Annotated in this window: 49 protein-coding genes and 2 pseudogenes (1 of these 51 cut by a window edge); 34 read left to right on the top strand and 17 right to left on the bottom strand. The window is 60.2% G+C overall.

What is annotated here, in order from left to right; translation table 11 throughout:
- Together HMPREF1261_RS01435 and HMPREF1261_RS01430 are read left to right on the top strand one after the other, a co-directional pair.
- Positions 1-220, top strand: partial view of a sensor histidine kinase gene (locus HMPREF1261_RS01435; RefSeq protein WP_005279677.1) — the final stretch only. The gene continues 944 nt to the left of window position 1, outside the view; the window shows 220 of its 1,164 coding nt (coding positions 945-1,164); its start codon lies beyond the left edge, outside the window; the stop codon is at positions 218-220.
- 37 nt (positions 221-257) lie between these two features.
- A complete protein-coding gene (locus HMPREF1261_RS01430; protein WP_023029700.1) occupies positions 258-896 on the top strand; it encodes a response regulator transcription factor in 639 nt (212 codons plus the stop codon).
- Between the two features lies 1 nt (position 897).
- Here the strand turns inward: HMPREF1261_RS01430 and HMPREF1261_RS01425 are convergent, their stop codons facing one another.
- Together HMPREF1261_RS01425 and HMPREF1261_RS01420 are read right to left on the bottom strand one after the other, a co-directional pair.
- A complete protein-coding gene (locus tag HMPREF1261_RS01425; protein WP_005279679.1) occupies positions 898-1,209 on the bottom strand; it encodes an Lsr2 family protein in 312 nt (103 codons plus the stop codon).
- A 185-nt stretch (positions 1,210-1,394) separates the two neighbouring features.
- Positions 1,395-2,027 carry a DUF6474 family protein gene (locus tag HMPREF1261_RS01420; RefSeq protein WP_005279680.1) on the bottom strand — a complete coding sequence of 211 codons (633 nt, stop codon included), beginning with the start codon at positions 2,025-2,027 and terminating at the stop codon, positions 1,395-1,397.
- A gap of 68 nt (positions 2,028-2,095) precedes the next feature.
- Here HMPREF1261_RS01420 and HMPREF1261_RS01415 point away from each other — a divergent pair, with 68 nt between their 5' ends.
- A complete protein-coding gene (locus HMPREF1261_RS01415) occupies positions 2,096-3,529 on the top strand; it encodes a TM0106 family RecB-like putative nuclease (RefSeq protein WP_005279681.1) in 1,434 nt (477 codons plus the stop codon).
- Here the strand turns inward: HMPREF1261_RS01415 and HMPREF1261_RS01410 are convergent.
- The 3 genes and pseudogenes from HMPREF1261_RS01410 to HMPREF1261_RS01400 form a co-directional block, all read right to left on the bottom strand.
- Entirely contained in the window at positions 3,526-4,824 is a 1,299-nt protein-coding gene (locus HMPREF1261_RS01410) for a hypothetical protein (protein ID WP_023029699.1), read from the bottom strand. The two genes, HMPREF1261_RS01415 and HMPREF1261_RS01410, sit on opposite strands and share 4 nt — an antisense overlap.
- A gap of 10 nt (positions 4,825-4,834) precedes the next feature.
- A pseudogene (locus tag HMPREF1261_RS01405) lies at positions 4,835-5,985 on the bottom strand (MFS transporter).
- A 125-nt stretch (positions 5,986-6,110) separates the two neighbouring features.
- Positions 6,111-6,713 (bottom strand): superoxide dismutase, encoded by a 603-nt coding sequence (locus tag HMPREF1261_RS01400; RefSeq protein WP_023029697.1) that lies wholly within the window; start codon positions 6,711-6,713, stop codon positions 6,111-6,113.
- A 164-nt stretch (positions 6,714-6,877) separates the two neighbouring features.
- On the opposite strand from HMPREF1261_RS01400, the gene msrA reads away from it, so the two are divergent.
- A complete protein-coding gene (msrA, locus tag HMPREF1261_RS01395; RefSeq protein ID WP_005279686.1) occupies positions 6,878-7,525 on the top strand; it encodes a peptide-methionine (S)-S-oxide reductase MsrA in 648 nt (215 codons plus the stop codon).
- Here msrA and HMPREF1261_RS01390 read toward each other — a convergent pair.
- The gene (locus HMPREF1261_RS01390; RefSeq protein ID WP_005279689.1) at positions 7,522-9,264 is read right to left on the bottom strand and encodes an alpha/beta-hydrolase family protein; all 1,743 of its coding nucleotides are present in this window, start codon (positions 9,262-9,264) and stop codon (positions 7,522-7,524) included. The genes msrA and HMPREF1261_RS01390 overlap by 4 nt on opposite strands.
- Positions 9,265-9,351: 87 nt before the next feature.
- Between HMPREF1261_RS01390 and HMPREF1261_RS01385 the strand changes: the two genes are divergently transcribed.
- The 3 genes from HMPREF1261_RS01385 to HMPREF1261_RS01375 are packed head-to-tail and all read left to right on the top strand — an operon-like array spanning position 9,352 to position 11,944.
- Positions 9,352-10,299 carry an L-lactate dehydrogenase gene (locus HMPREF1261_RS01385; protein ID WP_005279691.1) on the top strand — a complete coding sequence of 316 codons (948 nt, stop codon included), beginning with the start codon at positions 9,352-9,354 and terminating at the stop codon, positions 10,297-10,299.
- Positions 10,299-11,003, top strand: a complete 705-nt coding sequence (locus tag HMPREF1261_RS01380; RefSeq protein WP_005279693.1) for a glycerophosphodiester phosphodiesterase family protein — start codon at positions 10,299-10,301, stop codon at positions 11,001-11,003. The genes HMPREF1261_RS01385 and HMPREF1261_RS01380 overlap by 1 nt, the downstream gene beginning before the upstream one ends.
- A 20-nt stretch (positions 11,004-11,023) precedes the next feature.
- Entirely contained in the window at positions 11,024-11,944 is a 921-nt protein-coding gene (locus HMPREF1261_RS01375) for a DUF5926 family protein (RefSeq protein ID WP_023029696.1), read from the top strand.
- Positions 11,945-12,229: 285 nt separating this feature from the next.
- On the opposite strand, the gene HMPREF1261_RS01370 is transcribed toward HMPREF1261_RS01375, so the two are convergent.
- From HMPREF1261_RS01370 to HMPREF1261_RS01360, 3 genes are read right to left on the bottom strand one after another with little or no spacing between them, the layout of a single operon-like run.
- Positions 12,230-13,510, bottom strand: coding sequence for an LCP family protein (locus tag HMPREF1261_RS01370; protein ID WP_023029695.1), 1,281 nt, complete (start codon positions 13,508-13,510; stop codon positions 12,230-12,232).
- A gap of 59 nt (positions 13,511-13,569) precedes the next feature.
- Positions 13,570-14,280, bottom strand: a complete 711-nt coding sequence (locus HMPREF1261_RS01365) for a CPBP family intramembrane glutamic endopeptidase (RefSeq protein ID WP_023029694.1) — start codon at positions 14,278-14,280, stop codon at positions 13,570-13,572.
- A complete protein-coding gene (locus tag HMPREF1261_RS01360; protein ID WP_023029693.1) occupies positions 14,277-15,413 on the bottom strand; it encodes an amidase in 1,137 nt (378 codons plus the stop codon). The genes HMPREF1261_RS01365 and HMPREF1261_RS01360 overlap by 4 nt, the downstream gene beginning before the upstream one ends.
- 33 nt (positions 15,414-15,446) lie before the next feature.
- Between HMPREF1261_RS01360 and pheA the strand changes: the two genes are divergently transcribed.
- Together pheA and HMPREF1261_RS01350 are read left to right on the top strand one after the other, a co-directional pair.
- Positions 15,447-16,355, top strand: a complete 909-nt coding sequence (gene pheA, locus HMPREF1261_RS01355; protein ID WP_023029692.1) for a prephenate dehydratase — start codon at positions 15,447-15,449, stop codon at positions 16,353-16,355.
- Positions 16,356-16,364: 9 nt separating this feature from the next.
- Complete coding sequence (locus HMPREF1261_RS01350; RefSeq protein WP_023018151.1) at positions 16,365-17,018, top strand: histidine phosphatase family protein; 654 nt, start codon at positions 16,365-16,367, stop codon at positions 17,016-17,018.
- On the opposite strand, the gene HMPREF1261_RS01345 is transcribed toward HMPREF1261_RS01350, so the two are convergent.
- Genes HMPREF1261_RS01345 through HMPREF1261_RS01335 form a run of 3 tightly spaced genes read right to left on the bottom strand, consistent with a single transcriptional unit; the run spans position 17,015 to position 19,189 of the window.
- Positions 17,015-17,362: a metallopeptidase family protein gene (locus HMPREF1261_RS01345; RefSeq protein ID WP_005279702.1), complete on the bottom strand. Its 348-nt coding sequence runs from the start codon at positions 17,360-17,362 to the stop codon at positions 17,015-17,017. The two genes, HMPREF1261_RS01350 and HMPREF1261_RS01345, sit on opposite strands and share 4 nt — an antisense overlap.
- Positions 17,363-18,412, bottom strand: coding sequence for a septum formation family protein (locus HMPREF1261_RS01340; protein ID WP_005285303.1), 1,050 nt, complete (start codon positions 18,410-18,412; stop codon positions 17,363-17,365).
- 27 nt (positions 18,413-18,439) lie between these two features.
- Entirely contained in the window at positions 18,440-19,189 is a 750-nt protein-coding gene (locus HMPREF1261_RS01335) for a GntR family transcriptional regulator (RefSeq protein ID WP_023029691.1), read from the bottom strand.
- 65 nt (positions 19,190-19,254) lie between these two features.
- Between HMPREF1261_RS01335 and serS the strand changes: the two genes are divergently transcribed.
- The 6 genes from serS (at position 19,255) to HMPREF1261_RS01305 (ending at position 27,376) form a co-directional block, all read left to right on the top strand.
- The gene (gene serS / locus HMPREF1261_RS01330) at positions 19,255-20,511 is read left to right on the top strand and encodes a serine--tRNA ligase (RefSeq protein WP_005285300.1); all 1,257 of its coding nucleotides are present in this window, start codon (positions 19,255-19,257) and stop codon (positions 20,509-20,511) included.
- 27 nt (positions 20,512-20,538) lie between these two features.
- Positions 20,539-22,170 carry a 1-acyl-sn-glycerol-3-phosphate acyltransferase gene (locus tag HMPREF1261_RS01325; RefSeq protein WP_023029690.1) on the top strand — a complete coding sequence of 544 codons (1,632 nt, stop codon included), beginning with the start codon at positions 20,539-20,541 and terminating at the stop codon, positions 22,168-22,170.
- A 300-nt stretch (positions 22,171-22,470) separates the two neighbouring features.
- Complete coding sequence (locus HMPREF1261_RS01320) at positions 22,471-24,195, top strand: glycerol-3-phosphate dehydrogenase/oxidase (protein WP_005279711.1); 1,725 nt, start codon at positions 22,471-22,473, stop codon at positions 24,193-24,195.
- Positions 24,196-24,207: 12 nt separating this feature from the next.
- A complete protein-coding gene (locus HMPREF1261_RS01315; protein ID WP_005285290.1) occupies positions 24,208-24,945 on the top strand; it encodes an MIP/aquaporin family protein in 738 nt (245 codons plus the stop codon).
- Between the two features lie 30 nt (positions 24,946-24,975).
- Positions 24,976-26,523, top strand: coding sequence for a glycerol kinase GlpK (gene glpK, locus HMPREF1261_RS01310; protein WP_005279713.1), 1,548 nt, complete (start codon positions 24,976-24,978; stop codon positions 26,521-26,523).
- Positions 26,524-26,545: 22 nt separating this feature from the next.
- A complete protein-coding gene (locus HMPREF1261_RS01305) occupies positions 26,546-27,376 on the top strand; it encodes a Cof-type HAD-IIB family hydrolase (RefSeq protein ID WP_023029688.1) in 831 nt (276 codons plus the stop codon).
- A gap of 22 nt (positions 27,377-27,398) precedes the next feature.
- Here HMPREF1261_RS01305 and HMPREF1261_RS01300 read toward each other — a convergent pair whose 3' ends face one another.
- Positions 27,399-29,297, bottom strand: coding sequence for an N-acetylmuramoyl-L-alanine amidase (locus tag HMPREF1261_RS01300; protein WP_023029687.1), 1,899 nt, complete (start codon positions 29,295-29,297; stop codon positions 27,399-27,401).
- Positions 29,298-29,455: 158 nt separating this feature from the next.
- Here HMPREF1261_RS01300 and glf point away from each other — a divergent pair, with 158 nt between their 5' ends.
- The 3 genes from glf to HMPREF1261_RS01285 all read left to right on the top strand — a co-directional run bounded on the left by glf (position 29,456) and on the right by HMPREF1261_RS01285 (position 31,883).
- Positions 29,456-30,652, top strand: coding sequence for a UDP-galactopyranose mutase (gene glf / locus HMPREF1261_RS01295; protein WP_023029686.1), 1,197 nt, complete (start codon positions 29,456-29,458; stop codon positions 30,650-30,652).
- Between the two features lie 62 nt (positions 30,653-30,714).
- Positions 30,715-30,930, top strand: coding sequence for a hypothetical protein (locus HMPREF1261_RS01290; protein WP_023029685.1), 216 nt, complete (start codon positions 30,715-30,717; stop codon positions 30,928-30,930).
- 23 nt (positions 30,931-30,953) lie between these two features.
- Positions 30,954-31,883, top strand: coding sequence for an alpha/beta hydrolase (locus HMPREF1261_RS01285; RefSeq protein WP_023029684.1), 930 nt, complete (start codon positions 30,954-30,956; stop codon positions 31,881-31,883).
- 102 nt (positions 31,884-31,985) lie between these two features.
- Here HMPREF1261_RS01285 and HMPREF1261_RS01280 read toward each other — a convergent pair whose 3' ends face one another.
- Together HMPREF1261_RS01280 and HMPREF1261_RS01275 are read right to left on the bottom strand one after the other, a co-directional pair.
- A complete protein-coding gene (locus tag HMPREF1261_RS01280) occupies positions 31,986-32,738 on the bottom strand; it encodes an aminotransferase class IV (RefSeq protein ID WP_023029683.1) in 753 nt (250 codons plus the stop codon).
- Positions 32,735-34,585, bottom strand: coding sequence for a chorismate-binding protein (locus tag HMPREF1261_RS01275; RefSeq protein ID WP_023029682.1), 1,851 nt, complete (start codon positions 34,583-34,585; stop codon positions 32,735-32,737). The genes HMPREF1261_RS01280 and HMPREF1261_RS01275 overlap by 4 nt, the downstream gene beginning before the upstream one ends.
- A 166-nt stretch (positions 34,586-34,751) precedes the next feature.
- Here HMPREF1261_RS01275 and HMPREF1261_RS01270 point away from each other — a divergent pair, with 166 nt between their 5' ends.
- The 13 genes from HMPREF1261_RS01270 to HMPREF1261_RS01210 all read left to right on the top strand — a co-directional run bounded on the left by HMPREF1261_RS01270 (position 34,752) and on the right by HMPREF1261_RS01210 (position 55,411).
- Positions 34,752-35,339, top strand: a complete 588-nt coding sequence (locus HMPREF1261_RS01270) for a three-helix bundle dimerization domain-containing protein (RefSeq protein ID WP_023029681.1) — start codon at positions 34,752-34,754, stop codon at positions 35,337-35,339.
- 140 nt (positions 35,340-35,479) lie between these two features.
- Positions 35,480-37,432 (top strand): glycosyltransferase, encoded by a 1,953-nt coding sequence (locus tag HMPREF1261_RS01265; protein ID WP_023029680.1) that lies wholly within the window; start codon positions 35,480-35,482, stop codon positions 37,430-37,432.
- Positions 37,422-37,934, top strand: a complete 513-nt coding sequence (locus HMPREF1261_RS01260; protein WP_005285243.1) for a phosphatase PAP2 family protein — start codon at positions 37,422-37,424, stop codon at positions 37,932-37,934. The genes HMPREF1261_RS01265 and HMPREF1261_RS01260 overlap by 11 nt, the downstream gene beginning before the upstream one ends.
- A complete protein-coding gene (locus tag HMPREF1261_RS01255; RefSeq protein ID WP_023029679.1) occupies positions 37,931-38,911 on the top strand; it encodes a decaprenyl-phosphate phosphoribosyltransferase in 981 nt (326 codons plus the stop codon). Before HMPREF1261_RS01260 ends, HMPREF1261_RS01255 begins: the two co-directional genes overlap by 4 nt.
- Positions 38,912-38,967: 56 nt before the next feature.
- Complete coding sequence (locus tag HMPREF1261_RS01250; protein ID WP_023029678.1) at positions 38,968-40,662, top strand: hypothetical protein; 1,695 nt, start codon at positions 38,968-38,970, stop codon at positions 40,660-40,662.
- Positions 40,663-40,801: 139 nt separating this feature from the next.
- Positions 40,802-41,821 carry an alpha/beta hydrolase family protein gene (locus HMPREF1261_RS01245; protein ID WP_023029677.1) on the top strand — a complete coding sequence of 340 codons (1,020 nt, stop codon included), beginning with the start codon at positions 40,802-40,804 and terminating at the stop codon, positions 41,819-41,821.
- Between the two features lie 550 nt (positions 41,822-42,371).
- Positions 42,372-43,571, top strand: a complete 1,200-nt coding sequence (locus HMPREF1261_RS01240) for an IS30 family transposase (protein ID WP_232207963.1) — start codon at positions 42,372-42,374, stop codon at positions 43,569-43,571.
- Between the two features lie 222 nt (positions 43,572-43,793).
- Entirely contained in the window at positions 43,794-45,743 is a 1,950-nt protein-coding gene (locus tag HMPREF1261_RS01235) for an alpha/beta hydrolase-fold protein (RefSeq protein ID WP_023018126.1), read from the top strand.
- Between the two features lie 2 nt (positions 45,744-45,745).
- Positions 45,746-46,273 carry a hypothetical protein gene (locus tag HMPREF1261_RS01230; RefSeq protein WP_005285231.1) on the top strand — a complete coding sequence of 176 codons (528 nt, stop codon included), beginning with the start codon at positions 45,746-45,748 and terminating at the stop codon, positions 46,271-46,273.
- 33 nt (positions 46,274-46,306) lie between these two features.
- Entirely contained in the window at positions 46,307-47,227 is a 921-nt protein-coding gene (locus tag HMPREF1261_RS01225) for a cutinase family protein (protein WP_005285228.1), read from the top strand.
- A gap of 59 nt (positions 47,228-47,286) precedes the next feature.
- Positions 47,287-49,032, top strand: a complete 1,746-nt coding sequence (locus HMPREF1261_RS01220) for a FadD32-like long-chain-fatty-acid--AMP ligase (protein WP_023029674.1) — start codon at positions 47,287-47,289, stop codon at positions 49,030-49,032.
- A gap of 90 nt (positions 49,033-49,122) precedes the next feature.
- Positions 49,123-53,880 carry a type I polyketide synthase gene (locus HMPREF1261_RS01215; protein ID WP_023029673.1) on the top strand — a complete coding sequence of 1,586 codons (4,758 nt, stop codon included), beginning with the start codon at positions 49,123-49,125 and terminating at the stop codon, positions 53,878-53,880.
- Positions 53,855-55,411, top strand: a complete 1,557-nt coding sequence (locus HMPREF1261_RS01210; protein ID WP_023029672.1) for an acyl-CoA carboxylase subunit beta — start codon at positions 53,855-53,857, stop codon at positions 55,409-55,411. The genes HMPREF1261_RS01215 and HMPREF1261_RS01210 overlap by 26 nt, the downstream gene beginning before the upstream one ends.
- 405 nt (positions 55,412-55,816) lie before the next feature.
- Here the strand turns inward: HMPREF1261_RS01210 and HMPREF1261_RS12635 are convergent.
- Positions 55,817-56,005, bottom strand: a pseudogene (locus HMPREF1261_RS12635) (transposase); the annotation flags it as partial.
- Between HMPREF1261_RS12635 and HMPREF1261_RS12815 the strand changes: the two are divergent.
- The 3 genes from HMPREF1261_RS12815 to HMPREF1261_RS01195 all read left to right on the top strand — a co-directional run bounded on the left by HMPREF1261_RS12815 (position 55,962) and on the right by HMPREF1261_RS01195 (position 57,250).
- Positions 55,962-56,219 (top strand): hypothetical protein, encoded by a 258-nt coding sequence (locus HMPREF1261_RS12815; protein WP_034657806.1) that lies wholly within the window; start codon positions 55,962-55,964, stop codon positions 56,217-56,219. The pseudogene HMPREF1261_RS12635 and the gene HMPREF1261_RS12815 overlap by 44 nt on opposite strands.
- A gap of 293 nt (positions 56,220-56,512) precedes the next feature.
- On the top strand, positions 56,513-56,986 hold the full coding sequence (locus HMPREF1261_RS01200; RefSeq protein ID WP_005279744.1) for a hypothetical protein: 474 nt from the start codon (positions 56,513-56,515) through the stop codon (positions 56,984-56,986).
- A 12-nt stretch (positions 56,987-56,998) separates the two neighbouring features.
- A complete protein-coding gene (locus tag HMPREF1261_RS01195; RefSeq protein WP_023029671.1) occupies positions 56,999-57,250 on the top strand; it encodes a hypothetical protein in 252 nt (83 codons plus the stop codon).
- Here HMPREF1261_RS01195 and HMPREF1261_RS12215 read toward each other — a convergent pair.
- Positions 57,237-57,671 (bottom strand): DDE-type integrase/transposase/recombinase (locus tag HMPREF1261_RS12215; RefSeq protein ID WP_023029670.1); only part of this gene is annotated, 435 nt, incomplete at its 5' end. The two genes, HMPREF1261_RS01195 and HMPREF1261_RS12215, sit on opposite strands and share 14 nt — an antisense overlap.

Genomic DNA, 57,671 nt, shown 5'->3' with positions numbered 1-57,671 from the left:
CACCTATGAAACCGACGAGGTGCGCGTGGATGTGGTGGATAATGGGCAGGGTTTTGAGCCCGCGACGGTGGAAAGCGCGCCTGCGGGGCTGGGGCATATTGGCCTATCTGCCATGCGGCGCCGCGCGCAGGAGCTAGGCGGCGATGTGGTCATAGAATCCGCGCCGGGGGAGGGCACGGCTGTGTCAGTTAGTATGCCCTTGGATAAGGCGGTAGATTAAACTTTTGGTTGAGAAAAACATCGATAGGAGGGATGTCGTGATTCGGGTCCTTTTGGCAGATGACCACGAGATCGTGCGGCTGGGGCTGCGTTCGGTGCTCGAAGGCGCAGAAGATATCGACGTCGTGGGCGAGGTAGCGACGGCGGAGGCCGCTGTGTCCGCGGCGCAAGCAGGTGGTATCGATGTCATCCTCATGGACCTGCGATTCGGGGCGGGCCTCGAGGGAACGCGCGTGATGGGTGGCGTCGAAGCCACCGCGCAGATTCGCTCCTCCATGAGCACGCCGCCCAAGGTGCTGGTCATCACCAATTACGACACCGATGCGGATATCCTCGGCGCCATCGAAGCAGGCGCGGTGGGCTACCTCCTAAAAGACGCCCCGCCGCAGGAGCTTTTGGATGCCGTCCATTCGACGGCGGAGGGGGATTCGGCGCTTTCGCCCATCGTGGCCGATCGCCTGATGACCCGGGTTCGCACGCCCCGCACCTCGCTGACCCCGCGCGAGCTAGAGGTGTTGCAATTGGTGGCGGCGGGGGCCTCGAACCGGCAGATTGGCCAAGACCTCATGCTTTCTGAGGCCACGGTGAAATCCCACCTAGTGCACATTTATGACAAATTGGGCGTTCGCTCGCGTACCTCCGCGGTGGCGGCCGCCAGGGAGCAGGGCGTGCTTTAATCTAGTGGGCCGCGTTGTAGGCGTCGATGATGTTCTGGGGGATCTTGCCGCGGCGTGCTACGTCATGGCCCTGCTTTTGCGCCCATTCGCGGACCTTGCGTGGATCGACCTGTGGGGATTCCGCATCGGGAGCGGCATGTGCGGCCTCGACAAAGGGGGCGATTGCCTCGTGGAAGCGGCGGGCATTGTCGCGGGATAGATCCATCAAGTAGCTGCGCCCATTGACGCTGAACCGGACTACCTCTAATTCATCCTCACCAATGAGTTGATTATCAAGGTCATCATAAAATTGCGTGATTTCGCGGCGTGCCATAGTACCTCCATGGTTTATTGCATCGATATGTTTACCTAATACCGGTATTTGGAATACGAATTAACTCTAATTCAATTTTACCAGTGTGGAAATTAGTAGACAATAAAGTTTTAGTTAGTGGCCCTCGCGCATAAAAATATCGCCGCCACCTAAAAGGTGAACGGCGATGGGAGGCGGAAGAGAAATTATTCGCCCAGGCGCTGTTGAATCTCCGCGGTAACGGAATCGATCTCTCCGCTAATGGTCTTATGTGCACGGCGGCGCTGCTGCTCCGTCATGAATTCGGCGTTATCGATCGCGGCATCAACCTCTTCGAGGCGCTCGCGCACGTCCCGCTTGAAGCCGGCGGGCAGATCCACGTCCTTGAGGGAATTACGGATGCCGGCGGTGCGGGCCTTGAGCGGGGCGCCGTAGCCGGAAAAGGAGGCCATTTCTGCGGAACTTACGCCCGCCTTGTGGGCCTTGCGCTTTTCTTTTTCGGACTTAAGGCCCACTAATGCGCGATAAACGAGGGGAAGCAAAAGCGGGGCGGCGGTGCGCAATGCACCTGCATAGCGCTTGACCTTGCCGGCATTAAAGTGGCCCTCGCGCAGCTTTTCCAGTTCCTTTTCCGCCATCTTCTGTTCGTGTTTACGGCGCTTTTTGAGACCCTTTTCTTCGGTCTTAAGAAGGTGCTTTTCTTGCTTGGCAAGGAGCTTTTGTTGGCGGCGACGATCCTTCGACTGGGCCTTTACCTCAGCCTTGGCGCGCGCCTTCGCCGCCTTGGCCTGCGCGCGTGCTTCCTGGCGAGCCTTTTTCAATTTCTTGAGGATACTCATTATTTTCCCTTACGTTCGATCGAGTCTGGATTCAACATTACCTTGCTGTTCTATTAAGCTCACCCGGTGTGGAGGATGTCGTTGTAGCTTCGGATCTCGTTGGGTGCCGCTATCGCTTGGCGCAGCGGCGCGCCCACCCGGAGATTCCGCGCACCCGAGCCTCGATTGCTCGGGCCGAGCGCCACAGCGCCGCCGTAGACGCGGTCATGGAGTTATTCCCGCGTAAAGCCCCTGGCCGTTTCCGGCGCATCGATCTAGAAGGTGACGATTGGGAACGCGCCATGGCCACGCTGGAGGCCATTGCCTCCGGCTATACCCACATCACCAATGCGGTCTTTGCCACCGAAAAGTGGAAAGTGCACGTGGAATTGCTGTTGCGGGAGGCGGGCTCTTATACCCCCATTATTGTGAGCAACCACCGCGTGGCGCGCAAGCACCCAAAGAAGACCACGCTTGCCGTGCCCACCCACCGCCTTGGGTTGAGCGAGCCCATGGAGGTTCCGTATAAGGGCCGCCACCATGCCGTCGATGGCTATCGTTTGGCGCTCGCCGCCGAGGCCCTGGAAGATATGGGCCTGAACTCCGGGCGGGGCGGTGCGATAGGCCAAGACCGCCAGCAGGCCTTTTTCACGGAGACGGCGAAGTTTGACGTGCAGCGCGCCTGGGATAAGCCGCTGCCCACCGCGCCGGTGCGGGTCAAAGAGTGCGCTAGCTGCAGGTTCTGGCCCTTGTGCGAACAAGAACTGGTGGCGGCGGACGATATTTCCCTTTTCTTGCCGGGCGATCGCGCCCGCCCCTTTCGCGAGCGCGGCATTACCACGGTGCAGGCGCTTATCGATGCCAATGTGGGCGAGCCCTCCCGCCTCGCCGCCGCGTGGCGTGCCGGGCAGACGCTGCTGCGCCGCGGGGATACGTCGGTGCCGCGGGCGGATGTCGAGGTGGATGTGGACATGGAGGCCTACATGGACCAAGGCGCTTACCTGTGGGGCGCGTGGTTCGAGGGCGAGTACCACCCCTTCGTGACGTGGGAGCCGCTGGGCGGGCGCGCTGAGGCGGAGAACTTCGCCGAATTTTGGAGGTGGTTGATGCAGCTGCGCGATACAGCGCATGCGGAGGGCAAGACCTTTGCCGCTTATTGCTATTCCGCCCACGGCGAGAACCACTGGATGCGCCGCTCTGCGCAGCGCTTCCGGGAGGTGGATGAACGGGAAGTAGAAGACTTTATCTCTTCCCCAGAGTGGGTGGATATGTTTGCCTACGTGAAGAGATCCTTCGCGGGGCCCTTTGGGCTGGGGCTCAAAGTGGTGGCCCCAGTGGCGGGATTCCGGTGGCCGGAAGAGGACTTTGATGGCGAAGAATCCGTCAACGCGCGCCGAGAGGCCCTGGCCGGTGACATGAGCGTCCGGCAGCGCCTCTTGGACTATAACGCCGGCGATGTCCACGCCACCCGGATAGTGCGCGAGTGGATGAGCGCCGGCGCGCCGGGAATCCCAGAACTCTAGAGCGCCGCGAACAGGGCGTAGATTACCGCCAGGATGGCGATGCCGATATAGATTTGGTTCCAGTCCGCGGTGGTTTTCGGCGCGGGACCTTCCGCCTTTTTCATCAACACCTGCTTTTGGGCCTTGACCGCGCGGGCGACGAATATGGGGTAGACCGCCAAAGAACCGATGCATAGTAGCGAGGCCACCACCTTGAGCACGGAGATATCCGTGCCCATCCAGATGAGCAGCCCCCCATTGACGAATGTGGCGCGCAACAGGCCCCACCGATCCAGCTCCTGAAGCCCCGCGCGGACCGCGCCGGGGCCACCGCCCATGGTGGTGGGAAGAAGATAGCTCATGACTCCGATGAGCAGCTGCGCCGCAAAGCCCACCACGAGGCCGAGCGTGGGAAGCCCTGGTTCTGCCACGAGGAAGTGCTGCGTGGTGTAGTACGCCAGGGATAGCACCAGCCAGAGCGTGGCCATCAGCACCGAGACGGAGGCAAAGTTAACGCGGTCGCGCGGTGCGCGGGCGACGTCGATGACATTGCCAAGCCACTGCTGCAGGCTTAAGATCCAGCCGATGCAATAGATGATCAGCCCAAGCTGCGGGAAGTTCAGAAACGCGCCGATGGACGTTGCCACCACGCCCAAGGTAAGCAGCGCGAACGAGGAGGACATGCGCTCATTGGTGCCCTGCGTGCGCCAGATCGTGGGAAAGAGGATGGTCAAAGAACCTGCCGCAGCAAGGCCGATGAAACCGCCGATATTGGCGGCGATATGGGCCAAGAGCAACTGCGGTTCACCCGGGTGAATGGCCAGGATCGCGCCGAAGACCGCACCGACCGGCAAGCACAGCGCGGATAGCACGTAGGCGCCGACAACTGGGCGGAAGCGCTTATCCTTAGCTGTTCGCCACTGGGCAAACAGGGACACCGCGTGCCATAAAACGGTAAGCGCGATAAGCGTGGCACCGATCTGGGTCAGTATCCAGTGGTGAGCCCAGAATTGCACGAGGATTTGGCCCGCGACGGCGATGATGATGCCGATATTGAGGATATAGATGCGCGCGAGCTGTTTGGGGCGGGCGGAATCCGGCAGTTTTTGTTGCACGAATTTTTCAGTCAGGTGCTGCGACCACACCAGGATGCTGTTGGTGACCAGGCCCAACGTGAAGAGGTGGATAAGTACCCAGCGATAATTGGGCACGAATATGTGCGCTGCGCCCACTACGATGAAGACCATCATCCAGATGGACACGGGGCGTGAGGCTTTGCGGTGCCAGGTGCGGCTCGACCACTTATCTTGAGGCATAAAACCGAGTTTAGTCGGATTTAATCTTGGTCCAAGTCAGCGCCGTGAGCGCGAGCGCGAAGGCGGTGAAGCAGGCGATGAATTGGTGCCAGGTGAGGGCATCGAAAAGCACGCCTGCCAACGCGCCCACGATGGAAGAGCCCAGGTAGTAGCAGAAAACGTACATTGAGGACGCCTCGGCGCGGTCGTGGATGGCCAGTTGCCCCACCCAGCCAGACGCTGTGGAGTGGACCGCGAAGAAACCGACGGTCAGGCACACCATGCCGATTAGCGTCATGACCAAGTTGCCGGCGCAAAGGATAATGCCCACGGTAAAGAGCGCGGCGGAACCGACCATGGTTTTACCGTGCCCAATGCGCGCGACCAGCGTGCCCGCCCTGGCCGAGGACCACGTGCCGGAGAGATAAAACAGGAAGGTAAAACCGGCCAGTGCCGGCGATAGGCCGAAATCCCCGGTTAGGCGGAAGGTGAGGAAGTTATACATGGACACGAACGTGCCCATGGATAAAAAGGCAACGATAAATAACGTGGCGAGATCCTTATTCGCCCAGTGCCCAAAGACCGCACTCAGCTCGGAGCGGAAGTGAATTTCCTTGGGGTGAAAATTCCGCTGGGCGGGCAGGAGGAGCCAGCAGGTGATGGCAAAGGCCAGGGAGACTACGGCGGAACCGAGCAGCGCCCAGCGCCACGAGGAAAACTCCACCAAGCCCGCGGGAATGATGCGGCCGGTGAGCCCGCCCACGGAATTACCCGCGATATAAAGGCCCATCGCCTTAGGCAAGGCATTATCCTCGAGCTCTTCTGAAAGCCAGGCCATTGCGGTAGCTGGGGCGCCGGACAACATCGCGCCCTGCACCCGCGCAGGGCAATGAGCTGCCAGCTCTCTTGGGCTAGGGGCACAACAAGGCCCAGGATGGTGGCGGCGATGGCGGAAATGAGGAGGATGCGCCCGCGCCCATAGCGCTCAGAAAGAATGGACGCAGGAACCACGCAGATAGCCAACGCGCCGGTGGCGGCCGAAACAGTCATGGCCGCCTCGGTGTGCGAGATGCCCATATCCGTTACCAACGTGGGCAAAATTGCTTGGGTGGTATAGAGGCTAGAAAACACCGCCAAACCCAACAGGAGCATGGCGATGGTGGCGCGCCGGTTTCTGGTCATGCGTACCAGCATTCTCTTCACAGGCGGCGGTGTAAATTGCGCCACACCCTTGATGGGGTTAGTGCAAGCATAAAAATGCCGCCCTTCCAGTAAGGAAAGGCGGCGGAAAGTAACTAAGTTAAAAGTTACTTCTTAGCTGCAGCGAAACGCTCTGCAACGTCGTCCCAGTTGAAGACGTTCCAAGCGGCCTTGACGTAGTCACCCTTCACGTTCTTGTACTGCAGGTAGTAAGCGTGCTCCCACATATCGAGCATGAGCAGCGGGGTGAAGTCAACGGAAACGTTGCCCTGCTGGTCAGTGAGCTGCTCGATGATCAGGCGGTCAGCGATGTGGTCGTAACCCAGCACTGCCCAGCCGGAACCCTGCAGGGAGGTAGCAGCACCAGCGAAGTGTGCCTGGAACTTCTCGAAGGAACCGAAGTAGCGGTCGATAGCCTCTGCCAGCTCGCCGGTTGGCTGGCCGCCACCGTTCGGGGACAGGTTCTTCCAGAAGATGGAGTGGTTGGTGTGGCCACCCAGGTTGAATGCCAAGTTCTTGGACAGGGCGCGGATACGGTCTGGGTTAGCCTCGCCGTTGCGCTCTTCTTCCAGTGCCTCGAGGGCAGCGTTAGCACCCTTCACGTAGGTTGCGTGGTGCTTGTCGTGGTGGAGCTCCATAATCTCTGCGGAGATGTGTGGCTCCAGTGCGTCGTATGCGTATGGGAGGTCAGGAAGTTCGTAAACAGCCATTTGTGTAATCCTTTCTTCGGGTACGTGTCCCGATGATAGGCACGATCGAAAGATTTCGCCATGATTAATTTGAAATCTGCAATTACCGCGAATGTTTAGTGTCCCGGGAATCTATTTGCCCAGTACAACGTTATTAAGGGAAATGGAGAAAGGAGCTTTACCTGATGTGGATGTTTAAACCAGAGCCGAAGATGGTGGCTGCGGAAGATGCCTTGCCGGGCCGCAGCGAGCCGGTCTTGGACCCAGCCCCGCACGCGGTGCTGAATACTCCAATTACCGGTCCGTGGAAGGACAGCCAGAAATCGATCTTGATTGCCCTAGGCTGTTTCTGGGGCGCGGAGAAGATGTTCTGGGAAACAGATGGTGTTGAGTCCACCTCGGTTGGCTACGCCGGTGGCACGACCCCGAACCCCACGTATTATGAGGTCTGCCGCGGGCAAACCAACCATGCAGAAACCGTGGAGGTCACCTATGACCCGGAGAAGATCTCCTTGCGCGAGCTCGTGGTGAAGGCCTTGGAGGCGCACGATCCAACGCAGGGCTTCCGCCAAGGAAATGACGTGGGCACGCAGTACCGCTCCGCGTTTTATCCCCGCACCGAAGAAGAGCGGGAGGAAATCCAGGAAATCGTGGATAGCTACGCGGATAAGCTCAAAGATTTTGGCTTTGGGGAAACCACGACCGAGGTTAAACGCTTAACCGATACGGACTCTGGCGAGTACTACCTGGCCGAGGACGAGCACCAGCAATACCTGCACAAGGTGCCGAACGGTTACTGCCCGCACCACAGCACTGGTGTGAAGTGCGATTAGGCGTCGAGCTGGATAAATCCGGCGATTTTCCTGGCTAATTTAGGGGTGAGGTTCAGGCGCGATTGGGAGCCTAGGACCTCGTTCCAGTACCAGAGCATTTCCTGAAAATAGTTATGTCCGTGGCCACCTGGGACGTTCAGGGAGTTGATCTGGTCTAGGCCAATCTGCCACCAGGTAATAAACGGCGCCCAGCGCAGGTGGCGGAGCGTATCCGCCCGGAGTGTCTCTGGCTGGGGTTCGTGCATCCAGGTGGGGCGGCGGAACATGAGGTTCAGGTCCCACCACACGATGGCATCGGAAGCATGCTGGGCAATGAGCACGCGGGGCCGGCGCCAGCTGGAAGGAAAATCGTTGCCAAAGGCATCGTGGCGCGAGTGCTCCGGTTGGGCGACAAAGCGGACGTGTTGCCCGCCATCGATGACGGGGAGCCGCTCGAGCGAGCCGATATCGCGGCGCAGGCGCTGGGTAAAGCGCGTCATCCGCGGCGGGCCAGAAAAGACCGCGCCGCTACAAGCCGCGAGGAGTTCTTCCTTGTTCTGGAAATTATCCATAATGGCGTAGGCACCCAGGGATTCCCCTGCAAGGTAGAGCCGCGGGCGGTCTTCTTCTGGGAGCTTGTCAATTTCTTCTTGCACCACGGAAATGAGCTCGGCCGCGGCGCGCTTGGGCGCGTTTTTATCCACGAGGTAGGCGAAAACCGAGGGCAGGTAGGAATACTGCATGGTGACGGTGACGCAATCACCGGCGGTCAAAAACTCATAGGAGCTCGCGCTCCAGTTATTAATCCACCCGGATCCCGCGGGCATCTGAATGACGATGGTCTCCCGGCGCAGCGCACCGGTGCGCTGCAATTCTGAGCGCACCTTCTTCGCCGCCTGGGCAAAAGAACGCCCTGGGATATAGCCAGCATAAATGCGGATGGGTTCTTTGGCGGGAGCACCGGTGATGGTGCGAATATCGCGGGCGCGCGGGCCGTTGGAGACAAAACGCCGCCCTTGTTGCCCCAGCGCGGACCAAGGTTCAAGCGACCACGGGCTGCCGGAGCGCTCCGGCTCCCAGGGCATCGACGTGCCGGGAAAAATTTGTTTATTCAGGCGCTGCGCCTTGTGGGAGAGCGAACGGATCCAGCGCCGGAATACCACGCGGTCCGATAGCCCCACCGCGGCCACGGTGAGCCCTGCGGTAACGACCGGCCAGGCCACGAGTGCTGGAACCCAACGGCCCAATTGGCGCGATAATTTGGTCACGGTCAGCTGTGCGGCCTCGCCTACCAGTAGCAGCGCGCCGTATCCGGCGGTGCCGGCGGCTAGGCCGATGGCCGCGGTAGCCGGACCGCGAACCAGTTGTTTATTGACCAGACCCGCCTGCTTTTCCTGGTTGCGCAGCGAGAGCGCCGCATTGAAGGCGGTGCCGGCGCCAATAGCTAAGTGCAAGATTTGGCGGTGCTGCGGGCCCAAGCGGTCTTGGGGGCGCTTGCCCAGCCGGTTGAGCACGAAGCTCGTCGAGGCCGCCCCGAGGTGCCCGATGGCCTGCCCGATAGATACATTGGCCGCCGTCACCCACCACGGGCGGGGCAGCAGGGACGGCGATACCGCGGCCCACGTGGCCAGCTCTGCGCCTAAGATTCCGGCCGACATATGGGGTGGCAACGTCTGCCGGCTGGTCATGCGGACGACGGGCGTGAGATCCGCGACTACGCCAAGAGAAATTAGTGCAGCGCGGCTGAAGGCGCGTTTCATGGTTGCCCATTATCCCAGAACGTACCTCGTTGCGCAGTGTGAAACATTACGTATGCAAAACCCCGCAGGGCGTTGCACAATGGGGTTATGGCAAAGCATGTAGGAAATAAAGTCGTTCTCATTGGCGCGGGTGACGTGGGAGTCGCTTACGCCTACGCACTGGTCAACCAGAGCATCGTTGACCACCTGGCCATCATCGACATCGATGAGCGGAAGCTGGAAGGCAATGTCATGGACCTCAACCACGGTGTGGTCTGGTCTCCACAGCGCACCCGCGTCACCAAGGGCACCTACGAAGATTGTGCGGACGCTGACATGGTCGTCATCTGCGCCGGCGCCGCCCAAAAGCCCGGCGAAACCCGTCTTGACCTGGTGGATAAGAACGTCAAGATCATGAACAGCATCGTCGCAGATGTCACCGCCAATGACTTCGACGGAATCTTCCTGGTCGCCTCCAACCCAGTCGATATCCTGACCTATGCGGTATGGAAGGCCTCCGGCTTTGACCACAAGCGGGTCATCGGCTCCGGTACGATTCTGGACTCCGCGCGTTTCCGCTACATGCTGGGTGAATTGGAGGGCGTGGCACCGAAGTCCGTGCACGCCTACATCATTGGTGAGCACGGCGATTCTGAGCTGCCCGCAGTCTCCACCGCGAATGTTGCCGGTGTGCCGCTTTCGCAGAAGCTGGAAAAGGAGCCGGAATACGCCGAGCGCATTGAAAAGATCTTTGAAGAAACCCGCGACGCCGCCTATTCCATTATCGATGCAAAGGGATCGACCTCCTATGGCATCGGCATGGGGCTGGCGCGCATTACCGCCGCGATCATCCAGAACCAGGACGTGGCGCTTCCCGTCTCTGCTTACCTGCAGGGCGAGTACGGCGTGGAGGACCTCTACATCGGCACCGCAGCCATCGTAAACCGCACCGGCATCGTCCGCCCGGTAGAGCTGCAGCTCAACGAGCACGAAAAGGAGCGCTTCGACGCTTCTGCAAAGACGCTCAATGACATCAAAGAAAAGTTCTTTGGCTAGTGCACATCGTCGCGCATAGGGGATACTCCGGAAAATACCCGGAGCTATCCCCCTTAGCTTTTGAAAAGGCCCTGGAGCTTCCCATCCACGGCGTGGAGTGCGACGTGCGGTTAAGCCGCGACGGCAAGGTGGTAGTCCAACACGATCCCACCTTGGAGCGAACGACGGGGCGCGCCGGGCGGGTTTCGGCGATGGACTGGCGGGAGCTGAGTGAGGTCGACATCGGCAAGGGGCAGCGCATGATGCTTCTCGATGACCTCCTGGCCATGCTGGGGGACAAGCCCCACCACCTTTATATTGAAACCAAGCACCCCTCCGGGCAAGGCAGCGCCTTGGAAAAGCGGGTCATGGAACGACTGCGCGCCGCCGGGCTCGATGAGGACCCGCGCATGCACGTTATTTCCTTTTCCCATAAGGCCATCCGGCGCATGAAGATTTTGGCGCCGCACATTGACCGCATTTACCTGCGCCGAGACTGGGAACGCCATTTCAATCGCTCGGATTTCATGTGGTCGCGGCCGAGCGCCCTGGGGGTTTCCCTGCTGCGCGCCAAGATGCAGGCGGCCATTATTGGTGCGCAGGGCTTGCCCACGTATATGTGGACCGTTGATAAGCCGGAGGACATGAAGTGGGCCTGGTCCAATGGCGTGGACATGCTTGCCACCAATCAGCCGGAGGTGGCCCTGCGCGCTATTGAGCTGTAGAAAGCAGGTATCTTGGAGGCATGGCCAAGAAGAAAAAGAAACAAGAAGACCTGCCTGAGGGCATGTCCCGCCGCCAGGCAAAGCTTGCTGCCCGCGCCAAAGAACGCGCCGCCCTGGAAAAGGACCCGCGCCCCTATAGTGGCCTTGCGGCGGAGGCTTCCCTCGTTGCCATGCAAGAGTTCGTGCCCTCCGCTTTTGCCAAGCTCGACGTGAAGGGCTGCGATAGGAACGTCTACGTCTCCACCGTCCTCCCGGGCGCCACCGCGGCGCTGATCCGCGATGAGGAATTCGGCGGCGATGCTTTTGTGGCACTCCAGGTGCAGTCCCACACCCACAACCCTGGCCGGGATCTGGCCTTCGCCCTGAACTGGGTCAAGAACAACGAGCCAGGTTCTACCTTGGAATCGACCGCGGCCGATGGCTCGCAGCCGGAGCTTAGTGAGCTTATCGATGCCGCAACCACCGTCGACATTGAAGTCCACCAGGACTTCAGCTGGTGGATTCCGGAAGGCGCGCAGGTCACCCCTGAGGTATCGCAGTCCATGCGCGCCGCCAATGACTCGGTCATCGAATCCCACCAGGTGGGCAACGACATTACCGGCACCGCCTTTTGGGCCAATGCCGGCGGCGGCAAAGCGCACGTGCGCTGGGTGCGCCCGAACGACGATGAGGCCGCGTTCCTCAACGCCTTGGCGCGAGTCGCCGCGCGCGGCGAGCTGAACTTGGGCGAGGACACCAAGTTCGCCGGAGTATTCCGCACCCACGGCCTCATCGCTCCCGTCTTTGACGTGCAGCCCGAGGTTGATTACTCCTCTTATGAGGACAAGCTCGCGGGCGTAGATAAGGCCTTGGCAGAAGAAATCTCCAATGACGCGCAATTGAACGCAGAAGAGCGCAAGCAGTTAGAAAACATCAAGTCCCGCCAGGTGACGTTGCGCTAAACGCACCACAACAAAGAGGCCCTTTACCTCGAAAAGACAAGGAGGAAAGGGCCGCTTTCTTCGCAATCTAGCTAAAACGAGTTAAGGCATGAATAAGAAAAACTCAGGGCCGCGGCGCATAGCCTGGGCTTTCGCAGCCGCCAGCGCAGTAGCCTTCATGCTTGGCATAATTAGGATGCTTTCTATGGATCCTGTGGAATGGAGAATTTACCCTGAATTCTTCATAGCAACCACACTTGCTGGTTTCTCAATAACGTTTTTCCGATACGAAGATTGAGTTCAGGCCTATTTCATAGAGTCCCATAGCTGTTGGGCGCCTTCATCGTCCCAGAGCACGACATTGCCCACGACGGTGTCCTGGAACCCGCCAATGGGGACGGTTTCCGTGTCCACGCCGGAGCCCATCGCAAGTGCCACGCGGGCTAGGTGCCATACGTGGTCGCCATCGCCGACGATGAAGGAAGAGGCGGTCTGATTAATCAGGGAAATCGACCGGAAGGGGTTAATCAGCGTGGCCGGGGAAGTGATCTTATCTAGGAGCGCCGCGAAGAACTCGCGCTGGCGCTGCACGCGGTCGAGATCGCCCATTGCGGTGGCGCGGGTGCGCACATAGCCCAGCGCATCGCTTCCCTCTAGCTTCTGGCAGCCTTCCTGCAGATCGATGCCCGCCAGCGGGTCATTGATGGGCTCTGCAACGCAAATATCAACGCCGCCGACGGAATCGACCACATTGGCCAAACCACCCATGCCGATTTCGGCATAGTGGTCAATGTGCAGGCCGGTATTGCCCTCCACGGTTTGCGTGAGGAGCTTTGGCCCGCCGTAGGCAAAGGCGGCGTTGATCTTATCCATGCCGAAGCCTGGTACTTCCACGTAGCTATCGCGCGGAATGGAGACCAGCTGGGCTTGGCCGGAGCGCGGGATATGCAGGAGCATGATGGTATCGGTGCGTCCCTCGCCCACATCGCCACCGGTGCCGAGCGCTTGTTGGTCTTCTTCGGACAGGCCCTGGCGGGAATCGGATCCCACCAACAGCCAATTGGTGCCAGAGGTATTGGCCACCTGCTCATCCGGGAGGGCATCTACGCGGGTCAGGCGCGTATCGGCCCACAGTGCGAAGATGAGGCTGCAGACCACGACGACGAGGATAAAGATGCCGGCGCAGCCAAAGAATCGTTTGACTGGATTGGTCTTTTTCCGGCGGCTGTGCGGCTTAGAGTGGCGGCGGGGCGGTTGCTGCGCTTGTTGTGGCTGGTAGCGCTGTTGCAGCTGCTGCGGCGATTGCGGCTGCGATCGCTGTGGCGGTCGCTGCTGCGGCGGCCGTTGCTGTGGTGGTTGCTGCGCGGAACGCTGCTGGGCCCGGTACTGGCTGGGGTAGCGGGTAGGGGTTTCCTGGCGCGGGATGTGCTGCTGCGGCTCGGCACGATTCGTGCGCGGCCGGCGGCGAATGGGCCGACCGTAGCGGTCCTTGAGGGGACGGCCATCGGCCCCAAGGACGAACTCACTGGATGAGCTATCGCCAGCGCGGCGCGCCTCCCGATGCGGATCTCGTCCTGATTCAGTCATGCGCTATACCTTACAAGGCGCCGGCCAATTCCCCCGCTTTCCTCGCGAGCACGCCACACTTAAAGTACGGAAAGGCCGAAGGAATAGCCGAGGAAAGCGATCGCATCGATAAGAAAGTGCGCGATGACAAGCGGCCACACGCGGCCGGTGCGGTGATAGTAGTAGCCGTAGATTACGCCCATGATGATATTGCCAAAGCCGGCCGATACCCCCTGGTACAGGTGATATGAACCGCGCAGGATGGAGCTTGCCGCCAAGGCGGCGGGCAGCGACCAGCGCGCTTGGCGCAGCCTGGTCATTAGCCACATGACCACCACGGTTTCTTCCGCAAAGGCATTGGCGGCGGCCTTGATGAGGGAGACCGGAATCTCTAACCACGCATTATCGAAGTCACCGGGAATGACCTCTTTGCTCCAGCCAAACTGCACCGCGACGAAATACAAAACTAAGCCCGGGATGCCGATGAGCGCGGCGAGTCCCGCGCCGTGCAACCAATCAGAGGCGCGGTAGGCCGCCGGTTTAATGTGGTCTTTCGCCAGCAGGAAAAGTACTAGCGCACCATAGGCAAAAAGGACCGCCGCCGAGCACAATTGCAGGCCCAAATCCACCCACGCCAGGGCGGATTGGCTGGAGTTGAGCGTGACGGATTGCTCATTGAGCGGCTGCGGGGCTGCCAGCGAATTGATAAGCCGCAGCACCGCCCTGACCCCGGAAATACCGAAGGTCAGGGTGAGGACGATGAGCAGCTCGGCGCGTAGGTTCTTGGTCATGGGTGCAAGATGTGGGCGAGGCCTAAAAGCTGGGCATCGGAAAGCGTAATGCCTCCCACATGCACGCCGACGGGCGGGTGCGCGGGGATGGCCCAAGGTACAGAGATGGCGGGCAATTGGGCCATATTAAACAGCGAAGCCCACGGGGACCAGCGCGTTTGGGCGTTGAAATTCTCCGCGTGCGGAAGGGACAGGAAATGCCCCCGCGGCGGGGGATCCGCGGTGAGCATGGGCGTGATAATGGCATCGACCCGCCACTGCTGCGCTAGGAGCTCCGGGAGGTGGCGGACATGGCGCTGCGCGGCGCTTAGCTCGGCGGCGGATACGGTAGCGCCTTGCTGGGCCACCCAAGCCGCGTAGCCCTCTGCCTGTGGCAGACCCACAAACCGGGAGGTAAAGATCTCGCGGAAGTGCGCAAACGTGGCCCCTGCCTGCGGATAAGGCGCAATGGGGACGACCTCAAACCCCGCGGTGCGCAGCCGATCTGCGGCCTCGCGTGCCGCCCGCAGGTGGTGGGCTTCCACCCGGGCCGCGGCAAACAGGGGCTCAAGCAAGAGCCCAATGCGGGCGCGCGGGGTGATCATGCGGTGGCCGTGCAGGAACGCATTATCGGCCACGGTGCGGGTGATAAAACCCTCCGCGCCAAGATGGCTGCCCGCAGGCTTAAACCCCACGACCCCGCAGGCCGCCGCGGGAACGCGGATGGAACCGCCGCCATCGCTGGCCTGGGCCGCGCGCACGAGGCCGCGGGCTACCTGGACGGCCGCGCCGCCAGAAGAACCGCCCGGGGTGCGGCCTGGATAAAGAGGATTATCGGGGTGGGGAAGATCCACCGGCTCGGTATCGACGCGCAAGCCCAACTCCGGCGTGGAGGACTTGCCAATGAATATGGCGCCCTGCTTTTCCAATGTCGCGATGAACGGCTCGCTGACCGCGGGATAGTACGTGCGCTTGGCATTGCCCAAAGTGGTGGGCATACCCGCGACATCGTTGAGATCTTTTGCAGATAGGACCCACCCGCGCAGCCGGCCGGTGCGGGCGGGGGTGCGCTGCAGATCCAGGTAGGTAAAACCGTGCTCTGCGGGGCCCATGCCCTGCACATCCGCGCGGAGTCGTTCTATGGAAAAGTCCATGGCGCACCAGTCTAGTGGGCTAAGGTGACGGGCATGACTACAACCATCGCTTTCTTAGGCCCCGCCGGTACGTTCACGGAGGCCGCCGTGCACAAATTCGCTACCGAGTGGGAAGCGCGCGGGGAGACCGTGGAGACCCTGCCGGTGGACTCGCCATCAGCGGCGGTGGCGGCCGTGCGCGCCGGGCAGGCCGATTATGCCTGCGTCGCCATTGAAAATTCCGTGGATGGGGCGGTGACGACGACCTTTGACGCGCTGGTAGAAGGCGATCCCGTACAGATTTACCGCGAGGTAGATATCCCCGTTACCTTCAGCATCATGACAAGGCCGGGAACGAAAGACATCACGCGCCTCAGTACGCACCCGGTGGCCTTCCAACAAATCCGCGGCTGGGTAGCGGAGAACGCGCCGGGCGTGGAATTCGTGCCGGCTAGTTCGAATGCGGCGGCGGCGCAGGCCGTAGCGCGCGGGGAGGTCGACGCGGCGGCGGCGCCAGCGCGGGCGGCTGAAATCTTCGGCCTAGAAACCAGGGCGAGCGGCGTGGCCGACGTGCAGGGAGCGGCCACCCGCTTTGTGTTGGTGGGCCTGCCGGGGCGCCCGACCGCGCGCACCGGCCAGGATCGCACCAGCGTCATTTTCACCCTGCCCAACCAGCCGGGAACCCTAGTGGGGGCGTTACAAGATTTCGCCCACCGCGGGGTGGATCTCTCCCGGATTGAGTCGCGGCCGACGCGCCAAACCTTTGGTAACTACCGCTTCTATGTGGACTTGATTGGGCATATCGATGACCAGCCGGTTGCTGAGGCCCTGCGTGCGGTGTGGTTGCGGGCGGAGGAACTGCGGTTTTTGGGCTCCTGGCCCACCGCGACGCCCGCCGGCCACCCACCGCGGGACTTGGCGGAGGCGGATGCCTGGGTGGCGAGGGCGCGCAGGGGTCAATAATCTGGACGCATGACTGGAAGAATCATCCTGCTGCGCCATGGCCAAACCCATTCCAATGTCTCCCGGCTGCTTGATACCCGGCCGCCGGGCGCGGAGCTTACGGATCTGGGGCGCAACCAGGCCACGGAGGTGGGCCGGGAATTAGCAGGCTTTGTGGGCGAGCGCGAGGTCGACTTCAAGTGCTCGATTGCGCTGCGGGCGCAGCAGACCGCCACCTTGGCGGCGCGCGCCTTTGAACAGGAGCGGAACCTGCCGCGCTTTTCCATTCCCATCGATGTCATCCCGAATGTGCAGGAGATTTTCGCCGGCGATTGGGAGCTCGATGCCAGCGAGGCCGCCCACCGCAGCCACGATACGGCCATGCGCGGCTGGTGCTACGGCGATAGCCAGGCCGCCATGGAAGGCGGCGAGCGGCTCCAGGACGTGCTTTCGCGTTTCCAGCCCGCGTTGGAAGAGATTGCGGCGCAGCTTGCCGATGACCGCGATGTCATCCTCGTCAGCCACGGCGCCGCCATCCGGGTGGTAACCAAGCACGCCACCGGGGCGGACGCGGACTTTGCCTATACCGGTTATATGCCCAATTGCCGCTTTACCGTGATGGAGCCGCGCGGCAAGAAATTTGGCGAGTGGACGCTTACCCGCTGGGCCGATATTGAGCTCTAGCCCCAGCCCAGCTGGTGCAGTTCGTGTTCTTCCATGCCAAAGTAATGGCCTAGCTCGTGGAAGACCGTGACCTTGACCTGCTCGGCCAAGTCTTCTTCTGACGCGGCCCAGCGCTGCAAAGTGCTGCGGTAGATGAAGATGGCATCGGGCAAATACCCGGTGTGGTCGAAGGTGCGCTGGGGCAGGGCGACGCCCTCATAGAGCCCTAGCAAGGTGGGATCATCGGGGTTTTCTTCTTCCACCATGATCACCAGGTTGCGCATCTTGCGCACGAATTCATCGGGCACCTGATCGAGGGCGTCATTGACCATTTCCTCGAAGCGTTCTTCCGATACGGAATACATTTACGGTGCCGGCTTATTATCGCGAATCGGGTTGCGCTCCGGGCGCTCCTCCGGCGGGTTGCCGTCGATGGAGAGCGCCTGGCGGCCGCCGGTGGCGGCACCGGTGATGGAGGAAAAGCCGCCATCATCGCGGGCGTGGACGAGCGAGCAGTTCACGGACTTGGTGCCGCCATTCCAGGACTCTTCAGACACGGTGCCCCAGAACGGCTGCAGCGTGGATTGGTAGAGCTGTTCTTCCCCGCCCAGGTAGTCCTCGGCGGCAGCGGTGCAGGAATCCGAGAGGAATTTATCCATCTCCTTGCCATCCGGGTACGCGTCGGGGAATTTCTTGCCCAGGTCGATGACGGATACCGTCTCCAGCTGGTGCGGCTGGGCGCAGTCCACCACATGCGGTACTTGCTGATCATCGATGGCCAGGCACTCGCCCGGCTTGGCCAGGTTGGCCTGCTCGGAGGCCTCAACATTGCCGGTGGTCAACTGCGGCACGCCGTGATCATCGGTGGTCTGTAGGCCGCACAGCAGGGTGCGGTCACCGTTATTCCACGCGGATTCCGGCGGCAAGATGGAGGCAATATCGTACTTGCCGTGCGGATCCCACTTGCTGTGCAGGTAGCTCACCGTGGCGGACTCACAGAGCTCATCGCGCAGCTGGTGCTGGCGGGTAAGCGCGGGCCGCGAGGCATCCGGGCCGAATTCACTGGTGGGGTAGACGCTGAGATCCTCCACTGTGGAGACCTCGAAGCGGTGCTGCTCCGAGCATTCCACCTCCTTGAAGGAAGCGGCAGAGCCATCCTCATTGATATCCCACGTCACGCAGGACCCAGCGGAAGCGGAGGTAAAAGGCTCCACCTTTGCATCGGAGGATCCTGAGCCATCGGCACCGCCCGCAGAGGACTGTTCGGACGCGGCGGTAGTATCGCCCCCGTTAGACCCGTGGTTGCTGACAATGCCGTAGATGCCCATGAAAACGGCCGCCGCGATTGCTGAGATCAAGGCAATCTGGACGGCCACAGCGGAACGCCACGCAGGTGATTTCTTCATAAGGCCCATTATCTTACCCTTTAAGCAGGGTGTTTTCTAGATTGAGGTATCCCGGGAAACGCGGGTATTCAGGTGGTACCTATCGGTGCGGTAGACCGAGGAACACCATTCCACGGGCTTATCCCCCGAGCGCGAGCAGCGCACGATGTGCAGCAGTGGGGAACCCACGGGGACATCGAGAAGCGGCGCGATCTCCTCGTTGGCGGCAATGGCGGAGACGGTCTGGTCCGCGTCCGTGATGGGGACGCCAAACGTCTTATCCAAAATGGAATACACCGAATTATAGGTGTCATTTTCCAGCAGGCTCGGCGCAAAAGCGGAGTTATACCAGCCATCATCGATGGAATAAGGCTCGCCATCGCCCAAGCGCAGCCGGCGCAAATGAATCTGTTCTTCCGTGGCAGGGGCCCCAAAGAAGTGGGTGGCCGCCTCCGGGGCGCTCGCGCGGCCGCTGTTGAGGATCTTGGAGGAAGCCACCACATCCTGGGCGCTCATTTCATCAGAAAAAGAAGCCAGGTGCAGGCGCGATACCAAGGGGTTGGGGGCTACGAAGGTGCCCTTACCGCGCACGCGGCGCAATCTTCCGGCGGCAACGAGATCCCCGATGGCCCGGCGCACCGTAATGCGGGAGACGCCGTAGGTTTCCTCCAAGAGCCTCTCACCGGGGAGGATATCACCGGGTTTGAGGGTGGTATTACATAATTCCTCCAGAATATCGTGCAATTGAGCGTGCTTTGGGGTGGGGCCATCGCTGATTTCGCGGGCCGGTAATTCTAGGGAGGACATGATTCCATAATAATTCGCTGGTTATTACCACGGCAAGGCAATGGCAGTGCGCTAGAATCAGTTCCGTGATTGATCTCAAGCTACTCCGTGAAAACCCAGACGTTGTCCGCGCCTCCCAGGTCACCCGTGGGGAAGACCCCTCGCTCGTGGATCAGCTCCTCGCTGCCGATGAGAAGCGCCGCCTTGCCATCCAGAAGGCAGATGAGGTGCGCTCCCAGCAGAAATCCCTGGGCAAGAAGATTGGTCAGGCCTCCCCGGAAGAGCGCCCGGCGTTGCTGGAAGGCGCAGATGAGCTGAAAGCCAAGGTCAAAGAGGCCGAAGAGGCTCGGTCCGCGGCTGAGGCCACGGTGGAAGAGTTGCAGTACAAGATCGATAACGTCGTTGAAGGCGCACCCGCCGGCGGCGAGGATGACTTCGTCCTCGTTGAAGAGGTAGGCGAGATCCCGCACTTCGATTTCGAACCTAAGGACCACCTTGAACTCGGCGAGTCCCTGGGACTCATTGACGTCAAGCGCGGTGCGAAGGTCGGCGGTGCCCGCTTCTACTACCTCACCGGCGATGGTGCATTCCTGCAGCTGGGCATGCTGATGTTGGCTGCACAAAAGGCGCGGGAAGCCGGTTTCCAGCTGATGATCCCGCCGGTTCTGGTGCGCCCAGAGATCATGTCCGGCACGGGCTTTTTGGGCCAGCACTCCGATGAGATCTACTACCTTCCGGCCGATGATCGCTACCTCGTGGGCACCTCCGAAGTCGCGCTGGCTGGCTACCACAAGGATGAGATCATCGATCTATCCAATGGTCCCCTGCAGTACGCGGGTTGGTCCTCCTGCTTCCGCCGGGAGGCGGGTTCCCACGGCAAGGACACCCGCGGCATCCTGCGCGTGCACCAATTCGACAAGCTAGAAATGTTTGTCTACTGCAAGCCGGAAGACGCCGAGGACATGCACCAAAAGCTCCTCGATATGGAAAAGGAAATGCTGGCTGCGATGGAATTGCCGTACCGCACCATCGATATCGCCGGCGGTGACTTGGGCTCTTCGGCGGCCCGCAAATTCGATAACGAGGCGTGGGTGCCAACCCAAGGCACCTACCGCGAGCTGACTTCCACTTCCAATTGCACCACCTTCCAGGCCCGCCGTCTGTCCACCCGCTACCGTGATGAGAACGGGAAGACGCAGGTGGCCGCCACCTTGAACGGCACCCTGGCCACCACCCGTTGGATCGTGGCGATCTTGGAAAACCACCAGCAAGCCGATGGCTCCGTCGTTGTTCCAGAGGCCCTGCGCCCATTCGTGGGCAAGGATGTCCTCACGCCGCAGTAGCCTGCGGAACAAAGCTAAAGGAGCACCATGAACGCTGCGACGAATTTCTTGTACCGCCAGATCACCCACATCGGGCGCGGCCTCACCTTGGCCCAAGGCCTGCAGATGCGCCTGTCTGGGGAGGAGAATATTCCCGATGACGGCGGTGCCGTCCTTGTGTGCAATCACACCGGGTATATGGATTTTCTGTTCGGCGCGTTCATTGCCTATCGCAAAAAACGGCTGGTGCGCTTTCTAGCCAAGGCCAGCATCTTTAGCACCCCAGGCGTGGGCGCCCTGCTGCGCGCTATGGGGCACGTGCCGGTAGACCGCATCGATGGCAAAGAGTCCTTGCGCAAGGCGGTAGAGCTTGCCGAGGCCGGCGAGCTCGTCGGCGTCTTTTCTGAAGGCACGATTTCCCGCAGCTTTGAAATTCGCAGCATGAAAACCGGCGCCTCCCGCATCGCTTTTGAAGCGGGCGTGCCAATTGTTCCGCAGGTGATGTTCGGCTCGCAGCGCCTGTGGACAAAGGGTCACAAGAAGAACTTGGGCCGCACCAAGACTCCGGTCTTTATTACCGCGCTCGAGCCGTATTACCCCACCGGGGATCCGGAGGCCGATACCGCAGAAATCCGCCGCCGCATGCAGGAGGCCTTGGAGGGACTCTGGGAGGATTACGAGGCGGAGTTCGGCCCCATGCCCGCCGGCGAATATTGGGTTCCTGCGCGCAAGGGTGGTTCCGCCCCGACGCTGGAAGAGGCCGAAGCCCGCGATGCGGAGGTGGAAACGGAGCGGCACCGAGTGCGTCGCCTGCGCGATGACTTGGTGGGACTCAAAGATCGCGTTTCCGTTTCCACCGTTGAACTCGTGCGCAACCACATGGCCTCTGCCAAGGATGAGGAAGGGCAGGATGAGCACGATGGCAAAGAGCCGCAGGAAAAGAAGCACATCGCGGCCGATACCTTGGAGTGGGTCAAGACCAACCTCAATGCCGTGGTGGAAGAGGCAACCCGCGGCTTGGATGAGGGCAAGGATAAGGTCGCCGATGTTATGGCCCAGCTGAAGACGGATGTGGCGCAGGCCCAAGCCTCTATTGCCGCAAGCAGCAAGGAGATCTGGGAAGGATCCGTGGTAGAGCAGGGATTGCTCGCCGTGGCGACCCAGTCCCGCCTGATAGTTTCCCGTCTGCCGCACCGGCTCAAGGCCCAGTTTTCTGCCATCCCGCGCGTAGTGGTGGCGCATCAAAGCACGCTGAACTGGGAAGACGATGCCCTGACCCCGCGGTTGAAGGCGGCGCTAGAAAGCATCTACCCCGCAGCGGAGGTGCTCATCGTGGTCTCGTGCGATGCGGATCTCGATGTCCCGCAGGCGGTGTGGCATATCCAGCTTGATGAGCAGGCCGAAAAGCCGCTTTTGGATAAAGAAGCGATGAAGGTTACCTCGGTCACGGCCGCCGCCGGCGTGGATTGCATCCTGGATGATTTGGAAGCCAAGCCGAGCGAGGCGCTGGTCTTTGGCAATGAGCCGGGCGATGAAGAATTCTTGAATTACATCCCGGTCGTTGCCCTGGAGACCGCGCCCATCGAGGTGGTCAAGGATGCGCAGGCTGTGACGTATTCCGCCGAGCGCGCAGGTATGTCCGAGGTTTTGGAAGCGATGGCCCGGTTACAAAAAGACTAGGCGCGTGCAAACGTTGGCGTTACCACCCCCGCGAGGGGGTGGTTTTCTTTTTGGTTGGCTAATCAAAGGGCGGGAATTGACTGCTTACGGGGCCGGAAGTTACGTGTGAGAAACCTCTAGTGAATGTTTAAGCGGTGACCTCTACCATAGGAGATAGGAGATATTGGCTCTACTTTTTAGAGCGCAATAGTCGCCATCATGAATCATCCAAAACTTGCTTTTAGCTGTGCTTACGCCATCTCATTCATTGTTTGTCGGAGCAAGCACACATGAGCACCAAGGAAGGAGATGCGGTCTCTAATGACCCAGCAAAGCAATCAATCCTTTAACCCCGAATATTTTGAAAATGTGTGGAATGGCTACGCGGATGAGGACTACGACGTCGTCATCATCGGTGGTGGCTCCGTAGGTGCCGGCGCGGCACTGGATGCGGCAACCCGTGGTTTGAAGACCGCGGTGCTGGAGTCCCGCGACTTCGCCGCTGGTACCTCTTCCCGCTCTTCCAAGATGTTCCATGGTGGCCTGCGCTACCTTGCAATGTTTGACTTCCGCCTCGTGGCAGAGTCACTGAAGGAGCGCGAGCTCAACATGTCCACGTTGGCTCCCCACCTAGTTAAGCCGCTGAAGTTCATCTTCCCGCTCACCCACCACGTATGGGAGCGCGTCATGATGTTCGGTGGCTTTACCCTTTATGACCTCATGGGCGGTGCAAAGAGCGTGCCGATGCAAAAGCACCTCACCCGCAAGGGCGCCCTCAAGGTCACCCCTGGCCTGAAGGAAGACGCCATCGTCGGCGGTGTGCGCTACTACGACACCCTGGTGGACGATGCCCGCCACACGATGACCGTGCTGCGCAGCGCCGCTGAATACGGCGCCGATGTGCGCACCAATACCGAGGTCATCGGTTTTGATAAGGACCGCGGCGGCCGCGTCGTTGGCGCCAAGGTTCGCGATACCGCCACCGGCCGCGAGGCCACCGTGCGCGGTAAGGTCTTCATCAACGCTACCGGTGTCTGGAACGACAAAATCCAGGAGCTGGCCGGCGTGGAAGGCAAGTTCACCGTTCACGCTTCCAAGGGTGTGCACATCGTCGTGCCAAAGGATGCCCTGGATGCAGAAGCAGCCCTGTGCTTCGTGACCGAAAAGTCCGTCCTCTTCGTCATCCCATGGGGTGACTACTGGATCATCGGTACCACCGATACCGACTGGGAGAAGGGCCTATCCCTTCCGGATCCCGCCCCTACAAAGGCGGATATTGACTACATCCTGGATGAGGTCAACCAGCGCGTGCGCCGCCAGATCACCCGTGATGACATCGTCGGTGTTTACTCCGGCCTGCGCCCGCTGCTGTCCGGCAAGTCCGATTCCACCACCAACCTGTCCCGTAACCACGCCGTGGCTCGCGTGGCCCCGGGTATGGTCTCCGTTGCCGGTGGTAAGTACACCACCTACCGCGTCATCGGTAAGGATGCCGTTGACCTAGCCGTGGAAGAACTCGGCGGCAAGGTGCCAGAGTCCATCACCGAGCACACCCCGATCCTGGGCGCTGCCGGCTACCACGCGCTGGCCAACCAGATTCCTACCTTGGCCCGCCGCTACAACCTGAGCGAGGACTTCATCGAGCACCTGCTCGGCCGCTACGGTTCGCTTTTGGGCGAGGTTCTGGCTCCTGCGCAGGACGATGAGTCCCTGCTCGAGCCCGTTCCCGGTGCTGAAACCTACCTCTGGGCTGAGGTGCGCTACGCCGTCACCCACGAGGGCGCGCTGCACTTGGACGATATCTTGACCCGTCGCCTCCGCGTCGCCATCGAGTTTGGTGACCGTGGCGTCAACGCAGCTCCTGCCGTGGCAGACTTCGTTGCTCCGCTGCTGGATTGGAGCGAGGAAGACAAGCAGCTCGAGGTGGATACCTTCACCAAGCACACCGAGGCAGAGCTGGCCGCTGAGGCAGCTGTGACCGACCGCGAAGCTAACGACATTCTGGTCCGCGCTGGCTCCGCTCGTCCGACCGAGACTCAAGGATAAGGGGAGCCGCTAATGGCTGGATCTGATGCATTTTTGTGGGAGTTTATCGGCACCACGCTGCTGCTGCTTCTTGGTAACGGCGTGTGTGCGCTGGTGAACCTCCGCACCTCGGGTGCGCGTGGCTCCGACTGGATAGTTATCGCCTTGGGCTGGGGCATGGGCGTCTTCGTCGGCGCCAGCGTCGCCGACCCGACTGGGGGCCACTTGAACCCTGCGGTAACGCTCATGCTCGCGCTCAATGGTTCGCTTGAATGGAACCTGGTTCCGTTCTACGCGCTAGGCCAAATCCTGGGTGCTATGTTCGGTGCCTTCCTGGCATGGGCCGCGTTCAAGCAACTCTTCGATGCGAATAACTACGACGAAGAGGGCAAGGTTACCGGCGCCAATTCTGAAACCGGGGGAATCTTCTTCACCGCCCCCGCACACCCACACAATGGCTGGAATACGGTAACCGAGTTCATCGCCACCACCGTATTGTTGATGTTCATCGCCTTCGGTCCTGCCGGTGGCGAGCTGGGCCCACTGAGCTACTTCGGCGTGGCATTCGTCGTTGTTGCCGTCGGCCTGTCCCTTGGTACGCCTACGGGATACGCCATCAACCCGGTCCGTGACTTGGGACCGCGTTTGATGTACGCCTTCGTCCTTCCCATTAAGGACAAGGGCAGCGCTAACTGGGGCTATGCATGGGTGCCGATTGTTGGCCCGCTGCTTTCGGCTGTTGCCGTTGGCCTATTGTCCATTGCGCTTTAATCCACCCCCTATACAGGAGAAATTAGACACATGAGTGATAAGAAATACGTCGCAGCTATTGACCAAGGAACCACCTCAACCCGCTGCATCATCTTCAACCACGATGGCGATCAGGTATCCGTGGGCCAGCTCGAGCACGAGCAGATCTTCCCAGAAAAGGGCTGGGTAGAACACGACCCGCAGGAGATCTGGAGCAACACCCGCCGTGCTGTGGGGGAGGCTTTGGCCAATGGCGATATAACAGTAGAAGATATCGACTCCGTCGGTATCACCAACCAGCGCGAAACCACCGTGGTGTGGGATAAGAACACTGGTGAGCCCGTCTACAACGCCATCGTCTGGCAGGACACCCGCACCTCCGCCATCTGTAAGGAACTGGCAGGTGAAGAGGGCCCGGATAAGTGGCGCCGCCGCACCGGCCTGCTGATCAACTCCTACCCAGCGGGCCCGAAGGTCAAGTGGATCCTCGATAATGTTGATGGTGTCCGCGAGCGCGCCGAAAAGGGCGAGCTGCTCTTCGGCACCATTGACTCCTGGCTGCTGTGGAACCTGACCGGCGGTGCCGAGGGCGACGGCGACAAGGAAGCGCTGCACGCAACGGACGTGACCAACGCTTCGCGTACGCTGCTCATGGACATCGAAAAGCTGGAGTGGGACGAAGATCTGTGCAAGGAAATGGGCATTCCGATGTCCATGCTGCCGGAGATTCGCCCGTCCCTGGGTGATTTCCGCACCGTCCGCGAGCGCGGTTCCCTCGCCGGCGTTCCCATTCGCGCCATCTTGGGTGACCAGCAGTCCGCTATGTTTGGCCAGGGCTGCTTCCGCGCGGGTTCGGCCAAGAACACCTACGGCACCGGCCTCTTCCTGCTGCTGAACACCGGTACCACCCCGAAGTTCTCCGAAAACGGCCTGCTGACCACCGTCTGCTTCCAGCGCGAGGGCGAGCGCCCCGTGTACGCACTGGAAGGCTCCGTTTCCATGGGTGGCTCCCTCGTGCAGTGGCTGCGCGATAACCTGCAGCTCATCCCCAACTCCTCTGCCATCGAGAACCTGGCACGCGAGACCAAGGACAACGGTGGCGTGTACATCGTCCCAGCGTTCTCTGGTCTCTTCGCTCCGCACTGGCGTTCCGATGCCCGCGGCGTCATCGTCGGCCTGACCCGCTTTGCCAACCGTGGACACCTGGCACGCGCCGTCCTCGAGGCAACCGCTTACCAGACCCGCGATGTGGCGGATGCCATGGTGGCGGACTCCGGCGTGGAGATCACCGAGCTGCGCGTGGACGGCGGCATGACCACCAACGAGCTGCTCATGCAGTTCCAGTCTGACATCTTGGGCGTGGAGGTGCACCGCCCGAAGAACATTGAGACCACCGCAACCGGCGCCGCTGTTGCTGCCGGCTTGGACAATGGCTTCTGGGAGGACCTCAGCATCCTGGATACCCAGCGCGGTGACCTCACCGTATTCAAGCCCAAGATGGAGCAAGAAGAGGTGGACTACCTCTACGGTGAATGGAAGCGCGCTATCAAGCGTTCCTTGAACTGGGAAGACTCCGATGAGGATGAGATGGACTTCTAAATCCTGAAGTAAACTCGCGGGTATGGATACTTTCCCTACCCGGGCCCCTCGGCTCATCGCGAGCGATATTGACGGCACCCTGTTGGACCGCAATCATCGCGTCCCGCGTCGCAACCGCGACGCAGTGGCGCGGGCGGTGCAGCAGGGTGCTTATTTTGCGTTATCCACCGGCAGGCCCTTTCGCTGGATAGAGCCGGTGCTGGAGCAGCTCACGGTGCGCCCGGTATGCGTGACATCTAATGGGGCGGTGCTCTATGATTCCGCGGAGGACTGCGTCTTATCCGCGCGCGAGCTGTACCCGGACGCGTTAGAAGAGGTGGTGACGGTTGCGCAGCGCGTCCTTGGTACCGTCGGCTTTGGCGCGGAACGCGCGGGCGGTTCGCTTGCCGATGCCCCCGAGGAGCTCTTCGTCGTCGACCCGCACTACTCCGAAAATGCCCTCTTTGAGGGTTTTGGCGTCGTCAGCGTGGGCGAGCTGGTGGCGCAGCCAGTGGTCAAGCTGCTTATCCGGAATACGGAATATTCCGCACCGGAACTCTATGACTTGATTGCTCCCCATATTGATTCGGAGCTGGCGCATATCACCTACTCCATGCAGGAGGGCGTGCTTGAGGTTGCGGCCCCCAACGTCACCAAGCGCCGCGGCGTGGAGTGGTTGGCCAAGCAGCATGGGATAGCGCAGGAAGAGACCATTGCCTTTGGTGATATGCCCAATGACATTGAGATGCTCACCTGGGCCGGCTGCGGGGTGGCAATGGAAAACGCCCTCCCGGCGGTCAAGGCGGCCGCTGATGCGGTCACCGTGGCCAACCACCAGGCGGGCGTGGCAAAGGTTTTGGAGCGCTGGTTCTAGCGCCTCGTCTCCATGGAGGAGACTATTTGGTGTAGATGTCTACCTTTTCGGTGTCGATGTTGTAGACAATCTCGCCGCCCTGGAACTGGACGCGGATTTCCTTGCCGTTCTTAATCTCATTGGTCGTGGGCAGGCCGAGCTTGGAGGCGTTATCGCCCTCTGCCCACTTCTTAGCAATCTCCCCGGTCAGGGCCTTGGCTCCGGAGTCCTTGGAGGAGAGGACCACGCCGTTTTGGAAGAGCTGGTACATGATCTTGCCGGAATCGGTGGAGTTCGGTCCACCAACGGCGAGTCCCAGGACTGGGCCAAAGGCGTTGAGGACGGAGGTCCAGGATTCCTTGAGGCCTTCGTTATTAGAAAGCTGCACAACCTTGTTGACGATATTCGGAATATCGCCCGCGGTCAGGTTACCGGCAACCTTCTTATCAGTATCCGGCTGTGCCACGCGGTCGTTGGCAACCAGGACGCCGAAGACCGCGGCGGCGATGCCAGCCAAGGCCTGGATGGTCGATACTGGAATGTCGACACCGCCGATGGAGGAGGTGGTCCCGCCCGGGGTGGACTGACCGCCGCTAATCGATGGCTTCTTATCCCAGTTCATTGCAGCGGCGCTGCCGCCGACCTTAACCGCGTTGTACTTCTGCTTAGTGTTATCGCGGATCTCTTTCCAGTGCTGCACGGTGTGGCTACCCGGGCACTGGGTGTAGTGGAAATCATTGTGTCCGCTGAAGGCAGGCACGGTTGCCTGCGCGCCGGCCGCATATTTGGACCCGCCGAAGCCACCAGAGGTCAGGGTAGCGGTGCCGGTGGGATCGATGCCTGAGATAGCGGCCTTCCACCCGGCGATTTCTGCTACCGAGTTCAGCATCTTCTGTGATGGTTCCGCAATTTCGTAGTTACCAATCATGGAAATGCCCCAGTTATGGGAGTTGAAGCCACCAACGTGGGCGCCCTGGACGGCCTTGTCGAGTCCGCCGTAACGGCCTTCGTAGATGGTGCCGAACTTATCCACGAGCACGTTGTATCCAATATCGCACCAGCCCAGGTTCTGTGCGTGGTATTCGTAGGCAGCGCGAACCTGCGCGGCGGCCTGTGCCGGGGTGTAGTTATTGGAGCCCGCGGTGTGGTGCAGCGTCATCGCCTTGATGCCGTCATCGTAGGTGGGCTGCTGGCAGCGCTTGGATTCATCGGCGCCCCATCCGGAGCGAGAAACTACCTTTGGCATGCCATCGGTGGTGGCAGTTGGTTCGATGGCGTGGCCTTCTTGGGCATTGCCGTCCATGAAGACGGCATCTAGGTCCGACACGGTGGTGCGGTCGGTGTTGTTCTCATCAGCTACAGGGGCGATATCGCCGACGTTATAGGGCAGCGGTGCGGCACGGTTGGCATCCGCAGCGCCGGCTGCTTTTTCGAGCAATTCAGCATCGTCATCCAGGTTGGAGCCGGTCACGAGGTCCACATTGGCCATGGATACCTGCACATCGTTGGTATCGCCCACGTAAATAAGCTCGGTACCGTTCTTGCCATCGCCGTAGTTCATGGCATCCATATCGAACCACTCGCTCCAGGAGCCGTCCTCCTGCTTGGAGCGGACGAAGGAGTGCACGTCGCGCTTGCCCTCCCAGGTCACAGCGAACATGTTGAATGGTTCGTCGCGGTGGAAGTGCTTGACGGCACGCGGGCCCTCGCCATCGCCTTGCGCTGCCACGGCGGGATCATCAACGACGACGGAGTCGGCGTCGCTAAAGCTTTCTGAGGCGTTTTTCACCTCGATGGGGCCGCCGGAACCGGAGTCCTGGGTTTTGAGGACCTGCTGGCCGCCGAATGCGGCCGCCATGACGAGGGCAATGGAGGAAACCGTCGCGATGACGGGTGTGGTCCACGGTGACCTCGTGGGGACTAGTCGACGTCGTTGCTTCACTCTATTCTCCCTGGGTTGAGTTAGGTGCCGATGTAGCTGTAAAAACGGTTGCCAAAAGTTAACAGTTGATAGTGATGCTACGAGTGTGACAACTGTGAATCTTGTTGCGACACGCCGATGACCCGTGTTCCTCGCTGGCGTGCAATAAAGTGGGAGCCATGACTTCTTATGACCTCATCGTTGTTGGTTCCGGATTCTTTGGTCTGACCGTTGCGGAAAGGGCCGCTAGCCAGCTGGGAAAGAAGGTGCTCATCGTTGAGCGCCGCGAGCACCTGGGCGGCAATGCCTACTCCGAGGCGGAACCCACCACCGGAATTGAAGTGCACAAATACGGCGCGCACCTCTTCCACACCTCCAATAAGCGCGTGTGGGAGTACTGCAACCAGTTCACCGATTTCACCGACTACCAGCACCGCGTCTTTGCCATGCACGATGGCACGGCCTACCAATTCCCCATGGGGCTGGGGCTTATCAACCAATTCTTCGGCCGTTATTACTCGCCCGATGAGGCCCGCGAACTGATCAAGGACCAAGCCGGCGAATTCTCTGTGGATGAGGCCAAGAACCTGGAGGAAAAAGCCATCGCGCTTATCGGCCGCCCGCTCTATGAGGCGTTCATCCGCGACTACACTGCCAAGCAATGGCAGACCGACCCCAAGGAACTGCCGGCCAGCAATATCACCCGCCTGCCGGTGCGCTATACCTTCAATAACCGCTACTTCAACGACACCTTTGAAGGCCTGCCCGTCGATGGCTATGCGGCGTGGCTAGAAAACATGGCGGATCATGAAAACATCGAGGTCCGCCTGGACACCGACTGGTTCGATGTCCGCGAGGATCTGCGCGCTGAGTCCCCGGAAGCCCCGGTTATCTACACCGGCCCGCTGGACCGCTACTTCGACTTTGCTGAAGGCGAGCTCGGCTGGCGCACCTTGGACTTCGACCTCGAGGTCCTCGATACCGGTGACTTCCAGGGGACCCCGGTGATGAACTACAACGATGCCGATGTGGACTTCACCCGCATCCACGAGTTCCGCCACTTCCACCCAGAGCGCAAGGACCGCTACCCCTCCGATAAGACGGTCATCATGAAGGAGTACTCGCGCTTTGCCGATAAGGGCGATGAGCCGTATTACCCCATCAATACGCCGGAGGACCGCGCCAAGCTGGAGGCGTACCGCAAACTAGCCGCCCAAGAAGCCAAGGAGAACAAGGTGTTGTTCGGCGGCCGCCTGGGCACCTACCAGTACTTGGATATGCACATGGCCATCGGCGCCGCGCTGTCCCTATTCGATAATAAGCTCGTGCCCTTCTGGAACGAGGGCAAGGCCATCGAGCAAGAGCGTGGACACTAAGAGCTGCTAATCCGCCCTGGGCACGCTATGCTTAGTCACCTCACAGGTTAGGAGGTGACGGCATGGCGCAACGCAAGAAATACACCAAGCCCGGGCACGCGGACCGCAGCATGTGGAAGATGTCCCCGGAGCGGCTCCAGGAGCATTTGAAACTGCGCAGCCGCGCAACGCGCATTCCCGATAAGAAAAAGCAGCAAGCAAAGAAGGCCTGCCGGAACACCCGGCGGGCCTTTCCGCTATCCAACCCAGCTATGATGAGTGCTCGCATCGCTTACTAGGTGCAGTACTGGAAAGTATTTTTATGGTGTTTATTCAGCCCGAAGCCCAAAAATTCCTCGAGCTGAACAGGGATGCCTCGCAGCTGGACACGCGCACCCCAGAGGAAAACCGTTCCACCCAGCTGAAAACGGCATCGGCGTGGGGCAAGAAAACCCCGATGGCTTCCGTGTACGAGACCTCGGTGCGCGGTGTCACGGTGCGGGTTTATATACCACAGGAGCCCGCGCTTTCCGATGCCCCACCAGCAGAGCCTGCCTTCATCTTCTTCCACGGCAGCGGCTGGGTGCTGGGGGATTTAGAGACCACGGATACAACCGTGCGGGACATTGCCGCAGAATCGGGAATCATCTGTATCAGCGTGCACTATCGCCGTGCACCGGAACACCCCTTCCCAGCACCACTAGATGATTGCCGTGCAGTAGTAGACGGGGTGTTACAAGGAGAACTGGGGATTGGCATCGATCCAACGCGCGTTGCCGTGGGCGGAGACAGTGCGGGCGGCAATATCGCAGCGGTGATTGCACAAGAACTGCGCGATAAGCTGGCTCATCAAGTGTTGATCTATCCCGTCATGGATTTATCCACCTTTGACACGCAATCCCATTCGGATTTTAGTGACGGCTACTACCTCACCCGGCGGCGCCTTAACTATTTTTATGATTCTTACGCGGGCACCGCAGACCGCACGGATATCCGCATGTCTCCCGGCAGGAATGGCTATCTGGCGGGGCTGCCTCCAGCGACGGTGATCACCGGTGAACTTGATCCGTTGGTCTCTGAGGTAAGTGACTACGTTGGGCGGATGCTCAATGCGGGAAATGTAGTGAGCTCTATTGAATTTAAGGGCCAAGTCCATCCGTTCGTCCAGATGGGCGGGATCATTTCGGATGCGTTGGTTGCGCGCACCATTATCGGCAGCGAATTAAAGCGTGCGCTGCGGGGCCGAGGCTAAAGGCCGCGATCTGCCCGAGCTAATAGAAATCTCGGCGTGAACACTCAACACAACACCCAACACTCAACACAACACTGCACATGTTGAGTGTTGTGTTGAGTGTTATGTGTAGTGTTCACCCATAGTTTCGGAACTAAAACCCTGCCACCACCAGTTTTGCCAGCTTGCGGCCTCCGGGTGCGGCGGCGGAGTGATGGTGCCGTGTGGTGTGTGTATGGAGCTGACGGGGCTAATGCCGTGCAGTGAGTTGATAAACCACAGGGGACATTCCGCAGCGAGTGCCGGGGTCAACGGGCGCTGCGCGGTGGAAAGCCCTAAGTCTTCGCAGCGGTGCAGGACCTGGCGCAGGGTCACGCTGGGCAGGCGCACGCCGGTGGGAAGCAGGAGGGTGTCGCCGTCCCAGGCGATGAGCGCGCCGGTGGTGGTTTCTGCGATAGCGCCGTGGGCATCGACAATCGCGGTGTCATCGGTGCCGCTTACCTGATACTGCTCGCGGTAGGCGGCCAGGGCGGGCAGGTCCGGGCCTTTAACTAGAGGCTGTGCGCGGGGATCGGGGGCCTTAGCATAAGTAAGGCGCGTGTGGGCGCGCGGGGCCGGGGCAGGCCGGATATCGAGGTATAGGTTGCCGGCTATGAGGGCGATGCGGGGGAAAAGCTCGCCGCCTGAAAGCAGCTCCAGCATGGCGGGGACGAAGCCGGCGGGCAAGGCTCCAGCCACGGATTCGAAGCGCTTCAGGTGGAGCTGGAGGCCGTGCGTGCGGCCTTGCGAATGGCGCCAGGAATCGGCCACGGTGCAGGAAGCGGTTGGTGGGGTGCAGGGGATAAAGGCGCCGTCGCGCCAGATATAGGAGCTCATGACCACGCCCCTATGACAGATTGGGCCTTGAGATTTCTTTCGGCCAGCTCGGCTGCGGGATCGGAATCGAGGACGATGGCCCCGCCGGCGCCGACGGTGACCTCGGAACCCGCGCGCACCGCGGTGCGGATGACCACGCTGAAATCCGCCTCGCCGGAATAGCCGAGGTAGCCCACGATGCCGGAATAGACGCCGCGGGGTCCGGCCTCGAGGGCATCGATAATCTGGCAGGTGCGCAGCTTCGGCGCGCCAGTCATGGAGCCGGGCGGGAAGGCGGCGCGGATGGCATCGAGCGCGGTGGCACCGGGGCGCAGCTGGCCGGTAATCGTGGAGACGAGCTGGTGCACGGTGGCGTAGCTTTCCACGTTCATCAGCCCTGGAACGCGCACGGTGCCGGGCTCGCACACGCGGGATAAATCGTTGCGCAAAAGGTCCACGATCATAAGGTTCTCGGCGCGGGTCTTGGGGTCATCGCGAAGCAGGGAGGGGTCCTGGTGGGCTGGAATGGTGCCCTTGATGGGCTTGGCCTCGACGCGGTTATCGCGCACGCTGAGGAAACGCTCGGGCGAGGCGCTGCAGATTTCCACACCGTCGAATATCAGATGTGCCGCGTACGGTGCCGGGTTGTGCCGGCGCAGCGCCGCATAAATATCGCCGGTCGCCTGCGCGGTATAGGTATCGGTCAGGCATACCTCGTAGCTTTCCCCGGCGTGCAAGAGCTCTTGGGCGCGCTGGATGCGGTCCAGATAGTCGGTGGTGCGCCAGGCACCCGCGCTTGCCGATGCCGCCCCCTCGCTTCCCACCTGCCCGCCTTCCAGGGCTTCCTCCAGCCGGTCGAGCAGGCTCTGCGCGCCGTCGCCGTCGAGGCAACACAGGTGCGCCACTTGCCGGTGGTGATCGTAGACGAGGAAGGACTGCGGCCGGATGAAGTAGGCATCGGGATAAGGCGAGCGGTGGCGCAGCTGGATGGGCAGGGTAAGCTGCGCGCATTCGTAGCCCAAGTAACCGATTACCCCGCCGGTAAACGGCAGATCCGGCGCGTCAAAGACCTGCGTGGATAGCTCGCGCTCGAGGGTGGTGAGGATATCGGGGGCATCGCCAAGCCGGTAGCGAAAGGAGCGGCTAAGCGGACCGGTGGCATCGCCAAGAATGCTATAGCGCCCGCGCGCGTCGGCGGAGTCCAAGAAGAAGGCGTCGTTGCCGTCTGCCTGCAGCGCCGCGAAGACCCGTGGGCAGTCAATCGCGCCGGGGACCTCGCGGTGGAGGAGGCGAAAACCGCCGAGGAAATTGCGTAGCAGGGTCGCGCCGTGCTGGGTGAGTACCGATTCGGGGTGGAATTGCACGCCCCAATGTGGCAGACCATCGACCTTGAGGGCCTGGACGGTGCCGTCTTCGCTGCGGGCGTGCACGGTGATGCCGGGGGTTGGCTCAATGTGTAGCGAGTGGTAGCGCACCGCCTGAAAATCCTGCGGGATGGTGGCAAAAATCCCCTCGCCGGAGTGGCTAATGGTGGATACGAAGCCGTGGCGCGGTTCGGGCGCGCGGCGTACGCGGGCGCCGGCGAGCATCGCCAGACCCTGGTGGCCAAGGCAGACGCCGAGCAGGGGAATTCGCGCTGCGGCGGCCGCCTCGATAACGCGCCGGGACATGCCAAAGTCGTTGTCTTCCTCCGGGGTTCCGGGGCCAGGGGAGATAACCACGTGGTTGAACTCGCCGGCGCGCACGCGCTCTGGGATGCCGGCGGCCTCGCCCGCGGGAATGACGAGGGGCTCGGTTCCAGAGACCTCTGCGATGAGGTGCGCGAGGTTAAACGTGTACGAGTCGTAATTATCAATGAGCAGGATCATCAAAGGCAGAGTCTATAGCCCAGTGCGCCCCACGCGTAACTTGCTCCACGCGAGGGCTAACTACTGGGTTATGACCAACCAATTGACGTATGTCACACCGCGTTGTAAAGTTAACTTTAAGTTAACAAAAAGCAAACGGGGAAAGAATCCAGGAAAGGGGATAACAATGAACCAGTTTGAAACCCTCCGTCATGACCTACATACCAAGTACGGTCACGGATATACCCGTGCTGACATCGATGCGAAGCTGGACGAGGTCATCGCCAAGCACACCGCCAACGCCGGGCTCGTGGAATTCATCCCCGTGCTGGTAGAGCGCGAGGTGCGCGAGTTCTTCGGAGCCCACCGCATCCACGTTCGCTTCGCCGCGGGCAATAACCACGCCCTGGCCAAGGCCGCCGCGGACCTCACCAAAAAGCACGCGGGGGAGGCGCTCTACGTCGATACCGCCGCCGCACACCCGGAAAATGACGGCAATGACCACTTAGCCCACGTCATGAGCGAGCGCGGCATGGGCCAGGCTCCCAAGAAGTACCTCGAAGAGGTGCGGACCGTGGCCATGCCGGATTACATCGTTTACCTGGGCCGCGAGGTCGAGCGCGATGAAGCCGGCAAGGACATCAAGATCTGGGACATCGCTCCGGCTGAGACCGTTGAGCAGGCCCGCGAGCTTGCCGATGACCTAGAGGCCCGCGTCTACTACATGCTGAACAAGCTGGGCATCGACCCGGTAACCGAGCGCGTGAGCGCATAAGGTGCCTCATTAACCCTGGGCCGAGGAGGAATTCCTCGGCCCTTCTTTTATTGTCCGCGTGTAAACCCGAGCAGTCGCGCGAAAACAACTACGCTAGGTCGCTGACTACTGTTTAAATCGTTTGGAGAATCGAAGCAATCGTGACTGCCAACAACACCACGGCTTATGAGCCCCTGCAGCGAATCTTGCTGCCCAAGCGCGGCGAACCCTTTGACGTACGCATGCTCTACCTCATCGAGGCGGAGCAAAACCGCGAGCGCTTGAGCTGGACAAACCGGACCGCCGTGACCATCCCGGCCGGCGAGGAAGCCTCCTTTGAAACCTACTTCAACGCCTTCCCAGCCTCCTACTGGCGCCGCTGGTCGCAATTGCGCTCGGTGGTTCTAAGCCTGGAGATCGAGGGTCAGGCAAATATTTCTTTGTACCGCTCCAAGCAGGATGGCCAGCGCATTTCCGTGGCCAACCACCTCGTGGGCACCGGCCACCACGAGTTTGAGCTGCCGCTCAAAAACTTCGAGGACGGCGGCTGGCTGTGGTTCGATATCACCGCGGAAAAGGAAACCACCTTAGCGGATGCTGCCTGGTGCTCCCCGCAGGCCCCAGCGGCGCAGACGCTTCCCGATGGCACCGAGCTCGCCCCTTCCGAAAAGCGCGTCGCCGTTGGCATCCCCACCTTCAACCGCCCCACGGACGCCGTCGCAGCCCTGCAGGCGCTGGCAGAAGATCCGGTGGTGGATGAGATCATCGACTTCGTCCTCATGCCGGACCAGGGCAATCAGCACCCGGCCGATGAGCCCGGATACGACGAGGCGGTAGCGCACTTTGGCGATCGCTTCCGCGAATTCCGCCAGGGTAACCTCGGCGGTTCCGGCGGTTATTCCCGCATCATGTACGAGGCGCTGGAGAACACCGATTCGCCCTTCATCTTGTACATGGACGATGACATCGCCATCGAACCGGATTCGGTGCTGCGTGCCGTCCAGGCTGCACGCTACGCCGCCAGGCCCATCATCGTGGGCGGGCAGATGCTCAACCTGCAGGAGCGTTCCCAGCTGCGCACCACCGGTGAGCAGGTCAATCGCTCCGATTTCATGTGGGGCGCCGCCCCGCACGCCGTGTATGACCACGACTTTGCCAAGTACCCGCTGCGCGCCATTGGCACGCCAGAAACTCGCTTGGATCCAAAGAAGTACGATTCCCGCGACCTACACCGCCGCGTGGACGTGGAATATAACGGCTGGTGGATGTGCCTCTTCCCGCGCGTGGTGGCAGAGACCAACGGCCAGCCACTGCCGCTCTTTATCAAGTGGGACGATACCGAGTACTCCCTGCGCGCCGCCCGCAATGGGTTCCCAACCGTGACTTGGCCAGGCGCGGCCATCTGGCACATGGCCTGGGCGGATAAGGACGATGCCATTGACTGGCAGGCCTATTTCCACCTGCGCAACCGCCTGATCGTGGCCTCGCTGTACCACGATGGCGCAGTATCTGGCATTACTAGGTCTATCTTTAAATCCACGCTCAAGCACACTATGTGCATGGAATACTCCACCATGGCCATCCAAATTGAGGCCATGAAGGACTTCCTTGCGGGGCCAGACCGCCTCTTCGATATCTTGGATACCTCGTTGCCGCGCATCGCGGAGATCCGCAAGAACTACTCGGATGCGGTCATCATCGAATCCGCGGATCAGCTGCCAGCGCCGACCGGCGCGCCCGGCGTTCCCACCCGCAATGTGGGCGGCCGCCTGGGCAAGGTCAAAAAGCTGCCGTGGGCGGCCAAGGGCCTTAAGCACCTGCTGAGCAAGGAGGATCCGGCGCACCACGCGGCACCGCAGCTGAACCTCACCCCAGAAGAGGCGCGCTGGTTCACTCTGTCCCGCCTGGATTCCGCCACCGTGTCCACGGCCGGCGGCACGGGCGTAGCCTTCCGCAAGCGCGACCGCGATTTGGCCAAGGAGCTTATCGCCGAAACCCGCGGCCTACTAAAGGAAATTGAAGAAAACTTCGATGACCTGCGGGCGCACTACCGCGCCGCGTTGCCGGAATTGACTGCGCGGTCCTCCTGGAAGAAGGTTTTTGATGCCCAATAAGCTTTCCATCGCAGAATCCCGCGTCCTGGAATCCATCCAGAACGCCGCCTTTGACGTGCCGGGCGTAGTGCCCACCGCCCGCGGTTTAAGCCACCTGGGTGAGCACGCCCTGGGCTGGATGGGCAGCGCGGCCCTCGGGGCCAGCCTGGACAAAAAACGCCGGGAAGGTTGGGTTCGGATCGGTGCCGCAGCGTTTACCGCGCATGCGGCAAGCGTGGTGCTCAAGCGCATCGTGCGGCGCAAGCGGCCCGACTATTCCTACGTGCGCGTTGGGGTGAAAACCCCCTCGCGCCTGTCCTTCCCGTCCTCGCATGCCACCTCCACCACCGCCTTCTTGGTGGGCCTTTCCCGCCTGACGGGGTCCAAGGCCCCGCTCGTGGGAGTGCCGGTGATGATGGCATCGCGTATGGTGCTCGGGGTGCATTATCCAACCGATACCGTCGCGGGCGCAGCCATTGGCGCTGCCACCGCGCGGGCAATGACGAAGGAGAAAGACGCATGAGTGAGGCTGAAAATCAGCACTTTCTCTATTCGGAGCCGCATACGTCCGGCGTCGATACCGGCCGCAAGCGCAAGCCGCCGAAGAATTTGGTCGATGGCATGGTCAAGGCCCTGCGCCCGAAGCAATGGGTAAAAAACATCCTCGTGCTGGCCGCGCCCGCCGCGGCCGGTGCGGAGTCGCTCTTTCACGGGCGCGTGCTTGTCGATGTCCTCCTAGCCTTCATCGTCTTCTGCCTCGGCGCCTCTTCCATCTACCTAATCAATGACGCCAAGGATTGGCGCGAGGACCAGGAGCACCCGACTAAGCGCTTCCGCCCGATCGCCTCGGGCGTGCTGCCCATCAAGGTGGCCTATGTCATGGCCGTGGTGCTCGTTGGCCTGTCCATCGGGCTGTCCTTCTTGGCCACCGCGGGGCTAGAGCTGGCCATCGTCATGGCGGTCTACATCGCCCTGCAGCTGGGCTATTGCTTTGGCTGGAAGCATATTCCGGTCATCGATATCGCACTGGTCTCTTCCGGATTCATGCTGCGCACCATGGCCGGCGGTGTGGCCGCCGATATTGAGCTTTCGCAATGGTTCTTGCTGGTCGCCGCCTTTGGCTCGCTGTTTATGGCCTCCGGTAAGCGCTATGCCGAAATCCTGCTGGTGGAAAAGACCGGTGCGAAGATCCGCAAGTCCCTGCAGGGCTATACGCCGACCTACCTGCGCTTTGTATGGACGCTAGCGGCCACCGCCGTGGTGGTCTTCTACTCCCTGTGGGGCTTTGAGCTGGCGAATGCCGCAACCTCCGGTGGCGTGTGGTACCAGATTTCCATGGTGCCGTTTACCATCGCCATCCTGCGCTATGCCGCCGACGTGGACCGCGGTCAAGGTGGTGCGCCGGAAGAAATCGCGTTGGGGGACCGCACCCTGCAATTCCTCGCCATCGCCTGGCTGGCTTGTATCGCCATGGCCGTCTACGTCATGCCATTGGTCTAGGCAGCGGCGGATTTTCGATGTAGCAAATTCCGATCGGACTGATACACTCGATCCTCGTGTTTAACACCGATAACAAGGCCCTCGCGCGCTGGAGCATTCCGGCCTCGGCTCTTGTCATCGGTGTTTTGTCTTTGTGGGGCGGGTTCGCCCGCCGCTGGATTTCCGATGACGGGCTCATCGTCCTGCGCACCGTCCGTAACCTAGAGGCCGGCAACGGGCCCGTATTCAATGTGGGCGAGCGCGTGGAGGCCAATACCTCCACGCTGTGGCAATACCTCATCTTAGCCGTGCGATGGGTGAGCAATGCGGAACTCGAATCCATCGCCATCTACCTCGGGCTTCTCCTTGCGGTCGCGGCGATGGTGGTGGGCACGTGGGCATCGGCAAGCATGCACTCCGGCATCGTGCTTCCGGCCGGTGCCTTGGTCTATGTGGCGCTGCCGCCGGCGCGTGACTTTTTTACCTCCGGCCTGGAATGGGGCCTGTGCCTGTTTTACCTGGCCATGCTGTGGTGGCTGCTGCTGCAGTGGGCGCGCCCGCACCGCCACGCGCGCGGGAATTCCGCCGCGTACTGGCTAGCCTTCTGGGCCGGGCTGTCCTGGCTCATCCGCCCCGAACTGGCGCTGTACGGCGGCATCGTTGGAATCGTGCTGTTGATTTCCACGCGCTCGTGGAAGGTGCTGGCCATCGCCCTGCCACTGCCCTTGGGCTACCAGATTTTCCGCATGGGATACTACGGCCTATTGACCCCGCATACGGCGGTGGCAAAATCCGCCAGCGGCTCCGAATGGGGAAAGGGCTTTACCTACCTCGGCGATTTCATTGGGCCCTACTGGTTGGTGCTGCCGCTGGTCGTGCTGGTGGTAGCCGCACTCTGGAAGGCTGAGCTGCGCCCGCCGCAGCTGCGCTCTACCGCAAGCGCCGTCTACCTCTTTGTCGGCACCGCGGTGCTGCACACCCTGTATGTCCTGCGCGTGGGCGGCGATTTCATGCATGGGCGCATGCTGCTTTTGCCGCTTTTTGCCGCGCTGCTTCCCATTTTTGTGGTGAACCTGCGGGTATGGGTGGCTTCTGTCGCTTGCGCCGTGTGGGCGATTATCGTTGCGCTGCGCGGCCACCCGGTGGATCCAGCCGTCTATGACAGTGATATTTCCATTGTGGATGAGCGCGATTTTTGGACCCACACTACGCGGATGGATGAACCGCCCCGCCACGCCGAAGAGTTCCTGCGCAGTGAGATGATGCACGGCTATAAGGACGCGATTAAGGAGCTGGAGGATGGCGATGCCATGACCTTCCGCTACCTGCAAGACGATGGCAGCCCCTCCTGGTTGGCTACCGAGGGGGATCCTTCGCGCACGGATCCGCCCACGGTGTATTACCTCAACCTGGGGCTTACCTCCATGAATGCTCCGTTGGATGTGCGCGTGCTCGATGAGATTGGCTTGAGCAACCCGTTGGCCGCGCGCCAGCCCCGCATCGAGGGCGGCCGGATTGGCCACGACAAGAGCTTGGGGATGCCGTGGCAGGTGGCGGATTCCGCGGCCGATATTGATTCCGTGCCGTTCTGGATTGATAAGGATGCGGCTCGCAAGGCCCGCACCGCGCTTAACGATGCCGATTTTCAGGAACTCTTTGCCACGTACAGGGATCCCTTAACTTGGGGCCGTTTCTGGGAAAATATTAAATTTTCGCTGACAGGGGCAAGGACGCTTTCCTTCTCTTCCGATCCGGGGTCTTACCTGGACTGATGGGGGAAGATGCAACATTTGGCCCGGGAGTGCATTAGACTGCTTGCTAGTTAGGCTTTCGCGTCGGGATGTTAACGGTTCACAGATTCCGAGCGATAAAGCTAAGTGACAATTACCAAATACTTTGTGAAGGAGAAAGATGACTGCATCTATTAGGGGTCGCGTCCTTTCGGTCATCATGGCAGTCGCCGTAGCGCTGGGTCTTGCCGTAGTGGCAGGCGGCACCCAGCAGGCGCACGCAGCTCACCGCGATTTCTTGCGTGCGGACAATACTGGCACGTGCGAGTGGGACCAGGTGGGCTGGTGGGTCCAGCGCTGCGATGTGTGGTCTCAGGCGATGGGCCGCAATATCCCAGTGCAGATCCAGCCCGCAAAGAATGGCGGCAACGCTGGCCTGTACCTCTTGGACGGACTGCGTGCGACCGACCGCACCAATGCGTGGGTCAATGACGTCAATGCGGCACGTACCTACGAGCCGCACAATATCACCCTGGTCATGCCGGTAGGCGGCGAGTCCTCCTTCTACGCTGACTGGCAGGCACCCGCTAAGTACGACCCGAACGAGCCGGTCAACTACAAGTGGGAGACCTTCCTGACCAGCGAGCTTCCCGCCTACTTGGAGAGCAACTTTGGTGTGGCCCGCAATAATAACTCTATTGCTGGCCTGTCCATGGGCGCTGGTTCTGCCTTGACCTTGGCCGCAAAGCACAATGACCAGTTCCGCCAGGCGCTGTCCTTCTCTGGCTACCTGACCACGACGGTGCCGGGCGCGCAGACCTTCATGCGCTTTGCCATGCTGGATGCCGGTGGGTTCAACATCAACGCGATGTACGGCTCGCTGTTTAACCCGAAGCGTTTCCAGAATGACCCCTTGCTGCTCATCCCGCAGCTGCGCAATACCGATGTCTACATCTCCGCCGCAACCGGTATCCCGGGCGACCTTGACCGCCAGCGCTACCTCCCAGAGCACCAAGCAGCCGGTGCTGCCCTTGAGGTCGGTTCCCGCATCACCACCCACGTCTGGGAAGGTGCTGCTCGCCTGCAGGGCCTGAACCCGACCGTGGACTACCCGGCACAGGGTCTGCACAACTGGCTGCAGTTTGGCTACCAGCTGGAGAAGTCGAAGCCGCAGGTTCTCAACGTTATGAACGCTTGGTAAAAGCCGCTTAACGCTTTCGTCCCCTACCTTGTGGTAGGGGACTTTTGCGTCTGTAATAGGGCTCTTGAGTTCAGAGGGTCGTTGCAACACTTTCCCTTAGGAGGGTGTTGTTGTGCCTGGAGTTGTGGGCCCGTTTCATTCGTTGTCTGAGTCGGATCGTCGTGGCTTGGTGGCCATGGTTGGCAGTGGGCGTAGCGTTCGCTCGGCTGCTGGTGAGCTTGGCTGTCATTACGTGCATGCTTTGAATTTTTGCCATGCTCACGGAGTGCCAGTCATACATAAAGCCAAACGAGTTGATCGCCGCGGTAGCCAGGCTTTACAGCTTGTAGAACTAGTTCAAGGCGGACTCTCAGTACACCAAGCCGCCAAAACGTGTGGAATGCATCCCACCGCTGCGTATGCCGTTGCTACAGAAGCTGGGTGCCATATCCGGCTAACGAGGTATGCCCGGAAAGTCCGCCAAACACAGTTAAGGGTGGAATACTTACGCCTTCGGTTGGCGAGCTTGCCTGTTGGTGATGCTGGGGCTGGGATAGGAATTGATCGTCGATTGTCTTTAGACTTCGAAAAAGGACTCATCAAATCCGGAGGGCCACGTAAAGAGTTCATACCTGTCGGCGAGGATGCCACCACGTATAAAAGACTCATGAAAGCGCTGCGCCAACGCCATGACGTCATCGAATCTGGACGGCTTTGTGCCCCTGCCTTGCCTGGCGGTGTGGATCCGTATAAACGCATCAGTGATCGCTATATTTGCTTTGAAGAACGCGTAATTATCGCCGACCTTCTTCGTGAGCATGTGCCGCTGCGGGAAATCGGGCGCCGTTTAGGGCGAAGTGCCTCGTCAATTCAGCGTGAAGTACGCAGAAACCACAGCGCTGAAGGCCCGTATCGTGCAGAAACCGCCCAGTTAAAGGCTTGTGCGCGGAGATTGCGACCGAAAATACCGAAACTGCTGGCCAACAAAAGGTTATGGGACTATGTATGCGCACAATTGCGGGCACAATGGTCACCGGAGGAGATTTCCAATCGCCTGCCCATCGACTACCCCACGGATAAGGACATGCGCATTAGTCACGAAACGATTTATGACGCCTTTTATCTACAGTCCAAAGGACGACTCAAAGACCTTGGCCTGGACTTGCCTACCGGCAGAAAGAAACGCAAGAAACGCCACACACGCACCACCACACCGGCCCAGCAACGCTTCGTTGACGACATGATCCTCATCGACGACCGGCCAGAAGAGGTTACTGAACGTATTTTGCCAGGCCACTGGGAAGGCGACCTCATCCTTGGTAAAAATAACCAATCCGCGGTGATCACGTTAGTAGAACGCGTCAGCCGATTTGTTGTCCTTGGCCACCTGCCAGGCAGGCACACCAGCAAAGAAGTATTCACAGCCCTGCACAAGGCTGTCGCTGGAATCGATAAAGCACTCTGGTCATCAATTACCTGGGACCAAGGAAGTGAAATGGCTGGCCATAAAGCCTTTACCATGGCCACTGACATTCCCATCTACTTCTGCCATCCAGGATCACCGTGGGAGAGAGGCAGCAACGAAAACACCAACGGCAGGCTCAGGAGAAACCTTCCCAAAAACAGCGACCTGTCCATCTACAGCGCCGAGGACCTGGAGATGATCGCCAACATTCACAACCACAAACCACGCAAAGCACTCAACTGGCGCACCCCAGCCGAAGTAATGACCAACGCCCTGACACAAACCGGTAGTATCACACCAAAGTAACCATCATCGTTGCAACGACCCCTAGAATCCAAGGCTTGAGTTCAGCCTCGTCCGCACCGCAATAAATGGTGATATAAATTGCCTCCGGCGTGTCAGCCTTTCTTAAGCCTCAAGTTCAACTTAAACTTAAGCGCACAATAGACAGCTCACGCCGCAGGCGGCAGTCCGGAGGAGGGGAACCTTCGGAATGTAGCCGCGGTAAATCTTCAAGGACGTTTACCTATGCGCAAAAACACTTCCCCGGGCAAGGCCCGCAAGGGGCTTGCGGTAGCAGCCGTACCGACCGCCATCGCCGTTGGACTGGCCCTGCTGCCCAATGCCACAGCCCAAAGCTCACTTGGTGATATTAGCTCTGCTCAGCCAGGCGGTGGCGGCAGCCTGTCTGACCACTTTGCGCCCAAGGATCCGCCGGCTCGTACCCCAGTGGAGACCGAGTACCCAGAGGTAGAGGGCCTGCCGGATGGCGTAAAGATCAACCGTGTGGAGTACCTGTCTAACCGCCACCTGATGGTCTATATCAAGTCCGCAGCGATGCCGGATCAAGAGCAAAAGGTGCAGATCCAGCTCGCGCGCGACTGGTATTCGCAGCCGGAAAAGAAGTTCCCTGAGGTATGGGCACTCGACGGCCTGCGCGCCCGCGATGACGAGTCCGGCTGGACCATTGAGACCAATATCCTCAACCAGTACGCGGACCGCAACGTCAACCTCATCATGCCGGTGGGCGGCGAATCCTCCTTCTACTCCGACTGGCAGCAGCCGGATGCAGGCAAGAACTACAAGTGGGAGACCTTCCTGACCAAGGAATTGGTTCCCATCTTGGATAAGGAATACCGCTCCAACCAGAAGCGCGCGGTCACTGGGCTGTCCATGGGCGGTACCGCTGCGATCAACCTGGCGGAGCGCAACCCGTACCTGTTTGGTTTCGTGGGCTCGTTCTCCGGCTACCTTGATACGACCACCCGCGGCATGCCGCAGGCCATCATGGCTGCGCAGCGCGATGCCGGTGGCTTCGATTCCCGCAAGATGTGGGGCGAGCCGGGCTCGCAGGACTGGATTGACCACGATCCAAAGCTGGGCATCGAAAACCTCAAGGACATGCAGGTCTATGTCTCTGCCGGTAACGGCAAGGATGACTTTGGCAATGCCACCTCCGTGGCCAAGGGCCAGGCAAGCTTGGCCGGCATGGGCTTGGAGGTCATCTCCCGCATGTCCACCCAGACCTTCGTGGATTACGCGAAGCGCGCCAATGTGGAGCCTGTGGTGCAATTCCGCCCCTCCGGCGTGCACAGCTGGGAATTCTGGCAATTTGAGATGCAAAATGCATGGCCCTACATTGCGGATGCCCTCAACATTGACAAGGCCGACCGCGGCGCGGACTGTCAGACCGAAGGCGAGATCGCCAAGGCCACCAAGGAAGGCCATATCGGTTCCTGCCTGAATAACGAATATGACGTTGCCGATAAGGGCAAGGCACAAGACTTCGAAACCGGTACGGCGTACTGGTCCCCGGAGACCGGTGCGCACGCCCTGCACGGCCGCATTGGTGCCCGTTATGCGGAAATCGGTGGCCCTACCTCCTGGTTGGGCTTCCCGAAGTCCGATGAACTTAAGACGCCAGATGGCAAGGGACGCTTCGTGCACTTCGAACACGGTTCCATTTACTGGAGCCCAGAGACCGGCGCCTGGGAAATTACCAGCGACATGTTTAAGAAGTGGGGCGAGAAGGGCTACGAAGGCGGCGATCTGAAGTACCCGACCGGCGCGGTCAAGAAGGTGGGCGAAGGCTTTACCCAGGAATTCCAAAACGGCATTCTGACCCGCAACCCGGACGGCAAGAACCAGGTGTCCTTTGGTGCCATTGGCAAAAAGTACAAGGATATGGGCGGTGTCGAATCCCCACTGGGCTTCCCCACGGACGGCGAGAAGAAGGTCGAGGGCGGCTTCTTCCAGGAGTTTGAACATGGCTCCATCTACTGGTCCCCAGAATCCGGCGCGCACTACATCTTGAAGGGCGCCATCATGGATGAATGGGGTAAGAAGGGCTGGGAGCACGGCGAATTTGGCTGGCCCACCTCTGATTACTCCGAAATCGCAGCTGGTGGATTGAAGCAGGAGTTCCAGCACGGAACGATCAGTGAAGTCATGGGCCGCGTACAGACTGAAAAGAAGTAAGCATGCGTAAATTAGCCCTCGTAGGAGCGGTCTTATGCCTCGGCTTGGCAGGGTGTGACTCTGCCACCGTGGATAGTGACTCCGGCAATGACACTTCGGTGGCGCCGCTGTCGCGCGAAAAGACCTCCGAAGAATCGACCACGAGCAGTAGCGAGTCTGCATCTCGCAGTGCTTCCTCCTCGCAGGAGCCCTCCGAGTCCAAGGACGATTCCAAGGGCTCCGCTGAGCCGCGGAACGGCTCTGGTTCCGCGAACTCCCCGGAGGACCGCGGTGCCCGCGAGATCTCTGAAATCCCGTCCGCGCAGCTGCCCAAGGAAGAGGCTGCGTATCTGGATTCGTTGAAGGATGCAGGCGTGAACGTCGATGGGGTAGAAGATCAGCTCCTCGGTGCTGGCCAGGGCGCTTGCGGCGAGGATGAAATCACCATTCCCGCAGTGGCCGGGCAACTGATTGAGCAGCAACGCTCTGATAAGGACTTTGACGAGCTCACCAAGCTGCTGCAGGACAACGCACGTTCAGCACTTTGCTAGCTTCCTTTGAGGTTTTCCGGGTACAACTAGTTCATGCGAAAAATCATTACCGTCGTTGCCGTCCTCGCCCTCCTTGTTGTGATCGGCGCGGGGGCGGTGCATTACCTCACGACCTCGGACTCGGCGGGGCCTAGCGCCCCCGAGGAGTCAGAGTCTGCGGCACCACCGGAGCAACCCCAGCCGGATTGGTGCCCGGCCGTGGAGTTTATTTCCGCGCCAGGAACCTGGGAATCCGCGGCCGACGATGATCCCCTCAACCCTTCTGCTAATCCGCGCTCATTCATGCTGTCTATTACGCAGCCGTTGCGGGAGGCCTACGGGGATGATGTGAAGGTGTGGACCCTTCCGTATACTGCGCAATTTAAAAATATCAATGCGCAGGAGGAGATGAGCTACGACGATTCCCGCAATGAGGGCACCGCGAAGATGAATGAAGAGCTGCGCGGCATGCACGATAGCTGCCCACAGACCAAGTTCATTTTGAGCGGATTTTCCCAAGGCGCGGTCATCGCCGGCGATGTGGCCGATGATATTGGCGGTGGCGAAGGCGTGATCCCCGCGGAAAATATCGCGGGCGTGGCGCTGATCGCAGATGGCCGGCGTGAAAACGGCGTGGGCCAAAATCCAGGCCACGCGCTCGGCGGAATCGGTGCCGAGATTGCCTTGGAGCCCGTCTCCGGGCTCGTCCAGCCCATCGTGCCCGGAGCTACCATGCGCGGCGCGCGCCCGCACGGCTTCGGCGAGCTCGCGGATAGGACCTTCCAAATCTGTGCCCCAGATGATTCCGTGTGCGATGCGCCCACCGGCGTGGGCAATGGTTTGGAACGCGCCAAGGACTTGATCGGGGCCAATGGGGTGCACGCGCAGTACGCCAGCAACGACGGCGTGATTGATGGGACTACTGCGAACCAGTGGGTCGTGGATTGGGCACATCGGGTGATTGATGCCGTGTAACATGAGGCGCTACAACATCGATATTTTTTAAAACAAAACCATTTACCAAAGGAGAATCGATGGGTATACAGCAACTCATGGGGAAGTTCTTTGATGCCGAGGGCAATATCGCCCTCCCCGCAGAACTCACCTTGGCGGGCCTCGCAGAGACCCTCTACCAGGCAGAAACGGATACCTCGCAGGTAGTAATCCGCCAGTGGCTCTACGATGAGGGAGACACCTCCCGCGAGCTCAACCGCCAAGAGATCAATACGCGGATCAAAGTGGTGGCAGCGCGCCTGCAACAGGTTGCAGAACCCGGCACCCGCGTGGCCATCCTGGCGGGCAACTCCCCGGAGTACCTCTTTGGTTTCTTGGGCGCGATGTACGCGGGAATGACCCCGATTCCGCTCTATGATCCGAATGAGCCAGGCCACGCGGATCACCTCAAGGCGGTCTTTGCTGACTGCGAGCCCACCGTTGTGTTGACCAACCGCGTATCGGCCGCAGCGGTGCGCACCTATTTCTCCACCGAGCGGGAGCGCCCGCGCGTCATCTCCACCAATGCGCTGCCAGATTCCTTGGCGGCGTCGTGGAAGCCGGTTGCCGGCGAGGGCGTGGAATCCACCGCCTTCTTGCAGTACACCTCCGGCTCAACGCGCACCCCTGCCGGCGTGGAGCTGAGCAACCGCGCGATCCTGGTTAATGTGCTGCAGATCTTCCGCGCGATCAACATGCAGTTCCCGCCGCGCGTGGTCTCGTGGCTGCCGATGCACCACGATATGGGCATCATCTTGGCGCTATTCACCACGATTCTGGGCATCGAATTGGATATGATGACCCCGCGCGATTTCATCCAACACCCCAACCGGTGGGTTGAGCGCATCAGCCGCCAGCCGGGGGATGAGAAGAAGACCTATACCGCCGTGCCCAATTTCGCCCTGGAATTGGCCGCGCGCTACGGCAAGGACGCGGATTTCTCCAACGTCGATGGCATCCTCATTGGTTCTGAGCCGGTGACGGAACCAGCCGTGCAGAAATTCCTGGACACCTTCAGCGTCGAGCGCTCCGTGCTGCGCCCTTCCTATGGTTTGGCGGAAGCCACCCTCATCGTTTCTACCGCACAGGGTGACAAGCGCCCGATCATCTCCCACTTCAACCGCGAGAAATTGGCGGACGGTAAGGCGGTTATTGAAGAAAAGTCTGCGGCAACGGTTGCCTTCGCCTCTAATGGCCAGGGCGTCTCGTTCCAGCACCTAGCCATCGTGGATCCTGAAACCAAGGCCGAGGTCCCAGAGGGCACCATTGGTGAAATCTGGGTGCATGGGCAAAATATGGCAACGGGCTATCTCAACCGTCCAGAAGAAACCGCGGCTACCTTCCGCAATACCCTGGGCGAGCGCATCCAGGATGGCCTGCCGGAGGATGATTGGTGGATGGCCACCGGCGATCTCGCCACCATCATCGAGGGCGAGCTGTATATCACCGGGCGGCTTAAGGATCTCATCGTCGTTGCCGGGCGCAATCACTACCCGCAAGATATTGAAGGCACCGTGCAGGACGCATCCGCGCACGTGCGCCCAGATTCCATCGCCGCCTTTGCCGTAGAGGGCGAAAACTCAGAGTCCTTGGTTCTCTTGGTGGAGCGCGCCGATGACGCGGATCCATCTGGCGACGCCGCCGCCGGCGAGGCGATTCGCACGGCCGTGACGAAGAATCACGGCATTACCCCGAGCGATATCGTGTGGAAGGCGCCGGGCGAAATTAAGCGCACCTCCTCGCATAAGATTGCCCGCCGCGTGGCAAAAAAGGACTACCAAGCTTAAAGCCGGATTCGGACGTTAAGTTAACAAGGTGACAAAATAGAGCGATATAGGTATTTGTCGTTCTATTAACCCCACTAGGAAAGACGGTTTATGACCATCGAGCAACTTCGTGCATGGCTGCGTGACTGGGTATCCCAGGCCACGGGCGTTGCCGCCACAGAGATTTTAGATTCCACCCCACTGGAAAATTATGGTCTTTCCTCACGAGATGCCGTAGTGCTATCGGGTGAATTAGAAAAACTCTTAGGCACGCGGCTCGATGCCACGGTGGCGTATGAGTACCCCACGATTGAGCTCCTAGCCAATCGCCTGCTCACTGAGCCCGCGGGGCGGCGCGACGATGCCCCGCGCGTGCAGCGCTCGACTCGCGCTGCGCAGGGTACTGATATTGCGGTTATCGGCTTGTCCGGTCGTTTCCCAGGTGCCAAAGACGTGCCGGAATTTTGGACCATGCTCGCGGAATCGCGCGCGGGTACTGGTCCGCTGCCGGTGGGGCGGTGGTCTGAATACAGCGCCGATCCGGTAATGAGCGAGAAGATCGCGCAGCAAAATACCGATGGCGGTTATATCGACGATGTTGCATCCTTTGATGCGGAGTTCTTCGGCCTATCGCCGTTGGAGGCCGCGAACATGGATCCGCAGCAGCGCATCCTGCTCGAGTTGGTATGGCACGCGCTGGAGAACGCTGGTCTTCCTGCCAATGAGCTGCGCGGCACGCACACGGGCGTGTACATGGGCTCAACCAATAATGATTACGGCATGCTGATTACGGCCGATCCCACGGAGATGCACCCTTATGCGCTTACGGGTAATTCCTCGGCAATTGTTGCCAACCGCATTTCTTATGCCCTGGATTTCCGCGGCCCGTCTATCAATGTGGACACGGCCTGCTCGTCTTCCTTGGTTGCGGTCGACCATGCCATCAAGGATCTGCGCACCGGCGCCGCCGATGTAGCGCTGGCAGGTGGCGTGAATATCTTGGCCGCTCCGCACGCCTCCACCGCCTTTTCGGAATTGGGTGTCACCTCTCCTACCAGCGCCATTCATGCTTTTTCCGATGACGCCGATGGCATCGTGCGTGCCGATGCCGCCGGTGTGCTGGTGCTCAAGCGCCTAGAGGACGCGGAGGCCGATGGCGATGAAATCCTAGCCGTCCTCAAGGGCTCTGCCGTCAATTCTGATGGCCACTCGAATGGCCTGACCGCACCCAATCCAGAAGCGCAAGAAGACGTGCTGCGCCGCGCCTACGCGGATGCGGGCGTGGCGCCCGAGGACGTAGATTATGTGGAGGCCCACGGTACGGGCACCATCTTGGGCGATCCCATCGAGGCCAGCGCGCTCGGTCGCGTGCTGGGCGCTGGGCGCGGCATTGAATCGCCCGTGCTCTTGGGCTCTGCCAAGACCAATATCGGCCACTCCGAATCCGCCGCGGGCGTCGTGGGCCTCATCAAGGTCATCGAGGCCATGCGGCACGATATTATTCCCGCGAATATCAATTACGCTGGCCCGAACCGCTATATCGATTTCGTGGCCGAGCGCCTCGAGGTCGTTGAAGACCCGCGCGAGTGGCCGGAATACTCCGGGAAAAAGGTGGCCGGCGTATCGGGCTTTGGCTTTGGCGGCACGAATGCCCACGTCGTCTTGACGGATTACCCGGGCACCCCGCGTACCAGCGAGCCGCAGCTATCCACCGGCACGGTGGCGTTGCCTGTCTCCGGCCTCTTGCCTTCTCGCCGCGCGCGTGCGGCGGGACTGCTCGCGGATTTCTTAGAGGCAGAACAACCAGACTTGGCCGATGTAGCGCGCACGGTCGCGCGCCGCAACCACGCGCGCTCGCGCGCCGTCGTCATGGCCAGCTCCACTGAAGAGGCCATTAAGCGCCTGCGCCAGGTGGCCGAGGGCAAGGTGTCTGTCGGCATCGCCGCGGCGGATTCCCCGCAGGTGCAGGAACCGGTCTTCGTGTATTCCGGCTTTGGTTCCCAGCACCGCAAGATGGCGAAGGACATGATGGCTCTCTCGCCGCTGTTTAGCGCGCGGCTGAAAGAACTCGACGAGGTCGTTGATTTCGAATCTGGCTGGTCGATCCTGGATATCGTTGAGGACGATTCTCAAACTTATGACACGGAAACGGCGCAGGTCGCCATCACCGCCATCCAGATCGCGCTAACGGATCTATTGGCCTCCTTCGGCGTGCGCCCGGCGGGCGTTATGGGCATGTCCATGGGTGAGATCGCCGCGGCCTATGCCGCGGGTGGCATTTCCGCGCAGGATGCGATGATCATTGCCTGCCACCGCGCGCGCTTGATGGGTGAGGGAGAGGCATCGCTAAGCGAGGCTGACCAAGGCGCCATGGCCGTGGTCGAGCTGTCCGCCGAGGACATCGCCGCCCTCGATGTATCCATCGAACCAGCCGTCTATACCGGCCCCGGCATGACCACCGTGGGTGGGCCGCGCCAGGCGGTACTGGACCTGGTGGAAAAACTCGATGGGGAAGGAAAATTCGCCCGCGCGCTCAACGTGAAGGCGGCGGGGCATACCTCCGCCGTCGATCCGATCTTGGGCGAGCTCGAAGCGGCCATCGCCGGCATGGAGGCCCACCCGCTGCACACAACGCTCTTTTCCTCCGTGGATAAGGGTGAGGTTTACCGCCCCGGCACCACCGTCCACGATGAGGATTACTGGCTGCGCATGACCCGCTACCCGGTATATCTGCAGGACGCTACGGAACAGGCCTTTGCCGCAGGTCACACCCAGCTGGTGGAGATTTCGCCGAACCCGGTGGCGCTCATGGGGCTTATGTCTACCGCGTTTGCTGTGGGCAAGGCCGATGCGCAATTGCTGTATAGCCTAAAGCGCAAGGTGGAGCCCACCGAGTCCTTGTTGGATCTATTGAGCAAGCTCTACGTAACCGGAACCCCGGTGAATTTCGCCGCCGTAGTGGGATCGGGCGCGCAGGCGGAAGCGCCGTATACCCAGTTCAACCGCCAGCGCTTCTGGACCAACGCGCGGCCTTCGGCCGGGGTATCCGGCCTGCCCGGTACCCGCGTGAACCTGCCGGAGGGCAAGGTGGCCTTTTCCAGCAACGCGGATCAGGCACCGTCCACGCTGGCCATCGTGGAGGCCGCCGCAGAAGCGGTGCAGCCTGGGGCGCGCATCGTGGCCACGGAGGAACACCGCGATCTCCCGCCGTACGGGGAAATTACCACCGTGGTCACCACGTCCATCGGCGGCATGTCCATCGCCGTTTATAGCGTGCAGGACACGCGCACCGAGCTCTTGGCGGAAGGTTTTGCCTCCGGCTTGGACTTGGGCGCGGGTGCGATCCCTGGGGTCGCAGCGGTGCCAGAGGGCAGCGCCGCCCCGGAGCCGACTGCCGATGACGCGGATGTAGACGCGGTGCGTTGGGATCCGCGGCAAGAGACCGTCGAGGACCGCCTGGCGCTTATCGTGTCCGAATCCATGGGCTATGACGTCTCGGATCTGCCGCGCGAGCTGCCGCTGATTGACTTGGGCCTCGATTCCCTGATGGGCATGCGCATTAAAAACCGCGTGGAAAATGACTTCCAGATTCCACCGCTGCAGGTGCAGGCGCTTCGCGATGCCTCCTTGGCAGACGTCATCACCATGGTCGAGGAGGCCGTTGCCGGCGGCCGCATAGATAATAGTGAGAACAGTGCCGATGCTGCTCCGGCTACCGAGTCCGCGTCCGCAGCAGACGAGACCACCCAAGACTCGGAGCAGGGCGTGGGCGTCGCCCCGCGCGATGCCTCTGAGCGCATGGTCTTTGGCACCTGGGCAAGCATTACCGGCAAGGCTCCGGCGGGCGTGACCTCGCCGCTTCCAGCAATCTCTGAGGAAGTGGCCGCGCAGATTGCCGAGCGCTTGCGCGAGCGCGCCCACATCGATGTCACCGCGCAGCAGGTCCTCGACGCTGAGGCGCTGGAAACCTTGTCTGACCTGGTCCGCGAGGGCCTTGAGACCGAGGTTGAAGGCAATATTCGCGTCCTGCGCGAGGCTGATGGGCCAGCCGTATTCATGTTCCACCCGGCCGGTGGAACCACGGTGGTCTATCAGCCACTGACCCGCCGGTTGCCAGCGGATGTCGCCGTCTACGGCGTCGAAAGGATTGAAGGCTCCTTAGAAGAGCGAGCCGCCGCCTATATCGAGGACATCGTCCGCTATGCGCGCGGCCGCAAGGTCGTCCTAGGCGGTTGGTCCTTTGGCGGCGCCTTGGCCTATGAGGTGGCCTACCAGCTGGCAGAGCGCAGCAAGCGCGGGGAGGAGAGCGCCGAGGTCGCGTTCATCGCCTTGCTCGATACCACGCAGCCTTCCCACCCGGCACCGGATACGCCGGAAGAAACCCGCGCCCGGTGGGAGCGCTACGCCGCCTTTGCCAAGAAGACCTATGGCCTGGACTTCGAGCCTCCGTACGAGATGCTGGAAACCATGGGCGAGGATGCCCTGATGACCATGCTGGCGGAATTCTTGGCCACGACGGATGCCTCCGAACACGGCCTATCCGCCGGCGTCTTGGAGCACCAGCGGGCGTCCTTCGTGGATAACCAGATTCTGGCCAAGATCGATTTCCACCGCTGGGCCGATGTCAGCGTTCCCGTGCTGCTCTTCCGCTCCGAGCGGATGCATGACGGTGCGATCGAGCTGGAGCCGCGCTACGCTGAGGTTGATCCGGATGGCGGCTGGGGCGTTATCGTTAAGGATCTAGATATTGTGCAGCTGCCCGGCGATCACTTGGCAGTGCCGGACGAGCCAGCCATTGGCACCGTGGGCAAGCATATGAACGATTGGATCGAGGAGAAGATACGTGGCGGCCAAGCAAACAACCGCTGAGAAACTCGCTGACCTGCGCAAGCGCCTAGAAGAGGCGCAAGATCCAGGCAGCGAGCGTTCCCGCACACGCCGCGACGAGGCAGGCCGTACCACCCCTCGCCAGCGCATCAACGAGCTCTTGGATGAAGGTTCCTTTGTCGAAACCGGCTCCTTGGGCAAGACCCCGGGTGACCCGGAGGCCATCTATTCCGATGGCGTGGTCACGGGCTATGGCCGCGTATCCGGTCGACCAGTGTGTATCTATGCCCACGATAAGACTGTCTACGGCGGCTCCGTGGGTGTGACTTTTGGTAAGAAGGTCACTGAGATCATGGATATGGCCATCAAGATTGGCTGCCCGGTCATCGGTATCCAAGATTCCGGCGGTGCCCGCATTCAAGACGCCGTGACCTCGCTGGCGATGTACTCCGAAATCGCCCGCCGCCAGCTGCCGCTATCAGGCCGCAGCCCGCAGATTTCCATCATGATGGGTAAATCCGCCGGCGGCGCGGTCTACGCGCCGGTGACCACTGACTTTGTCATCGCCGTGGATGAGGAAGCGGAAATGTATGTCACCGGCCCCAATGTCATCCGTGAGGTTACCGGTGAAGACGTCACCTCCGCTGAGTTGGGCGGCGCCCGCCAGCAGGAGCTCAACGGCAACGTCTCCGCCGTGGTGGATTCTGAAGAAGACGCCTTTGACATGGTGCGCGATATTTTGGATCACCTGCCGCTGACCTGCTTTGATGAGTCGCCGACCTTCCCTGCGCCTTCCGATGCCGAAATTACCGAAGACGAGGATCTAAATTCCTTCATGCCGGATGACACCAACGCCGGCTACGACATGATGGATTTGCTCACCCAGCTTGGCGATGACGATGAGCTCATCGAAATCCAAGAAAACTTCGCGCCGAATATGATCACCGCCTTTGGCCGCATCGATGGAAAAACGGTGGGTTTTGTGGCGAATAACCCCATGCACTTGGCCGGCTGCATCGATGCCGATGCCGCCGATAAGGGCGCGCGCTTTATCCGCATCTGCGATGCCTACAATGTCCCGCTCGTCTTCGTCGTCGATACGCCTGGCTATCTACCGGGCGTGGAGCAGGAGAAGGTGGGCCTAATTCACCGCGGTGCGAAATTCGCCTTCGCCGTCGTAGAAGCGACCGTGCCGAAGGTCTCGCTCATCGTGCGCAAGGCGTATGGCGGTGCCTATGCCGTCATGGGGTCGAAGAACCTGAGTGGCGATATTAACTTGGCGTGGCCTACCGCGCAGATCGCGGTCATGGGTGCGGCGGCCGCCGTGGTCATGATTGCGGGCAAGCAGCTCGAGGCCGCCGAGACCCCAGAGCAGCGCGAGATGACCAAGAAGATGTTCATGGACTTCTACGATGAGACCATGACGGCACCCTACGTGGCAGCGGAACGCGGCTACTTGGATGCCATGATTCAACCGAATCAATCGCGCATTGCCCTGCGCCAGGCGCTGCGGCAATTGGCCACAAAGTCTGCGCATGACCTGCCCAAAAAGCACAATATTGCACCGATGTAACGCGGTGCTATGGCGTTACGATACCCAAATAAGAGTTTCGTGACAGTTGAAGGAGAAAACCTTGTTTGCTTTGTCCAGCGCATTCGACCTGATTGGTGAAATCATCGGCTACATTTACTGGGCCTACAACCAGATCGCAGCAGGCGTGCCATTCAAGCTGCCGTTCTAAGCTGAGAACGTTCGCACAGATTTAAGGCTCCGAGGCTAGACGGCAGGATGCGTGGTTGAGGTTGGCTCGTTAGTGGGTCTGGGCTAGTGGTACTAGCCCTTTTCACTCTTCTACGGTGATAACCGGTCTTTGACTGGGAAATACCGTACACAGCTTCCTGCTGTGCTAGCCGGTTCGGATCACGATGAAAGGATGAGTAAAAATCATCCTCGATACTCTGTTTGTGGCGGGGATGGTCAAGTCCGTAGAAGTGGTGTATCTGTTCTTTCTGAATCGAGGACAGACATGTAGCGCTTTTGCTGGATCCAATCATCATGTTGTTCGGCTAGAATAGAGCCGACCGCGCGGATCACAGACCTGCGGCTAAGGAAGAGCCCTACAATGTCGGTACGCCGCCGGATTTCCGGATTCAGTAGTTTTGTCGGTGGTCAGGCCCATTTAACGATCAAGTGTGAAAGAGGCCTAATGAACAGGCATAAAATATCTCCTAATGCGATTGTCGTTGCACTATTTGGGCTGGCAATTTCAGGTTATGTCGGCATCGCAAACAAGTCGATCCTCGGGTTTCTCATCCTCATACTGCTCACCATAGTTGGAGCAGTACTGGTCAATCGCATCAAAAACAGGCATCAGGAATAACCGGCGAGTAAAATCGTCTGCCGGACGCTAAGCCTTGTCGTCAACCTGGCGTAACGCTTTGGCATCGTTTATTTCTGCGTTGTTTGGCGTGGATTCCGGGCTCTCCTGCCCTCGGAGATGAACTCTGTTTGGTGGCTACCTGATACCTGGCCCGGTCGGGCTGGCACAATTGTAATCTACGCCCATGCTACGTACTGGGAACAGTTCACACGCGATGGTGTGGCCGTCTAAGAGAACAATGCGTTTACTTTCCGGGGTCAGGCCCAAATTCTGAAGTGCGGAATGGAAGATCTATGTGGATAGATATCGAACAAATCGATATTGGCCGATTAGCAATAAAGCTGTCGGTGGCACTAAACAAATGGATAGCTGAAGAAAACAGCTATAAAAACAAGACAGATATAGCTCCATTATTCATAGTGCAATGTCCTTCTCATTTCGAGATCGCCCTTATCCTCCGTGTTAAAGCCCTAAAACAGACGGCAATCGTAGGATATGAGGCAGGCTACCAACGCTATACATGGTCACCTTATTTATACGACGAAATCGCTGATTCGATTGTTTTCGATACATTAGCCGGCGACTATCCGATCCTTAAAGCAGATTTTTCCGAACCGGACAAAATTGTATGGGCTGGAGCAAAAGAAGCTACAGATGCAAAAGCGCAGTCCATCGGAGATTTCTTAAGCTACTATGAGGACTTAAATGAGCGTGCTAAGGAAAGAATCTGGATCAATAAGGATCTCCCTTTAGAGAACCTCTTGTAAAGTAGGAGCAAAATGAGTTCATATAAAGACATCACCACTTTCTCTACTCCCATGCTCGTCAAGTCTCTGAATACGTTGCAGATTTCTGCGGGAGAGGAAAACGGCGAGTGGGGCTCCCAATTTCCGCAAGGTGTTGCCATCTTCGTTCCCGAGGGTGAGTATTTCACTGTTCGCATTGAGTCTTTTGGAGCAATCCCGTCGGATAAGAAGCTGGGCCTGACCCCCGGAAAGTGGACACGTCGGGGGTTAGCTATGCTGCTCTAGTCAGTGTAGCTGAATTCTCGGCTTCAAAGACGTCAGGAGCTGAAAGATTGCACCAGGAGTGCCGTCGGCGTGTGTTGTAGCGCATGCACCACCGGAAGACTTCTTGGCGGCAGGAGATCGGATTGTCAAAGACTTTCCTGTCACGCAAGATTTCCCGCTTGAGCGTGGCGTTAAACGATTCTGCTAGGGCGTTATCAGCACTCGTTCCTACCGCTCCCATAGACTGGCGCACACCCAACGACGAGCAATAGTTCCTAAAGGCTTGTGAGGTGTACACGCTGCCGTGATCAGAATGGAAAATTGCCCCTTTAAGGCTTCCGCGGACTTTCCTGGCATGGGACAAAGCTTCGATAACCAGTGATACCCGCATGTGATCGGCGAGTGCATGTCCGACAAGTTTGCGCGAGTAGACGTCGATGAC

This window comes from Corynebacterium sp. KPL1818, from assembly GCF_000478135.1.
Classification (GTDB): Bacteria; Actinomycetota; Actinomycetes; order Mycobacteriales; family Mycobacteriaceae; genus Corynebacterium; species Corynebacterium accolens.
This window is presented reverse-complemented; position numbering and strand designations above follow the sequence as displayed.

Coding starts and splice junctions, on each gene's coding strand:
- HMPREF1261_RS01425 (WP_005279679.1), bottom strand. CDS start 1,209: ATGGCACGCCGCGAAATCACGCAATTTTATGATGACCTTGATAATCAA.
- HMPREF1261_RS01420 (WP_005279680.1), bottom strand. CDS start 2,027: ATGAGTATCCTCAAGAAATTGAAAAAGGCTCGCCAGGAAGCACGCGCG.
- HMPREF1261_RS01410 (WP_023029699.1), bottom strand. CDS start 4,824: ATGCCTCAAGATAAGTGGTCGAGCCGCACCTGGCACCGCAAAGCCTCA.
- HMPREF1261_RS01400 (WP_023029697.1), bottom strand. CDS start 6,713: ATGGCTGTTTACGAACTTCCTGACCTCCCATACGCATACGACGCACTG.
- msrA (WP_005279686.1), top strand. CDS start 6,878: ATGTGGATGTTTAAACCAGAGCCGAAGATGGTGGCTGCGGAAGATGCC.
- HMPREF1261_RS01390 (WP_005279689.1), bottom strand. CDS start 9,264: ATGAAACGCGCCTTCAGCCGCGCTGCACTAATTTCTCTTGGCGTAGTC.
- HMPREF1261_RS01385 (WP_005279691.1), top strand. CDS start 9,352: ATGGCAAAGCATGTAGGAAATAAAGTCGTTCTCATTGGCGCGGGTGAC.
- HMPREF1261_RS01375 (WP_023029696.1), top strand. CDS start 11,024: ATGGCCAAGAAGAAAAAGAAACAAGAAGACCTGCCTGAGGGCATGTCC.
- HMPREF1261_RS01370 (WP_023029695.1), bottom strand. CDS start 13,510: ATGACTGAATCAGGACGAGATCCGCATCGGGAGGCGCGCCGCGCTGGC.
- HMPREF1261_RS01365 (WP_023029694.1), bottom strand. CDS start 14,280: ATGACCAAGAACCTACGCGCCGAGCTGCTCATCGTCCTCACCCTGACC.
- HMPREF1261_RS01360 (WP_023029693.1), bottom strand. CDS start 15,413: ATGGACTTTTCCATAGAACGACTCCGCGCGGATGTGCAGGGCATGGGC.
- pheA (WP_023029692.1), top strand. CDS start 15,447: ATGACTACAACCATCGCTTTCTTAGGCCCCGCCGGTACGTTCACGGAG.
- HMPREF1261_RS01350 (WP_023018151.1), top strand. CDS start 16,365: ATGACTGGAAGAATCATCCTGCTGCGCCATGGCCAAACCCATTCCAAT.
- HMPREF1261_RS01345 (WP_005279702.1), bottom strand. CDS start 17,362: ATGTATTCCGTATCGGAAGAACGCTTCGAGGAAATGGTCAATGACGCC.
- HMPREF1261_RS01340 (WP_005285303.1), bottom strand. CDS start 18,412: ATGGGCCTTATGAAGAAATCACCTGCGTGGCGTTCCGCTGTGGCCGTC.
- HMPREF1261_RS01335 (WP_023029691.1), bottom strand. CDS start 19,189: ATGTCCTCCCTAGAATTACCGGCCCGCGAAATCAGCGATGGCCCCACC.
- HMPREF1261_RS01325 (WP_023029690.1), top strand. CDS start 20,539: ATGAACGCTGCGACGAATTTCTTGTACCGCCAGATCACCCACATCGGG.
- HMPREF1261_RS01320 (WP_005279711.1), top strand. CDS start 22,471: ATGACCCAGCAAAGCAATCAATCCTTTAACCCCGAATATTTTGAAAAT.
- HMPREF1261_RS01315 (WP_005285290.1), top strand. CDS start 24,208: ATGGCTGGATCTGATGCATTTTTGTGGGAGTTTATCGGCACCACGCTG.
- glpK (WP_005279713.1), top strand. CDS start 24,976: ATGAGTGATAAGAAATACGTCGCAGCTATTGACCAAGGAACCACCTCA.
- HMPREF1261_RS01305 (WP_023029688.1), top strand. CDS start 26,546: ATGGATACTTTCCCTACCCGGGCCCCTCGGCTCATCGCGAGCGATATT.
- glf (WP_023029686.1), top strand. CDS start 29,456: ATGACTTCTTATGACCTCATCGTTGTTGGTTCCGGATTCTTTGGTCTG.
- HMPREF1261_RS01290 (WP_023029685.1), top strand. CDS start 30,715: ATGGCGCAACGCAAGAAATACACCAAGCCCGGGCACGCGGACCGCAGC.
- HMPREF1261_RS01285 (WP_023029684.1), top strand. CDS start 30,954: ATGGTGTTTATTCAGCCCGAAGCCCAAAAATTCCTCGAGCTGAACAGG.
- HMPREF1261_RS01280 (WP_023029683.1), bottom strand. CDS start 32,738: ATGAGCTCCTATATCTGGCGCGACGGCGCCTTTATCCCCTGCACCCCA.
- HMPREF1261_RS01275 (WP_023029682.1), bottom strand. CDS start 34,585: ATGATCCTGCTCATTGATAATTACGACTCGTACACGTTTAACCTCGCG.
- HMPREF1261_RS01270 (WP_023029681.1), top strand. CDS start 34,752: ATGAACCAGTTTGAAACCCTCCGTCATGACCTACATACCAAGTACGGT.
- HMPREF1261_RS01260 (WP_005285243.1), top strand. CDS start 37,422: ATGCCCAATAAGCTTTCCATCGCAGAATCCCGCGTCCTGGAATCCATC.
- HMPREF1261_RS01255 (WP_023029679.1), top strand. CDS start 37,931: ATGAGTGAGGCTGAAAATCAGCACTTTCTCTATTCGGAGCCGCATACG.
- HMPREF1261_RS01245 (WP_023029677.1), top strand. CDS start 40,802: ATGACTGCATCTATTAGGGGTCGCGTCCTTTCGGTCATCATGGCAGTC.
- HMPREF1261_RS01235 (WP_023018126.1), top strand. CDS start 43,794: ATGCGCAAAAACACTTCCCCGGGCAAGGCCCGCAAGGGGCTTGCGGTA.
- HMPREF1261_RS01230 (WP_005285231.1), top strand. CDS start 45,746: ATGCGTAAATTAGCCCTCGTAGGAGCGGTCTTATGCCTCGGCTTGGCA.
- HMPREF1261_RS01225 (WP_005285228.1), top strand. CDS start 46,307: ATGCGAAAAATCATTACCGTCGTTGCCGTCCTCGCCCTCCTTGTTGTG.
- HMPREF1261_RS01220 (WP_023029674.1), top strand. CDS start 47,287: ATGGGTATACAGCAACTCATGGGGAAGTTCTTTGATGCCGAGGGCAAT.
- HMPREF1261_RS01215 (WP_023029673.1), top strand. CDS start 49,123: ATGACCATCGAGCAACTTCGTGCATGGCTGCGTGACTGGGTATCCCAG.
- HMPREF1261_RS12815 (WP_034657806.1), top strand. CDS start 55,962: ATGTCGGTACGCCGCCGGATTTCCGGATTCAGTAGTTTTGTCGGTGGT.
- HMPREF1261_RS01200 (WP_005279744.1), top strand. CDS start 56,513: ATGTGGATAGATATCGAACAAATCGATATTGGCCGATTAGCAATAAAG.
- HMPREF1261_RS01195 (WP_023029671.1), top strand. CDS start 56,999: ATGAGTTCATATAAAGACATCACCACTTTCTCTACTCCCATGCTCGTC.